The sequence below is a fragment of the Leeuwenhoekiella aestuarii genome, from assembly GCF_004104055.1.
GTDB classification, from domain to species: domain Bacteria; phylum Bacteroidota; class Bacteroidia; order Flavobacteriales; family Flavobacteriaceae; genus Leeuwenhoekiella; species Leeuwenhoekiella aestuarii.
The window spans coordinates 1-57,671 of record NZ_QOVJ01000013.1; the positions used below are offsets into that span (position 1 = coordinate 1).

The 57,671-nt window shown below is 36.9% G+C and carries 57 protein-coding genes and 1 tRNA gene (1 of these 58 running past the window's edge); 43 read left to right on the forward strand and 15 right to left on the reverse strand.

Annotated features, from left to right (window positions below; translation table 11 throughout):
• Nucleotides 1–600 precede the first annotated feature (600 nt).
• Both DSM03_RS17715 and DSM03_RS17720 read left to right on the forward strand, forming a co-directional pair.
• Nucleotides 601–1,008: a DUF2141 domain-containing protein gene (locus DSM03_RS17715; protein WP_128762891.1), complete on the forward strand. Its 408-nt coding sequence runs from the start codon at nt 601–603 to the stop codon at nt 1,006–1,008.
• Between the two features lie 97 nt (nt 1,009–1,105).
• Nucleotides 1,106–2,053: a LysR family transcriptional regulator gene (locus DSM03_RS17720; protein WP_128762892.1), complete on the forward strand. Its 948-nt coding sequence runs from the start codon at nt 1,106–1,108 to the stop codon at nt 2,051–2,053.
• A 60-nt stretch (nt 2,054–2,113) separates the two neighbouring features.
• On the opposite strand, the gene DSM03_RS17725 is transcribed toward DSM03_RS17720, so the two are convergent.
• From DSM03_RS17725 to DSM03_RS17735, 3 genes are all read right to left on the reverse strand, one after another.
• The gene (locus tag DSM03_RS17725; RefSeq protein ID WP_128762893.1) at nt 2,114–2,311 is read right to left on the reverse strand and encodes a hypothetical protein; all 198 of its coding nucleotides are present in this window, start codon (nt 2,309–2,311) and stop codon (nt 2,114–2,116) included.
• Between the two features lie 140 nt (nt 2,312–2,451).
• Nucleotides 2,452–3,252, reverse strand: a complete 801-nt coding sequence (locus DSM03_RS17730; RefSeq protein ID WP_128762894.1) for a TIGR00266 family protein — start codon at nt 3,250–3,252, stop codon at nt 2,452–2,454.
• Between the two features lie 136 nt (nt 3,253–3,388).
• The gene (locus tag DSM03_RS17735) at nt 3,389–3,844 is read right to left on the reverse strand and encodes a DUF4442 domain-containing protein (protein ID WP_128762895.1); all 456 of its coding nucleotides are present in this window, start codon (nt 3,842–3,844) and stop codon (nt 3,389–3,391) included.
• 144 nt (nt 3,845–3,988) lie between these two features.
• On the opposite strand from DSM03_RS17735, the gene DSM03_RS17740 reads away from it, so the two are divergent.
• The 9 genes from DSM03_RS17740 to DSM03_RS17780 all read left to right on the forward strand — a co-directional run bounded on the left by DSM03_RS17740 (nt 3,989) and on the right by DSM03_RS17780 (nt 14,563).
• Nucleotides 3,989–4,501, forward strand: coding sequence for a DUF4870 domain-containing protein (locus DSM03_RS17740; protein ID WP_128762896.1), 513 nt, complete (start codon nt 3,989–3,991; stop codon nt 4,499–4,501).
• A 121-nt stretch (nt 4,502–4,622) separates the two neighbouring features.
• Nucleotides 4,623–4,967 carry a PadR family transcriptional regulator gene (locus DSM03_RS17745; RefSeq protein WP_073099873.1) on the forward strand — a complete coding sequence of 115 codons (345 nt, stop codon included), beginning with the start codon at nt 4,623–4,625 and terminating at the stop codon, nt 4,965–4,967.
• Nucleotides 4,960–6,690, forward strand: coding sequence for a PspC domain-containing protein (locus DSM03_RS17750; RefSeq protein WP_128762897.1), 1,731 nt, complete (start codon nt 4,960–4,962; stop codon nt 6,688–6,690). The genes DSM03_RS17745 and DSM03_RS17750 overlap by 8 nt, the downstream gene beginning before the upstream one ends.
• A gap of 30 nt (nt 6,691–6,720) precedes the next feature.
• Entirely contained in the window at nt 6,721–7,455 is a 735-nt protein-coding gene (locus DSM03_RS17755) for a head GIN domain-containing protein (RefSeq protein WP_128762898.1), read from the forward strand.
• 132 nt (nt 7,456–7,587) lie between these two features.
• A complete protein-coding gene (locus DSM03_RS17760; RefSeq protein ID WP_128762899.1) occupies nt 7,588–8,499 on the forward strand; it encodes a geranylgeranylglycerol-phosphate geranylgeranyltransferase in 912 nt (303 codons plus the stop codon).
• A gap of 10 nt (nt 8,500–8,509) precedes the next feature.
• Entirely contained in the window at nt 8,510–9,100 is a 591-nt protein-coding gene (locus DSM03_RS17765) for a Maf family nucleotide pyrophosphatase (protein ID WP_128762900.1), read from the forward strand.
• A gap of 148 nt (nt 9,101–9,248) precedes the next feature.
• A complete protein-coding gene (locus DSM03_RS17770) occupies nt 9,249–11,747 on the forward strand; it encodes a PIG-L family deacetylase (protein WP_128762901.1) in 2,499 nt (832 codons plus the stop codon).
• A 108-nt stretch (nt 11,748–11,855) separates the two neighbouring features.
• Nucleotides 11,856–13,589 carry a sodium:solute symporter family protein gene (locus DSM03_RS17775; RefSeq protein WP_128762902.1) on the forward strand — a complete coding sequence of 578 codons (1,734 nt, stop codon included), beginning with the start codon at nt 11,856–11,858 and terminating at the stop codon, nt 13,587–13,589.
• 2 nt (nt 13,590–13,591) lie between these two features.
• The gene (locus tag DSM03_RS17780; protein WP_128762944.1) at nt 13,592–14,563 is read left to right on the forward strand and encodes a Gfo/Idh/MocA family protein; all 972 of its coding nucleotides are present in this window, start codon (nt 13,592–13,594) and stop codon (nt 14,561–14,563) included.
• Between the two features lie 86 nt (nt 14,564–14,649).
• Here DSM03_RS17780 and DSM03_RS17785 read toward each other — a convergent pair whose 3' ends face one another.
• On the reverse strand, nt 14,650–15,489 hold the full coding sequence (locus tag DSM03_RS17785) for a DUF2911 domain-containing protein (RefSeq protein WP_128762903.1): 840 nt from the start codon (nt 15,487–15,489) through the stop codon (nt 14,650–14,652).
• Nucleotides 15,490–15,776: 287 nt separating this feature from the next.
• On the opposite strand from DSM03_RS17785, the gene DSM03_RS17790 reads away from it, so the two are divergent.
• The 4 genes from DSM03_RS17790 to DSM03_RS17805 all read left to right on the forward strand — a co-directional run bounded on the left by DSM03_RS17790 (nt 15,777) and on the right by DSM03_RS17805 (nt 18,619).
• Nucleotides 15,777–16,289, forward strand: a complete 513-nt coding sequence (locus DSM03_RS17790) for an SRPBCC family protein (RefSeq protein WP_128762904.1) — start codon at nt 15,777–15,779, stop codon at nt 16,287–16,289.
• Nucleotides 16,290–16,292: 3 nt separating this feature from the next.
• On the forward strand, nt 16,293–16,991 hold the full coding sequence (locus DSM03_RS17795) for an SDR family NAD(P)-dependent oxidoreductase (protein WP_128762905.1): 699 nt from the start codon (nt 16,293–16,295) through the stop codon (nt 16,989–16,991).
• Between the two features lie 47 nt (nt 16,992–17,038).
• Nucleotides 17,039–18,343, forward strand: coding sequence for a cryptochrome/photolyase family protein (locus DSM03_RS17800; protein WP_128762906.1), 1,305 nt, complete (start codon nt 17,039–17,041; stop codon nt 18,341–18,343).
• An 81-nt stretch (nt 18,344–18,424) separates the two neighbouring features.
• Nucleotides 18,425–18,619: a quinol oxidase subunit 4 gene (locus DSM03_RS17805; protein ID WP_128762907.1), complete on the forward strand. Its 195-nt coding sequence runs from the start codon at nt 18,425–18,427 to the stop codon at nt 18,617–18,619.
• A 3-nt stretch (nt 18,620–18,622) separates the two neighbouring features.
• On the opposite strand, the gene DSM03_RS17810 is transcribed toward DSM03_RS17805, so the two are convergent.
• The 3 genes from DSM03_RS17810 to DSM03_RS17820 are packed head-to-tail and all read right to left on the reverse strand — an operon-like array spanning nt 18,623 to nt 20,322.
• A complete protein-coding gene (locus DSM03_RS17810) occupies nt 18,623–19,357 on the reverse strand; it encodes a class I SAM-dependent methyltransferase (RefSeq protein WP_128762908.1) in 735 nt (244 codons plus the stop codon).
• A gap of 4 nt (nt 19,358–19,361) precedes the next feature.
• Nucleotides 19,362–20,045 carry an ATP-binding cassette domain-containing protein gene (locus DSM03_RS17815; protein ID WP_128762909.1) on the reverse strand — a complete coding sequence of 228 codons (684 nt, stop codon included), beginning with the start codon at nt 20,043–20,045 and terminating at the stop codon, nt 19,362–19,364.
• Nucleotides 20,023–20,322: a hypothetical protein gene (locus tag DSM03_RS17820; protein ID WP_128762910.1), complete on the reverse strand. Its 300-nt coding sequence runs from the start codon at nt 20,320–20,322 to the stop codon at nt 20,023–20,025. The genes DSM03_RS17815 and DSM03_RS17820 overlap by 23 nt, the downstream gene beginning before the upstream one ends.
• Before the next feature lie 210 nt (nt 20,323–20,532).
• Between DSM03_RS17820 and DSM03_RS17825 the strand changes: the two genes are divergently transcribed.
• Nucleotides 20,533–21,054 carry a 5' nucleotidase, NT5C type gene (locus tag DSM03_RS17825; protein ID WP_128762911.1) on the forward strand — a complete coding sequence of 174 codons (522 nt, stop codon included), beginning with the start codon at nt 20,533–20,535 and terminating at the stop codon, nt 21,052–21,054.
• 75 nt (nt 21,055–21,129) lie between these two features.
• Here the strand turns inward: DSM03_RS17825 and murA are convergent, their stop codons facing one another.
• From murA to DSM03_RS17840, 3 genes are all read right to left on the reverse strand, one after another.
• Nucleotides 21,130–22,443, reverse strand: a complete 1,314-nt coding sequence (gene murA / locus DSM03_RS17830) for a UDP-N-acetylglucosamine 1-carboxyvinyltransferase (RefSeq protein ID WP_128762912.1) — start codon at nt 22,441–22,443, stop codon at nt 21,130–21,132.
• 20 nt (nt 22,444–22,463) lie between these two features.
• On the reverse strand, nt 22,464–23,093 hold the full coding sequence (locus DSM03_RS17835) for a DUF4290 domain-containing protein (RefSeq protein ID WP_128762913.1): 630 nt from the start codon (nt 23,091–23,093) through the stop codon (nt 22,464–22,466).
• A 121-nt stretch (nt 23,094–23,214) separates the two neighbouring features.
• Nucleotides 23,215–23,505 carry a DUF493 family protein gene (locus DSM03_RS17840; RefSeq protein WP_128762914.1) on the reverse strand — a complete coding sequence of 97 codons (291 nt, stop codon included), beginning with the start codon at nt 23,503–23,505 and terminating at the stop codon, nt 23,215–23,217.
• A 204-nt stretch (nt 23,506–23,709) separates the two neighbouring features.
• Between DSM03_RS17840 and DSM03_RS17845 the strand changes: the two genes are divergently transcribed.
• The 5 genes from DSM03_RS17845 to DSM03_RS17865 all read left to right on the forward strand — a co-directional run bounded on the left by DSM03_RS17845 (nt 23,710) and on the right by DSM03_RS17865 (nt 28,252).
• Nucleotides 23,710–24,249, forward strand: coding sequence for an AAA family ATPase (locus tag DSM03_RS17845; protein ID WP_128762915.1), 540 nt, complete (start codon nt 23,710–23,712; stop codon nt 24,247–24,249).
• Complete coding sequence (locus DSM03_RS17850) at nt 24,246–26,150, forward strand: RecQ family ATP-dependent DNA helicase (RefSeq protein ID WP_128762916.1); 1,905 nt, start codon at nt 24,246–24,248, stop codon at nt 26,148–26,150. Before DSM03_RS17845 ends, DSM03_RS17850 begins: the two co-directional genes overlap by 4 nt.
• Nucleotides 26,147–27,112 (forward strand): methionyl-tRNA formyltransferase, encoded by a 966-nt coding sequence (gene fmt, locus DSM03_RS17855; protein WP_128762917.1) that lies wholly within the window; start codon nt 26,147–26,149, stop codon nt 27,110–27,112. Before DSM03_RS17850 ends, fmt begins: the two co-directional genes overlap by 4 nt.
• 190 nt (nt 27,113–27,302) lie before the next feature.
• Nucleotides 27,303–27,575 (forward strand): HU family DNA-binding protein, encoded by a 273-nt coding sequence (locus DSM03_RS17860; protein ID WP_009779660.1) that lies wholly within the window; start codon nt 27,303–27,305, stop codon nt 27,573–27,575.
• A 113-nt stretch (nt 27,576–27,688) separates the two neighbouring features.
• Complete coding sequence (locus DSM03_RS17865) at nt 27,689–28,252, forward strand: YqgE/AlgH family protein (RefSeq protein ID WP_128762918.1); 564 nt, start codon at nt 27,689–27,691, stop codon at nt 28,250–28,252.
• A gap of 5 nt (nt 28,253–28,257) precedes the next feature.
• On the opposite strand, the gene DSM03_RS17870 is transcribed toward DSM03_RS17865, so the two are convergent.
• Nucleotides 28,258–29,100: an aminotransferase class IV gene (locus DSM03_RS17870; RefSeq protein ID WP_128762919.1), complete on the reverse strand. Its 843-nt coding sequence runs from the start codon at nt 29,098–29,100 to the stop codon at nt 28,258–28,260.
• Between the two features lie 54 nt (nt 29,101–29,154).
• Nucleotides 29,155–29,547: an START-like domain-containing protein gene (locus DSM03_RS17875; RefSeq protein ID WP_128762920.1), complete on the reverse strand. Its 393-nt coding sequence runs from the start codon at nt 29,545–29,547 to the stop codon at nt 29,155–29,157.
• Between the two features lie 170 nt (nt 29,548–29,717).
• Here DSM03_RS17875 and DSM03_RS17880 point away from each other — a divergent pair.
• From DSM03_RS17880 to DSM03_RS17915, 8 genes are all read left to right on the forward strand, one after another.
• Nucleotides 29,718–29,791 (forward strand) — tRNA-Met (locus DSM03_RS17880).
• A gap of 528 nt (nt 29,792–30,319) precedes the next feature.
• On the forward strand, nt 30,320–30,601 hold the full coding sequence (locus tag DSM03_RS17885) for a helix-turn-helix transcriptional regulator (protein ID WP_128762921.1): 282 nt from the start codon (nt 30,320–30,322) through the stop codon (nt 30,599–30,601).
• 67 nt (nt 30,602–30,668) lie between these two features.
• Complete coding sequence (locus DSM03_RS17890; protein WP_128762922.1) at nt 30,669–31,886, forward strand: primase-helicase family protein; 1,218 nt, start codon at nt 30,669–30,671, stop codon at nt 31,884–31,886.
• Between the two features lie 185 nt (nt 31,887–32,071).
• A complete protein-coding gene (locus tag DSM03_RS17895) occupies nt 32,072–32,926 on the forward strand; it encodes a toprim domain-containing protein (protein WP_128762923.1) in 855 nt (284 codons plus the stop codon).
• Nucleotides 32,927–33,015: 89 nt separating this feature from the next.
• Nucleotides 33,016–33,312, forward strand: coding sequence for a mobilization protein MbpA (gene mbpA / locus DSM03_RS17900; RefSeq protein WP_128762924.1), 297 nt, complete (start codon nt 33,016–33,018; stop codon nt 33,310–33,312).
• Nucleotides 33,309–34,133 carry a relaxase/mobilization nuclease domain-containing protein gene (locus DSM03_RS17905; RefSeq protein ID WP_128762925.1) on the forward strand — a complete coding sequence of 275 codons (825 nt, stop codon included), beginning with the start codon at nt 33,309–33,311 and terminating at the stop codon, nt 34,131–34,133. Before mbpA ends, DSM03_RS17905 begins: the two co-directional genes overlap by 4 nt.
• Nucleotides 34,130–34,444 (forward strand): DUF6730 family protein, encoded by a 315-nt coding sequence (locus tag DSM03_RS17910; RefSeq protein WP_128762926.1) that lies wholly within the window; start codon nt 34,130–34,132, stop codon nt 34,442–34,444. The genes DSM03_RS17905 and DSM03_RS17910 overlap by 4 nt, the downstream gene beginning before the upstream one ends.
• A gap of 525 nt (nt 34,445–34,969) precedes the next feature.
• Nucleotides 34,970–36,085 carry an ATP-binding protein gene (locus DSM03_RS17915; protein ID WP_128762927.1) on the forward strand — a complete coding sequence of 372 codons (1,116 nt, stop codon included), beginning with the start codon at nt 34,970–34,972 and terminating at the stop codon, nt 36,083–36,085.
• 4 nt (nt 36,086–36,089) lie between these two features.
• Here DSM03_RS17915 and DSM03_RS17920 read toward each other — a convergent pair whose 3' ends face one another.
• Entirely contained in the window at nt 36,090–37,292 is a 1,203-nt protein-coding gene (locus DSM03_RS17920) for a site-specific integrase (protein ID WP_128762928.1), read from the reverse strand.
• A gap of 930 nt (nt 37,293–38,222) precedes the next feature.
• On the opposite strand from DSM03_RS17920, the gene DSM03_RS17925 reads away from it, so the two are divergent.
• From DSM03_RS17925 to DSM03_RS17965, 9 genes are all read left to right on the forward strand, one after another.
• Nucleotides 38,223–41,438, forward strand: coding sequence for a SusC/RagA family TonB-linked outer membrane protein (locus DSM03_RS17925; RefSeq protein ID WP_128762929.1), 3,216 nt, complete (start codon nt 38,223–38,225; stop codon nt 41,436–41,438).
• A gap of 11 nt (nt 41,439–41,449) precedes the next feature.
• The gene (locus DSM03_RS17930) at nt 41,450–42,892 is read left to right on the forward strand and encodes a SusD/RagB family nutrient-binding outer membrane lipoprotein (RefSeq protein WP_128762930.1); all 1,443 of its coding nucleotides are present in this window, start codon (nt 41,450–41,452) and stop codon (nt 42,890–42,892) included.
• A 68-nt stretch (nt 42,893–42,960) separates the two neighbouring features.
• The gene (locus DSM03_RS17935) at nt 42,961–44,631 is read left to right on the forward strand and encodes an alkaline phosphatase family protein (RefSeq protein WP_128762931.1); all 1,671 of its coding nucleotides are present in this window, start codon (nt 42,961–42,963) and stop codon (nt 44,629–44,631) included.
• 9 nt (nt 44,632–44,640) lie between these two features.
• Nucleotides 44,641–45,996, forward strand: coding sequence for a (R)-1-hydroxy-2-aminoethylphosphonate ammonia-lyase (gene pbfA / locus DSM03_RS17940; RefSeq protein ID WP_128762932.1), 1,356 nt, complete (start codon nt 44,641–44,643; stop codon nt 45,994–45,996).
• Nucleotides 45,997–46,001: 5 nt separating this feature from the next.
• Nucleotides 46,002–47,585, forward strand: a complete 1,584-nt coding sequence (locus tag DSM03_RS17945) for a fibronectin type III domain-containing protein (protein WP_128762933.1) — start codon at nt 46,002–46,004, stop codon at nt 47,583–47,585.
• A gap of 10 nt (nt 47,586–47,595) precedes the next feature.
• Nucleotides 47,596–48,639 (forward strand): alkaline phosphatase family protein, encoded by a 1,044-nt coding sequence (locus tag DSM03_RS17950; RefSeq protein ID WP_128762934.1) that lies wholly within the window; start codon nt 47,596–47,598, stop codon nt 48,637–48,639.
• A 151-nt stretch (nt 48,640–48,790) separates the two neighbouring features.
• Nucleotides 48,791–50,068, forward strand: a complete 1,278-nt coding sequence (locus DSM03_RS17955) for a DUF5690 family protein (protein ID WP_201740479.1) — start codon at nt 48,791–48,793, stop codon at nt 50,066–50,068.
• Entirely contained in the window at nt 50,058–51,212 is a 1,155-nt protein-coding gene (locus DSM03_RS17960) for a TIGR03364 family FAD-dependent oxidoreductase (RefSeq protein ID WP_128762935.1), read from the forward strand. The genes DSM03_RS17955 and DSM03_RS17960 overlap by 11 nt, the downstream gene beginning before the upstream one ends.
• Nucleotides 51,213–51,217: 5 nt before the next feature.
• Entirely contained in the window at nt 51,218–51,901 is a 684-nt protein-coding gene (locus DSM03_RS17965) for a phosphonatase-like hydrolase (RefSeq protein ID WP_128762936.1), read from the forward strand.
• Between the two features lie 29 nt (nt 51,902–51,930).
• Here the strand turns inward: DSM03_RS17965 and DSM03_RS17970 are convergent, their stop codons facing one another.
• Nucleotides 51,931–52,512, reverse strand: coding sequence for a helix-turn-helix domain-containing protein (locus DSM03_RS17970; protein WP_128762937.1), 582 nt, complete (start codon nt 52,510–52,512; stop codon nt 51,931–51,933).
• Between the two features lie 771 nt (nt 52,513–53,283).
• Entirely contained in the window at nt 53,284–53,520 is a 237-nt protein-coding gene (locus DSM03_RS17980) for a hypothetical protein (RefSeq protein ID WP_128762938.1), read from the reverse strand.
• A gap of 277 nt (nt 53,521–53,797) precedes the next feature.
• Here DSM03_RS17980 and DSM03_RS17985 point away from each other — a divergent pair, with 277 nt between their 5' ends.
• The 5 genes from DSM03_RS17985 to DSM03_RS18005 all read left to right on the forward strand — a co-directional run.
• Nucleotides 53,798–54,130: an ArsR/SmtB family transcription factor gene (locus DSM03_RS17985; RefSeq protein WP_128762939.1), complete on the forward strand. Its 333-nt coding sequence runs from the start codon at nt 53,798–53,800 to the stop codon at nt 54,128–54,130.
• Nucleotides 54,131–54,176: 46 nt separating this feature from the next.
• A complete protein-coding gene (locus DSM03_RS17990) occupies nt 54,177–54,644 on the forward strand; it encodes a DUF6428 family protein (RefSeq protein ID WP_128762940.1) in 468 nt (155 codons plus the stop codon).
• A gap of 15 nt (nt 54,645–54,659) precedes the next feature.
• The gene (locus DSM03_RS17995; protein ID WP_128762941.1) at nt 54,660–55,289 is read left to right on the forward strand and encodes a low molecular weight phosphatase family protein; all 630 of its coding nucleotides are present in this window, start codon (nt 54,660–54,662) and stop codon (nt 55,287–55,289) included.
• 324 nt (nt 55,290–55,613) lie between these two features.
• Nucleotides 55,614–56,756 carry an efflux RND transporter periplasmic adaptor subunit gene (locus tag DSM03_RS18000; RefSeq protein WP_236638954.1) on the forward strand — a complete coding sequence of 381 codons (1,143 nt, stop codon included), beginning with the start codon at nt 55,614–55,616 and terminating at the stop codon, nt 56,754–56,756.
• Nucleotides 56,757–56,819: 63 nt separating this feature from the next.
• Nucleotides 56,820–57,671 carry the beginning of an efflux RND transporter permease subunit gene (locus tag DSM03_RS18005; RefSeq protein WP_128762942.1) on the forward strand. 2,340 nt of this gene lie beyond the right edge of the window, so 852 of the gene's 3,192 nt are visible here — the first part of the coding sequence; it begins with the start codon at nt 56,820–56,822; its stop codon lies beyond the right edge, outside the window.

The following is a 57,671-nucleotide window of genomic DNA, read 5'->3' on the forward strand; positions in this document are numbered from 1 at the left end:
GCCTTTCTTGCCGAAAAACCGGAGGGCAAAGATACTACCCTTTTCCCTTTATAAACAAGCTTTTTTTAAACTTTATTTTATCTGCTTTAACAATGAACGTAAAACCGTTTTTTATACCCGATTTTGGAGGCGCAAATATAGAACCAATATCTGTACCCGCAAGCACTTTTATAAACTTATTTTAAAATAATTTACTCCAACCTTAAAACCAATCACTTACAACTTCAACTTTTTATAAAATATACTTAAAACGTATCCCCATCTGCCATTTTAAAAAGACTGACTCTATTTACAAAACACCAAAATCAAGGACTCACCTACATTTTACTCGATGAAAGGCTTAAAACTGAAAACCACAAAAGCAGAAAATAAGCGTAAGAAATAAACAGGTTAGGGATTCAGCAGCTTGCTTGAGAGCTTGGTAAGAAGAAAAAGTACTTCAAGATCGATATTTATAAAATATTTTCAATCCAGTAAAACATCATATACAATTAAGAAAGACAGTTCATCCTAATAAATCTACAACTCGGCTTTATTCCTTTCATATATATAGACACGCTGAACTACTTTAGCATCAGTATTAATTCTAAAACCAAAATTATGAGAACTACACTCTTTTTATTTATGACTTTTATCAGCTTAATGAGCTACTCACAAGAAACTTCTTCTATTGAAGTGAAAATTGATAATGTAAGTAGCGATGATGGCACTGTAGGATATGCATTATATAATAAAGACAACTTTATGGGTATGCCATTAAAGGTCGTGAATAGTAAAATAAAAGATGGAAAAACTTCTGTCGAATTTGAGAATGTAACACCAGGAACTTATGCGATTCTATGTTACCACGATAAAAATGGAAACGGTAAAATGGATTTTGAAACCAACGGAATGCCAAAGGAGTCTTATGGTTCTTCAAACAACATTATGGCAATGGGACCTCCGCAATGGGAAGATTGCAAGTTTGAATTGAAAGGAGAGCCTGTATCTCTTATGATTAGATTTTAGACTAACTCAATCAACAATAGAACAAACCCAATATTTAATACTTTTTTTATAAGAAAAATCAATCGGTCGTTATATTTTTGAAGCTTAAATCATGCCTATGACCATTACTCAATTAAAATATGTTCTTGCTGTCGCAGAAAATCAAAATTTCACTAAAGCTGCAGAAAAAACATTTGTAACTCAACCTACATTGAGTATGCAAATTCAAAAGCTTGAAGACGAACTAGACATTCTTATTTTTGACCGAAGCAAGAAACCTATTGAGCTAACTGATATAGGTAATAAAATTGTGACGCAAGCGCGTAATATTGTAAATGAAGCCAATCGTATTGCAGATATTGTAGATCAACAAAAAGGATTTATTGGTGGAGAATTTAAACTCGGGGTGATACCCACAGTTATGCCTACCCTTCTACCTATGTTTCTGCGAAATTTTATAAATAGGTACCCAAAGGTTAAATTAAAGATTGAAGAGTTACCAACTGAAACAATAATAGAACGACTAAATGAAGGTCATCTAGATGCTGCAATTGCTGCAACTCCCCTACAATTAGAAAATATTAAAGAGCGTCCATTATATTATGAGCCATTTGTAGCCTATATACCAGAAAATCATGCTTTACACACGGTTCAAAAACTAACTGTTTCTGATCTTGACTTAAATGATATGTTATTGCTGGAAGACGGACACTGTTTTAGAGATGGGGTTGTTAATCTATGTAAAACTAACCGAAATTATGAAGATGAAACATTCTCTCTGGAAAGCGGAAGTTTTGAAACCTTAATTCGTTTAGCTAATGAAGGATTAGGTATGACATTGTTGCCTTATTTACACACACTAGATATTAAAGATTCTGAAAAGAAATATTTGCATCACTTTAAAGAACCAGCTCCAGCACGTGAAGTAAGTATTCTTTATCATAAAAGTGAATTAAAAATGCAAATTATTGAAGCGTTACGCTCTACAATTGCAGGCGTTATAAAAGGAGCAATTACATTCCAGAATGTAGAAATTATAAGTCCACTCCCTCAAAAACCTAGGTAAGTTAAAAACTACGAAATATTAAAAGGCTTCTCGTTTGAGAAGCCTTTTTAATATTATACGTTATGCTTTGAGATAAATCATACAATGATTTAATTCTGGATTAGTTTTGGTTAATTCCTGAATCCAGACTCTTAATTCTTCCAATTCATAAGGAAGTAATCGTTTTGCAGCTTTTTGGAGTTCTTTGCAAAAAAGCACACTATCAAAACTTACTTTTTTCAATATAGTCTTAGTGTACTCAAACATTGCTCTTGCCATATTTGATTGTTTTTAGATTAGATGTTTTTGTTAGGTAATCTTCAATTCAATAAGCAGGTTCGTTAAAATTTCTTACTAAAAATAAGTTTTTAAATCTAAAAAAACTGTTAAAACAAACTTACCCTAGTTAATTTATAGGATTAAAATCTATTATCCCCGTCTAACAGATCTCCAAGACCACCTAAAATACTACCCTCACCTTTATCTTTTCCTCCCATTTGAGGAGCAGATGCCAAAACCCTTTTTGACAGACGACTAAATGGTAATGACTGAATATATACTGTACCCGGACCAGAAAGCGTTGCAAAGAAAACACCTTCACCTCCAAAAATTGTGTTTTTAATACCTCCCACAAACTCTATATCATAATTCACTGTATGATCAAAACCTATAATACATCCGGTATCTACTTTCAATTTTTCTCCGGGGTGTAATTCTTTTTTAAAAGTTGTTCCACCGGCGTGCACAAATGCCATCCCATCGCCTTCTAATTTTTGCATAATAAAACCTTCTCCTCCAAAAAGACCGCGACCTAATTTTTTTGAAAACTCTATACCGATTGACACGCCCTTTGCTGCACATAAGAATGCATCTTTTTGACAAATAAATCGTCCGCCATTTTTGGTAAGGTCAATAGGAATGATTTTTCCAGGGTATGGAGAAGCAAAACTTACTTTTTTCTTTCCCACAATGTCATTATAGAAAACAGTCATAAACATGCTTTCACCAGTAAGCAATCGCTTTCCCGCACCAAAAACTTTATTGAGTAAACTCGAATCATTCTTAGAACCATCTCCAAAAATGGTTTCCATTCTAATTCCGTCTTCCATCATCATAAAAGTTCCGGCTTCTGCAATTACGCCTTCTTGAGGATCTAGTTCGATCTCTACATATTGCATTTCTTCTCCGAAGATCTGATAATCTATTTCGTGTGCTGTCATTTATATTTCGTTTTTGATTTGATTGATACTACTAATAAGTAGTGATCGCGAAGCAAACGTTACATATTAAATAAGAATTACCACATTATAACAAAATCACTTGTTGAGATTCAACAATTAAAAAAAAAGAAAGTATTTAGCTTTTAACTTTCACCGTCCATTCAAAATCAAAAGTGCTCACCACTACTCCATCTTTATTCGTTCCCACACTTTTCATCCAGAACGTTTGGCCTTCTCCGCTCTCAATAGTTTTTGCTATAGCCTCTTTTATTTTATGGCCGTCATTACAGTTAAATGTAATTCTACCTGTGGCCTTTTTTGTAAATGAAGCTTTATTGTTAGCGACAAGCATCGAAATCTTTTTACCGCTATTCTTAATTTGAGCAATAACCATAGTGCCAGTGCTCAACTCTGCAGCCATACCTTGTACAGCCCAAAACATAGAGTTAAACGGATTTTGATTAATCCATTTATGGGTTACCGTTGTAGTACAATTGGCATTAGAGATTGCTCGTACGCGCACTCCGCATAACCAGGCTGAAGGTAATTTGAACATTATAAACTTATTGAATTTACCGGGAGTAACTGCCATAATTTATGTGTTTATGCCTCAAAAATAGACTTCTAATCTGATTTGCGTAAATTTCTTTTTTGTTAATATTTAGTTAAAAATAAGTACTATGTAATACAAAATACCTGCTTTTGTATATATATTTGCATAAGAAAATAATAAGCAATGGAAACTAGCATTAAAACCAATCAGAAAAACATAGCAGCATTTATACATTTATCTGTATTCACGCAATTCATATTTCCGTTAGGAAATTTTATCGCTCCTCTACTTATTTGGTTAGCACTAAAACGTGATTCTTTATTTGTAGATAATCACGGGAGACGCGCCCTTAATTTTCAAATGAGCATGTTTATTTATGCAATCGCACTTATACTTATTGCTATTCCGTTTTTAGTATGGCAAGGTTTAATTGCTTCAGGCGAAACGGGATACATAAGTGAAGAAACTTTTGATCACCTCGTTTTTCCGGGACAAGCCAGTGGACTCATCATCACAGCATTTGTATTCGGTATTCTTTTACTCGCGCTGTTTATTATCACCTTGTTTTCGGTGATATCAGCAGCAGTAAGTGCAAGTAACGGAGAAACTTATAAATATCCATTGTGTATAAACTTTTTAAAGACGCTTAAAGTTTCTGATAAAGAAACAGCTTCAGACTCATCAACTGAGGTTTAAGCAAACCTATTTCAGTATAAATAAATTCTGAAATGAAACTCAAGAGGAAAATCCTCAACAAAATTTCCGCTCAGCGGGATCAAAAAACGAACAGTTATTAATCGCTTAAAACTTATGATCTATGAAGATTGAAAACACAAAGGCGCAGATGCGTAAAGGTGTTTTGGAATATTGCATCCTTTCTATTCTTAAAGATGAAGATGCTTATGTTGCAGAAATACTAGAGACGCTTAAAGACGCTAAGTTGCTGGTAGTTGAAGGCACTATTTATCCCCTTCTTACCAGACTTAAAAATGCCGGTTTACTCAATTATCGCTGGGAAGAATCAACCAGTGGGCCGCCTCGTAAATATTATGGGCTCACAGATACCGGCAAGCTCTTCTTAAATGAACTATCATCAACCTGGGATGACCTTCAAAAAGCCGTCTCACTGGTAACCAATCAAAAAGCAAAAAACAATGAATAAGACAGTTAATATTAATCTAGCCGGCCTATTTTTTCATATAGATGAAAATGCTTATGCCAAGTTGCAGCGCTATCTTGACGCGATTAAGCGCTCGTTTACAGACGCTCAAGGCCGTGAAGAAATTATACAGGATATAGAAGCTCGCATAGCAGAATTATTTTCTGAACGCGTAAAGAATGAGCGTCAAGTAATAGGTATTACAGAAGTTGAAGAAGTAATCAACATTATGGGGCAACCGGAAGATTACCGCCTTGATGAAGAAATCTTTGAAGATGAACCCACATCTCAAAGAGCCTACACCGACACTTCTGTCAAAAAATTATACCGGGATACCGAACATTCCTATATAGGAGGTGTGAGTTCAGGATTGGGTCATTATTTAAAAATAGACGCATTATGGGTGCGTATTGCATTCCTACTGTTGACGTTCTTTAGCGGTGGTGGATTCATTTTATTATATATCGCATTTTGGATATTTGTTCCTGAAGCACGTACCACTGCAGAAAAACTGGAAATGCGGGGAAAGCCCGTCAACATAGACAATATTCAGCGTAAGGTCAAAGAAGGCTTTGACACGGTAGCAGACTCCGTTAAAAATGTTGACTATGTTAAGTATGGTAACAAAGCTCGCGAAGGAGCCGGATCTTTTGCCACGACGCTGGGCAAAATAATCATGTTTATCCTAAAAGTATTTGTAAAATTTATAGGCATCTTACTTATCTTAATAGGTGGTTGTACGCTAATCGGGCTCTTTGTGGGTCTATTTACTGCAGGAACTTTAGACTTTTTTGACGGAAGCATCGCAGATTATGTTGAGATGGCAAATACCAGTGGCGCACCGCTTTGGCTGATTACATTCTTGACTTTCTTAGCTGTAGGTATACCTTTCTTCATGTTATTTTATCTGGGTCTGCGTATCCTCGTAAATACCTTAAAGCGATTAAGCCTTACGGCGAAATTAACACTGCTGGGACTTTGGCTGGTATCGCTTATTGCAATCGCTGTTCTTGGAGTACGCCAGGGTATGGCAACGGCAGTTGACGGTGAAACGTTGATTACTGAAGTATTACCGGTACAATCTACAGATACACTTACAGTTAAGATGAAAACGCAAAATAAGTACAGTGCTGAAAAGTATCACAATCAAAGCTGGAAAATACGCACAGACGATAACGGTAATAAAGTGATTTACAACCGGGATGTAAACCTTAGCGTACAAAAAAGTGATTCGCCCGAAGCTAAACTAATCATTAAAAAGAATGCTCAGGGAAGCTCGTTTAACGAAGCAGAGAATCGTGCTCAGCAAATTGTTTACAATTTTGAAGTTTTTGGAAATACCTTATTGCTAGACAATTTCTTTGTTACAGATTACATAAACAAGTTTAGAGATCAAGAAGTAGAATTGATTCTTGCAATACCAGAAGGGATGACACTTCTTACAGATAACAATATCTCTACATATCACAGAAACAGATATTCTGATTTACTAAACCGTGATTATATAGGGTATTATACTGTAATGCAAGAGTCAGAATTAATTTGCACTACTTGCCCTATTGAAGTTATTGAAGAAACAGAAGAAAGCAATGAATGGAAATATTCAGAAAGCACTTCAGATTCTACTGTGACAAATGACGTATATGAATACCCATCAAAAGTAGAACCTGAGCAAGATGGTGTTGATGTAGAAACACCAGTTAAAGAATTAGATTCTATCAACTAACAATCATTCATCAATCAAAAAACAAAAATTATGACAACACTAATCAAATTATTTATTGGAGCCATAACTGCTCTTATGATGACGTCGTGTAATTTCAATCTCGACATGGGTCAGATTAACGGAAACGGAAACGTAGTCACTAAAGATCTTAATCTTTCAAAGGATTTTTCTAAAATTCACTCCAGCAACGGTTGGGATGTAATACTTGAAAAAGGCTCAACACCTGCTGTAACAGCAGAAATGGATGAAAACTTACTAGAATTTCTTGATGTTCATTATGAAGGAAACACATTGAGAATAGAGACATCAGACAATTCAAACATTGGTAAAGCTACTTCTCGTATAGTTCACGTAACCTACACACTGCCTTTAGAATCTATAAAAGCAAGTAGTGCTTCTAACATCACGGCTACAGAAACATTAACTGGAGACCGTATCAGTTTTGACGTTTCTAGTGCTGCTACAGTAAAACTTCCTGTTGAAATTAGAGAAATTAATGCTGATGCGAGTAGTGCCGCAACACTGCATTTAGAAGGAGAAGCCCAGACTTTACGTTTTGATGCTAGCTCTGCTGCAACCATTAATGCTAAAGATCTTAAAGCTGAATTTTGTGACGCCGAAGCTTCTAGCGCAGGAAGCATACGAGTTTATGTTTCTAAAGAAATTGCTACCAAAGCATCAAGTGCCGGGGATATTGACTACTGGGGAGAACCTAAAAAAGTAGCCGTTATTGAAAACTCTGGAGGTGATGTTAACAAAAAATAATTGCATCGAACCGAAATTTACTCATACGAAAATCTCAAGAACTATTACGTAAATCTTACCAGTTCATCAATCAATCTAAAAGCCACTTAATACGTGGCTTTTAGTATATTTGGCCATTTCAAATTATAGCGATTGACCTTCTTCAAATTTATACGGTATAAAAATTTGTTGCTCATTTCAAGCACTCAGATTTTAATTCATTATGGTTTTTTAAAAGCCTTAAATCTTCCCACTGCCCTATCTCATTTTAATTTTGCCTTGTTGCTTATTGCAACGATTCTTATTGCAGCAGCCGGGTATGTCATAAATGACATTAATGATGTGGTTAGCGACCGCATCAATAAATCAACAAAAACCTATATCCCATCACCATTTTCTGAAGGTTCTGCTTTTAATATTTATCTGGTCTTAAATATCGCCGGTGTTGGACTAGGATTTTTGATGTGCTATAGTATGAACTTAATCAACTTTGCAACCATTTTCGTATTAATTTCTGCCTTGTTATATGTGTATGCTAATTTTTTAAAGCGAGTGATCCTAATCGGAAATCTGGTCGTTAGCATAGCTGTAGCTTCTTCAATTTTTATTGTTATTATTTTTGATATGCTTCCGGTACTGAATCAATTTAAACAAGAATTAATTACACCAATGTCTATCTTAAGAGATTACGGGATTTTTGCCTTAATGCTCAATTTCCTTAGAGAAATTATCAAAGATATTGAAGATGCGAATGGCGATTATGCCGATGGAATTCAATCTTTACCTATTGTTTTAGGATTAGAACGTACCGCTAAACTTTCAGGCTATATCGCTGTGGTTTATATTTTTACTATTTTGGGATATATCTATATCTACTTGCAAGCCAATGTATGGACTTCTATTTATCTGGTTGCAGCCGTTGTGGTTCCATTGGTCTTTTTCTGCATAAAAGCTAGATATGCTGAGAAAAAAACGCACTACGCATTCCTCTCTAAAGTGTTAAAAATAATTATGCTTTTGGGCATATTATCTCTAGGCATATTAACACTAACCTTAAAATTTTAAACAATACTGAATGCTCCATAAACTCCTAACAAATAAAAAAGTCATTCTCGCCTCACAATCTCCGCGCAGACAAGAATTATTAAAAGCACTCGAAGTTGACTTTGAAGTCCATTTAAAACCGATTGATGAAAGCTACCCTGCCGGAATGCTACCTTCAGAAATAGCAGAATATATTGCTAAAAAGAAAGCAGCAGCGTTTCTCGACCAACTCACAACTGATACCATTTTAATTACAGGAGACACGCTTGTATTTAAAAATGAGAAAGCTTTAGGCAAACCAAAGGATGTAGAAGAAGCAACTAGAATGCTCCAATCATTAAGCGGAACCAGTCATGAGGTGATTTCTTCAATTTGTGTAACTACTTCAGAGAAACAATGGGTTACCCACGATAAAGCAACAGTATATTTCAGAGTATTTGCAAAAGCCGAAATTCAGCATTACATCAACACCTATAAACCATTTGACAAAGCAGGGGCATACGGTATTCAAGAATGGATTGGCCACGTTGCATTACTTAAATTAGAAGGATCATATAATACTGTTATGGGCTTACCAACTCAAAAATTATATTCCCTTTTAGAACTGGCTGCTACGGCTTGATTTTTGATGTATTTATTGCCAAAACAAATTAATCTTTACGGGTAAAATTTATGTTTCGTATTTTGCTAAAGAAACTAAAAAAGCTCATACTTAGCTTGTCTTTAAGCTATCTTTGAGTAATCCCTAACCACAATAATTCTTTTACAATATGCGCTTTTTTATCGCTCTTTTTTGCTGTGTTACCTTGCAGTTACAAGCCCAAAAACCCAAAAAGCCATCTTCTTCAGAAATATATGAACAGCTTAAAGGCCTAAATTTTTTAGGTACGGCTCTTTATTTTGCTGCACACCCTGATGATGAGAATACAGCTATGATTTCTTATCTGGCAAATGACGTTCATGCCAGAACCGGTTATCTTGCACTCACCCGAGGAGATGGAGGTCAGAATCTAATAGGGTCTGAAATAAGAGAGTTACTTGGAGTCATTCGCACACAAGAGTTATTAGCAGCCCGAAGAATCGATGGTGGTGAACAGCGGTTTACACGTGCCAATGATTTTGGCTATTCTAAAAACCCCGAAGAGACACTTGAGTTCTGGGAGCAAGATCAGGTGCTTAGCGATGTTGTTTGGGCTATTCGTAATTTTAAGCCAGACGTGATTATCAATAGATTTGATCACCGTTCTCCGGGTTCAACACACGGTCATCATACAACTTCTGCGATGCTCAGCGTAGAAGCTTTTGATCTGGTTAATGACCCTTCTGTTTTTCCGAATCAGTTAGAATATACTGAGACCTGGCAACCCCAACGCTTATTTTTTAATACTTCTTGGTGGTTTTACGGCAGTCAGGAAAAATTTAATGAAGCTGATAAAAGGAATCTGGTTTCTGTAGATGTGGGTAGCTACTACCCTTCTTATGGTTTGAGTAATACCGAAATTTCAGCATTAAGTCGCAGCCAGCACAAGTCACAAGGCTTTGGTAATACCGGTTCGCGTGGGGATCAAATAGAATATCTCGAACTATTAAAAGGAAATTATCCGCAAAGCGGAAATATATTTGAAGGGATTGATACCTCCTGGAATCGTGTTGAAGGCGGTACGGCAATTGGTAAAATTCTCTATGAAGTTGAAAAAAATTACGACTTCAATAATCCGTCAGCCAGTTTACCGGAATTGCTAAAAGCATATACGCTCATCAAAAATCTAAAAGATGTACATTGGCGTGATTTAAAATCCAAGCAAATTACATCAATAATCAAAGCCTGTTCTGGCCTGTATTTAGAAGCTGTTACCGGTCAGCAAACCGCTATCGCTAACGACACAATTAATATTACTTTTGAAGCTATTAACCGAAGTGACTTTCCTATAGAAATAGAAAGTATTGAATTATTACCTTCCGGAAAAAAGATTTCCGTTTCTCAGGATTTAGCATTCAACTCAGATTACAAAGAGCAAGTGCAATTGAATACTGGCGATGCCGATCTTACTACAGCTTATTGGTTAACCCAAGAAGGTTCTGTAGGAATGTACAAGGTAAACGATCAGAAACTAATAGGTTTACCGGAAACGCCTAAGGTTTTTAAAACTGTTTTCAATCTAAAAGTAGGTACTGTTCAGATTCCGTTTACAACAGATTTAGTTTACAAATACAATGACCGTGTAGAAGGCGAAGTATACGAACCTTTTGAAATTGTTCCGGAAGCTTCGGTGAGTGTTAAAGATCCGGTTATTATTTTCGCGAATGCGAAACCTAAAACCATTTTAACAGATGTTACAGCATTTACCGCTAACCTTTCAGGCACAGTCTCATTAAATGTACCAGAAGGATGGAAAACTAGTGCTCCACAAAAGATAACTATTGCTCAAAAAGGCGAAACAAAAAGTATTGCTTTTACAGTTACTCCTCCTAAAAATGCGAGCGAAGGCCAATTAGAACCACGATTCATTATAAACGGAAAAACGTATACTGATAAAGTGGTTCGCATAGATTACGATCATATTCCACTGCAAACGCTTACCCTGCCTTCTACCAATAAGCTTGTTAGGCTCAATATTGCTAAAAAAGGTGATTATATTGGTTATATAGCCGGTGCGGGAGATGTTATTCCTGAGAGTTTAAGACAGATCGGCTATCAAGTTGCAGAGGTTAGCCCGGAAGAAATTACAGCAAAAAACCTGGAAAATTTTGATGCTGTGGTCATGGGCGTTCGTGCTTATAATGTAGTTGATCAACTCAAATACAAGCAGCCTATTCTTTTAGACTATGTAAAGAAAGGAGGTACAATGGTGGTACAGTATAATACTGCTAGAGGTTTTAGTTTTCCCAACTTAGGCCCTTATCCACTTCACTTAAGTAGTGACCGCGTTACTGATGAATTTGCAGAAGTAACCGTTTTAGATCCTAAATCTGAAGTTCTCAATTATCCCAATAAAATCACAAACTCTGATTTTGAAGGTTGGGTACAAGAGCGTGGCCTCTATTTTCCTGATAAATACGATAATGCCTATAAACCAGTAATTTCTATTCACGATAAAGATGAAGCGGCTAATGAAAGTAGCCTATTAATCGCTAAATACGGTGAAGGTCATTATATTTATACCGGTTTGAGTTTCTTTAGAGAACTTCCTGCGGGAGTTTCTGGGGCATATCGCTTATTTGCAAATATGCTTTCTGTAGGAAAAAATGACCAAAAAATCAAACAATGATGCAGCCTAAAAAAGAAGGATGGTCTAAATATTACACGCTCGTACTGATTATGAATGCGGTATATATCATTTTGTTTTTTTTATTAATGAATTATTACACCGCATAATATGCAACAAATAGACTGGATCGTACTGGTAGCGACACTCGCTTTTATTGTTTTATATGGTGTGTATAAAACACGTGGTCGTACTAATGTGCAAGATTATATTCGCGGTGGTAATGAATCAAAATGGTGGACAGTAGGTCTGTCAGTCATGGCTACTCAGGCCAGTGCCATCACTTTTCTTTCTACACCGGGACAGGCCTATAATGATGGGTTAGGTTTTGTTCAGTTTTACTTTGGTCTTCCTATTGCTGTCATTATCATTTGTATCTTTTTTATACCCATTTATTATAAACTCAATGTTTATACTGCTTATGAATACTTAGAAAGTAGGTTTGATAAACGAACGCGTTCTCTGGCTTCAGGATTATTTTTATTGTCCAGAGGTCTGGCTGCCGGGATAACAATTTTTGCACCTTCTATTATTTTATCTGCAGTTTTAGGTTGGGATTTAAATACTCTGAATATCATCATCGGTTTACTCGTGGTTATTTATACCATTTCTGGTGGTACCAAAGCGGTTACCGTTACTCAAAAACAGCAAATGGGAGTTATCTTTTTAGGGATGTTTGCTGCCTTTTTTCTAATTATCAGCTACCTACCCGAAGATATTAATTTTAATAATGCGTTAGAAATTGCAGGTGCCGGCGGAAAATTAGACGTGCTTGATTTCTCTTTCGATTTTGATAATCGCTATACCTTTTGGAGTGGAATCTTAGGTGGAACTTTTTTAATGCTTTCTTATTTTGGAACAGATCAAAGTCAGGTACAGCGTTACCTGAGTGGTAAGTCATTACGAGAAATGCAACTGGGGATGATTTTTAATGGCTTGCTTAAAGTCCCTATGCAATTCTTCATTTTGCTTGTTGGGGTAATGGTTTTTGTTTTTTATCAATTCAACCCCACTCCTTTAAATTTTAATCCTGCGGCAACAGCTGCCGTTCAGGGCACTCCGTTTGAAAAAGAATATAACGGTTTGCAAAATAAGCTTGACGAATTACGTTCAGATAAGTCAGAAATAGGATTTCAGGTAGCTGTTGATCCTAATCAAGCGATCACACAACCCAATGGTACTATTGTAAAGGCATCCCAAGCTTTAGCCGAAATCAATAAAGAAGAAAATAAAATAAGAAATGAAGCCCGTATGATCATCAGACAGGCAGACAAAAATGTCGAGACTAATGATAAAGACTATGTTTTTATACATTTTATACTGAACAATTTACCGCGTGGTCTGATAGGCTTATTACTTGCAGTGATTCTTTCAGCAGCGATGTCTTCTACAGCATCTGAGTTAAACGCACTAGCCGCAACTACGACAGTTGATTTTTACCGCCGTAATTTAGAAGAAGAAAAAGATGAGTCTCATTTTGTAGATGCTACCAAGTGGTTTACGCTAAGTTGGGGGATTCTGGCTATTCTAATAGCATGTACTGCCAACCTTTTTGACAACTTAATTCAGTTGGTAAATATCATTGGTTCTATTTTCTATGGAACCATTTTGGGTATTTTTATGTCAGCTTTCTTTATCAAAAAAATTCAATCTAAAGCTGTTTTCATAGCTGCTATTCTCACTCAAATTATAATAATCGCATTATTCTGCTTAGATAAATTTGAATACATAAGACTTCCTTACCTATGGCTTAATGTTGTGGGTTGTGCTCTCGTGATCTCTTTTGGATTGCTTTTTCAAATTGCAGGAAAACAAACTTTAAATACCGAATCAACAAATTCTTAATGATGAAAACTATACGCTGGGGAATTATAGGCTTAGGTAAAATTGCTAATAGTTTTGCTACCGATCTTCAACAAGTAACTGGATCTGAATTATATGCTGTGGCTTCCCGCTCACAAGAAAAGGCCGATGAATTTGGCAAAAAGTATAATGCGAGTAAATGTTACAGCAGCTATGAAGAATTAGCTGAAGATCCGCAGGTTGATGCTGTTTATATTGCAACACCACATGTTAGACATCATCAGGATACGTTACTTTGCTTAACTAACGGAAAAGCCGTTTTATGCGAAAAACCTTTTGCTATGAATTTAGCACAGGTCGAAGAAATGATAAGCGCAGCAAAAGAGAAGAATGTCTTGCTTATGGAAGCATTATGGACGCGTATGATGCCACATTTTAAATTTGTAAAAGAAGAGCTGGAAAGTGGTAAATATGGTGCTGTAAAAACCTTAACTGCCGATTTTTGTTTTGATGCAGATTTTAATCCTGAAGGGCGCTTATATAATAAAGATCTGGGTGGTGGCTCGTTATTAGATATAGGCATATATCCTGTATTCTGTGCGTTAGCTCTATTAGGAAATCCTGAGAAAATTTCGGCGAAAGCCAAAATAGGAAAAACCGGAGTAGATGAGGAAATAGAAATTACTTTTGATTACAACTCAGGGACTGAAGCATTTCTAAGCTCAAGTATTTTAAAAGATACTCCTACAATTGCAACTCTTATTTGTGAAAACGGAATGTTAGTCCTTAACAGTAAATTCCACCACACCGATAAGGTTACAGCGATTTTAAACGGAATAAAAGTTGAACATGATTTTGCCTATACAGGGAAAGGCTACTATTTTGAGATAGAACATTTTGCCAACCTATTGAGAGAGGGAGAAAAAGAAAGCCCGTTAATGTCTTATGATTTTAGTAGAACACTCATTAAAACCCTAGACGATATACGCGAGGAAATAGGCCTATTTTATGAATAAGTAAAATTATAAGGTAATATCAGATAATTAAAAAGCGCCATAAATCAATTAATTTATGGCGCTTTTTAATAAGTGCATATTTAGAATTACAATGCTCCCCACTCTTTTAAAGAGTCTGTATTCATCTTAATGTAATCTGCATTACCAGCTTCTTTGGCACCTGCAAGAGAAGCTTTAGCTGCCTCAATTGCTGCTTTTTTATCTCCAGCTTTAGCTAAGATTAAAGATTGTTGACGCAATTGCCAGAAACGTGGAGTATCAGTCATAGACATTGCTTTATTCATCCATTCTTTAGATTTGCTGATGTCTTTTCCACTATTTAAATAATATACAGCAGCGTTATAGTAATCTCCGGCACTTGGTCCGCTAAGCGCTGTATCAATATTTCTCATCACTTCAGCATCTGTCATAACCTCAAACTTCACAGGTACGATTGTATTTTCCCATAAAAAACTAAGTACAGCGCTATCTGCCATAACCTCATCAATTACAATGGTAAATGTTTCCATTGTCATTGGCATATCTATAGGCTCAACCATAGTTCTCAATGCTACTTTACTATCATCAAATTCAGTAATCAAAGGATTAGAATGATCGGTATAAAAAACTATTTCCCACATATCTTCACCGGGAACACTGTAAATACTGTAAGTACCTGCAGCTAATTCTTTTCCAGAAATCTTAACAGGCTTATCTACTGTGAATTTTGTCGTAGCATTTGCTCCTGTTCTCCAGATTGTACCATATGGAAGTAATTCTCCAAAAATCTCACGCCCACGCATATTAGGTCTTGAATAATCAATACTAACTTCTGTTAATCCTACAGTCTGAGACAATGTACCGTGTGGACTTGCTGCCGGAGTTTGTATCTGAGCCTGGGCCAAACTTCCCAAAGCTAAAAAGCAAATAAATAATATTTTTTTCATTTTAATAATAAATTTTAATTAGTAGTGTGTTCTTTTTTAATCAATTACAACTTTAAAGATAGCACTTAAAGCTAACATATATAACGTCATAATATGGACACCAAATTACTAATAAATAGAAATTATAAAGGTTGAATACCGGCATTTTTTTAAAGAATAATTGTACACCATCTGTATAAAAAAAATGAAACTATTTTAATTTTTGTTTAACTCAATTGCTTTTTTGTTAAACATTTTAGCCTTTATATTTACAAAGTGTTCACTTTGAACCGGCTAAACCTATATCTATGAAAATTTACACGATGCATACCAAGCAAAAGCTACCTATCACTACTGAAGAGGCGTGGAATTTTCTTTCAGACCCTAAAAATTTACAGACGATAACTCCAGAATATATGGGTTTTGAGATACAGTCTGGCGCAGACCGCCCTATGTTTCCGGGACAATTAATACAATACAAAGTGTCACCGGTGGCAGGTATAAAAATGGGGTGGATTACTGAAATTACACACGTAAAACATCTGGAGTATTTTGTAGATGAGCAACGTTTTGGTCCCTATGCTTTATGGCATCACAAACATTTTATAAAAGAAATCCCCGGCGGTGTTGAAATGGAGGATATTGTAGATTATAAAGTCCCAATGGGCATTGTAGGTCAATTGGTACATCCATTTTTAGTTAAGCCGAAATTGCAAGAAATTTTTGAATACAGAGAACAAAAACTTAATGAGTTATTTGGCAAATACGATCCCAATGCGCAAGAAACGGAAGGCGTTCTAAAAAGTAAAATTTTAAATTAAGCTATGAAAAAGAATATACTACTTATAGGAGGATCACATGGTATTGGTAATGCTTTGGCAAAATTAATACACAGTGATTATAATATATATGTTGCATCGCGTAACGAGAAAGGACTAGAAAACATTGAAGCCACTTATATAAATTATGATGTTGAAAATAGCATATTAGACACTGAGAACCTGCCTGAAGTTTTAGACGGATTTGTTTACTGTCCCGGCTCGATAAACCTGAAACCTTTTAAGATGTTGAGTGAAGAAAGTTTTGAACAGGATATGAAGCTTAATTTTTTCGGGTTGATAAAATCACTAAAAGCGGTTACTGAGCTTCTGAAAAAATCTGAACAAGCGAGTTTAATATTTTTCAGCACAGTTGCTGTAAAAGTCGGTATGCCTTTTCATACTAGTGTCGCAGCATCTAAAGGGGCTATTGAAGGTTTTGCTAAATCGCTGGCAGCAGAGTATGCTCCCAAATTTAGAGTAAATGTTATCGCTCCATCATTAACAGATACGCCACTAGCTGAGAAACTTCTAGGCAATGAGAAAAAGCGAGAGAAAATGGATGAACGCCATCCGCTAAAACGCGTGGGAACCCCAGATGATATCGCAAAAATTGCAAGCTTCCTCTTGAGTGAAGATAGCAGCTGGGTGACAGGGCAAATTTTGGGAGTAGACGGCGGAATGTCAACCTTAAATGTGTCTTAGTCGATTTCCCTAATTACAATTATTTACCTAACCAACCAATTTTAATTATGAGTAAGCTTTCTGTTTTTTGGTTTCGAAGAGACCTAAGACTTGACGATAACATGGGATTTCTTGAAGCCTTAAAGGGTGATGATCCTGTACTCCCTATTTTTATTTTTGATAAAGAGATATTAGATAAACTCCCTAAAGATGATGCACGGGTGACTTTTATCTATAATTCGCTTCAGAAAATGCGTAAAACAATGCAAGATGATTATGACAGTTCACTAGCATTATTTTATGGAAACCCACAGGATGTCTGGAAACAACTTACTAAAGATTATGACATTCAAACAGTTTATACTAACCACGATTATGAACCTTATGCACTGAAGCGCGATGAGGAAATAAAAAACTTTTTAGAAGAAAAAGAAATCGCTTTTAAAACCTTTAAAGATCAGGTCATCTTTGAGAAAAGTGAGGTGGTAAAAAATGATGGCGATCCTTACGTTGTTTTTACTCCTTATAAAAATAAATGGCGTGAAGTATTTGATGAAGATCAACACCTTAAAATTCATTACACAAGCCAATATCTTGATAATTTAATCGAAAATAGCCGATTGCCTAATCTTGATTTAAGCAACATGGGTTTTATAAAATCGGATGTTGAGATTCCCGATTATAATGTAACTCCTACCCTAATTCAAAATTATGAAGATACCCGAAACTTTCCGGCAAAAGATGGCACTTCCCATCTAGGTCCACATTTACGTTTTGGAACCGTAAGTATTCGTAAAATGGTAACAAAAGCAATTGCTGAAAAGAATACCATTTTTTGGAGCGAATTGATTTGGCGTGAATTTTTTATGCAAATACTCTATCACTACCCTAAAACGGTTGATAAATCGTTTAGACCTAAATACGATCGCATCGAGTGGCGCAACAACGAAGAAGAATTTGAAAAATGGAAAAACGGAGAGACGGGATTTCTTTTAGTTGATGCCGGAATGCGACAACTCAATAAAACCGGTTATATGCACAATCGTGTACGCATGTTAGTCGCTAGTTTTTTATGCAAACATTTATTGATTGACTGGCGCTGGGGAGAAACCTATTTTGCCGAAAAACTATTAGATTATGAGCAATCTAGTAATGTTGGAAATTGGCAATGGGCAGCGGGAAGTGGCGTAGATGCCGCTCCTTACTTCAGAATTTTTAATCCTATGACTCAGGTTGATAAATTTGATAAAGACAAAAAATACATCAAAGAATTTATTCCGGAGTACGATACTGATGATTACCCTGAAAAAATGGTAGACCACAAGGAAGCACGCGAACGCTGCCTCAAAACGTATAAAGCAGCTGTATCTTAAAGTATTTATAAATACTACTAAGCTTAGCTTAAATGCATACGATCACTGATTTTACTGTTTTAATTTTGTAAAAAACTTGTTATGAAAAAATTGATTCTAATTTTAAGTTTAGGTAGTTTTCTATTGAGTACAGCTTCGTGCTCAAGTAGCTATCATACATCTTCAAGGAATTCTGCGCCTGGCCAAGTTAAAAAGGCTTACGGTGCCAAAAGTGCTAAAGCCTTTGCTCCCGGTCAACAGAAGAAAAAGAAAAATAAACGCAAAAAGAAGTATTAATATTTACACGGTACCAACACGCAGTAATAACGGGAAATTAAATTCCCGTTTTTCTTTTGCTCCCCAATACTTATAAACATCATCCCGAATTAAATGCAACGGGTTCTCAGCGTTCGCTTTTTCATAATGCTTTACTGCTGACCAGGTATTTAAATAATTGAGCAATTCATCGGCTGTCCAGTAAATAGGCATTGCAAATTTTGGAGTTTCAATTTCTTGAAATGGAAAAGGTATGCTTCGGTAATTTTCATCAAGATACTTTCGCTCTGGATCCCAGTATGGGTTTGTGATCTCTTTATAAAAACGCTGAATAACTGTATTCAATTCTCCTGAAGTTTCTAAAACGGAATATCCAATAACTGCAAAAATTCCTTCAGATTTTAAATGAAGCTTTATTTGTTTATAAAACGAATCAAAATTAAACCAATGAATAGCTTGAGCTACGGTTATTAAATCAAACTTCTCATTGGAATCAAAAGGCTCTTCTGCCGTCTGAACCCGATATGTTATATTTTTGAGTTGAGGCGATTCAGCAAGTTGTTTTGCACTAAGATCTGTCGCAAGCACCTCGTCAAAAGTTTTAGAAAGCTCAACCGCGACCTGCCCGTTACCAGTAGCCACATCCCAGGCCTTTGATTTATTCTGAACGATTTTAAATAAAAACGTGTATAATTCTTGAGGATAAGTAGGTCTGAATTTAGCGTAATCTGCTGCGTGACTTGAAAAATTATCTTTCATAGCTTTATATATTTCTTAAATAACCGGCTGTAACAAGTTCTTCCAGTTTATTAACTTGTTTTAAGTTACCATCTTTTAAAACGAGTCTTCGGTCTGCCAAATTCCAGACATCATCATAATAGTGATCGGTAAGCAAAATACCTTTTTTTGATTTTAAAGAAATCAGAAAATCGTGAATTAACTCTTTAAACAAAGGTTCTACCATAGAAAAAGGCTCGTCAAGTAGTAAAAATGGATGGTTAAGATTCCCAATAATTAAAACTTCTAAATAACGGCGTTGTCCCATTGACAATTCGCTCACTTTTTTACGGGCTATTTCAGTCATTCGCGGAGCTCTGAAAATCAAATCTTGTTGATCTCCTTCAAAATATCTGGGAATGATATCCCACACTTTTGATGATTGTGGTAAAAAACTAAACTGGGGCAAATACCCAATCAGTCTGCTAGATACTATTTTATTTGCATGCCAGAATTTGCTACGGACTTTAAATAAAGATTCATTGATTTTTATAGTTCCACTCTGTGCGGTTAAGGTTCCAAATAGGATTTTTAGCAAAGTACTTTTACCTGTTCCATTTCTTCCAAAAACACCTAATATTTCTCCTGTTTGTAGTTCAAAACCTGTTTGTTTAAGCACCTCTTTTTCACCAAAAGATTTACTGATATTATGAATTTGTAAGAGCGCCAAGCGTTATAAGTTTTGAAATTATTAAAGCAATTAATAATAAAATTGGAGTTGCACAAAGGTTAATTAACCAGGTTTTAGTCACCAGTCTATAACGTGTGTATCCCAAATTATAATATCCATAAAACTCTGCTTTTTGAAAATAAATATACGCGAGTAAGCCTACAGGTGTCCCCAATACCCCAAAAACAATAGGTGTTGTCAAAAGACTTCCAAAAGGTATAGCTACCACTGAAAACAATAAGGCAAATAAAGTGACATCTCTATAAAACTTCCACATAAAATAAGGTCTATTTATAAAAGTAGTTAATTATAACCTTTGCGCTAATGCTACCCTTATAATTTAAGGGGAATTTAAAATAGGTTTGACTCTAATGCCGTATTTTGGCGACTTAGTTGGCTTTTGACATTTTAAAGAGCTAAATTTTAAATTAAAATTCTAAAACTTAGCAGATCATTTTCTGCTACTATTATTAAAATAAAAACTACTATGACCCTATTTGTAGATATGGACGAAGTGATTGCAGATACGTATCAGGCACACATTGATCTATACAATAAGAAATACAACGCTAAGCTTAAAAAAGAAGATTGTTTAGGTGCCGAAGTATGGCAAATGGTCCCACCCGAGCATCAGAATTATGTGAGAAATCACGCGAATGAACGCGGTTTTTTTATAGACCTTGCTGTGATGAAAGACAGCCAGGAAGTGATGCGCGAACTTAACGATAAATATGAATTGTATATAGCTTCTGCTGCTATGCAGTTTAAAACCAGTCTTGAAGAAAAAGCAGATTGGTTAGATAAACATTTCCCGTTTATACCTTGGCAAAATCGTATTCTATGCGGACACAAACACATTTTAAAAGGAGATATTTTAATTGATGATCGTTCTTATAATTTAGATGCTTTTGACGGAAGGGGTATTCAATTTACATCGCCGCACAATGTAAAAACTAATGGTTTTGACCGTGCAGATACCTGGCAAGATGTAGCAAAATTGCTTTTGTAACTTCTATTATATTCAAACCAAAAACCTCAGAATTTACATTCTGAGGTTTTTGGTTTATTAAGATTCGATTCTATCTTAAGACGTTCTTATTATTTTAGCTCCAATGGCACGCAGACGTTCGTCAATATTTTCATAACCACGATCTATCTGCTCAATATTATGAATCGTTGAAGTCCCCTTGGCACTTAACGCAGCAATGAGTAATGAAATTCCCGCTCTGATATCAGGCGAAGTCATTGTTGTTGCTTTTAGCGTAGATTTAAAATTATGGCCTATAACCGTAGCACGATGTGGATCACAAAGAATAATTTTCGCTCCCATATCTATCAATTTATCTACAAAGAATAAGCGACTCTCAAACATTTTCTGATGAATTAAAACTTCACCCTTTGCCTGAGTTGCTACAACTAAAATGATACTCAACAAATCTGGTGTAAACCCAGGCCACGGTGCATCACTAATCGTCATAAAAGAACCATCTATAAAGGTCTCTATCTCATAACCATCTTTGTGCGCAGGGATAAAAATATCATCCCCTTTCTTTTCAATCGTAATACCTAATTTTCTAAATGTCGCAGGGATTAATCCGAGGTCATTCCAGCTAACATTTTTTATAGTTACCTCACTCTTAGTCATTGCTGCAAGTCCTATCCAAGAGCCAATTTCAATCATATCCGGTAAAACCGTATGCTCACAACCTTTAAGTTCCTTTACACCTTCAATTTTTAGCATATTAGAACCTATACCGCTTATTTTTGCGCCCATTTTATTGAGCATTTTACAAAGCTGTTGCAAATAGGGTTCACATGCTGCATTGTAAATAGTGGTTTCACCTTTTGCCATTACTGCAGCCATCACAATATTTGCAGTTCCGGTAACAGAAGCTTCATCCAGTAACATAAAAGTTCCTTTTAGACCTTCTGGAGCTTCTACCCCATAAAAACGCTCTTCTTTGTTATAACGGAATTTAGCGCCTAGCTTAATCATTCCTTCAAAATGCGTATCCAGACGTCTTCTACCTATTTTATCTCCTCCCGGACGCGGAATATATCCTTTACCAAAACGTGCCAACAGAGGCCCTACAATCATTATAGAACCGCGCAGACCCCCACCTTCTTTCTTAAACTGTTCGCTTTCTAAATATTCTAAGTGTAAGGCATCACTGATAAAAGAATATTTTCCTTTTCCCAGCTTTTGAATTTTCACACCCAGATTACTTAAAATATTGATGAGCTTATTAACATCAACAATATCAGGGATGTTATTTATAATGACTTCTTCTGGCGTTAATAAAACAGCACAAAGTATTTGTAAGGCTTCATTTTTTGCACCCTGAGGCTGGATGGATCCTTTAAGCTGATGCCCTCCTTCTATCTGAAATGTTCCCATTAAAATGTATTGCTAAAAAGTTAGTAGCGCTTTTTTCCGCGACTAGGTTTTTTACGATAATTAGATTTACCAGACTTCTTGTTGCGCATAAGCTTTTGCGCTTCTTTTAAGTCTTCATCTTTCTTTGCAAGATTGATTTGACCGTCACTCAATTCAAAAAGGTGCTTAAAAATCACCTCATCATCTACAGTATCTTTGTTCCAGTTTAGGAAACATTTTTTCATATGATTTGCAATAGAAAACTCTAATGCTTCACGCTTCTGACCTTTTTCCCACTTTACGGCAACATCAATCATACGTTTGATATTGTTACCATAAAAACGATATTTAGGGTGATTTTGAGGATATTCTAAAGGCTCAGGATGTTCTTCTAATTTCTCGCGAGATGGCTTCTCATAAGGAGAAATCACATCTAATTTAAAATCGCTCATTATAAAAAGCTGATCCCAAAGTTTGTGTTGAAAATCAGGAACATCACGCAAATGAGGCTGAATATTACCCATAACAGCGATTATGCTGCGTGCGATAATATTTCGTTTTTTATCGTCTTCTTCTGCTATCGCCTGATTGACCATTTTTTGAAGATGGCGGCCATACTCAGGTATGATGAGCTTTTCGCGCTCAGTATTGTATTCTAATTGATCTATCAATTGTAAAAATTTAAGTGAAGTATGTTTCTCTTGAGAAACGTTTGAGCAAAGTACTAAAAATTGTACAAAAGTTCACAGTACAAATTCAAATTAACCGAATTTTAATGCTGTTTTGTTGAATTTATAATGAAATTACACCTTTTACAGCAGCAACTTCTTGATATTTTGCAATTACAGTGTCAGGGTTTTTCATATTTACATTTATAGAAACGCTGGTGTAAGTCCCTTTACTCGACTCTTTTGTAGAAATCACCGCGCCCATATCATCAAAAATTTTTTCAATCTCTTCAATCTTTTCTTTTTCAGAAGGAACGATGAATTTATAAAGATATTCTGAAGGCCAACTAGTAGTCTTCTCCAGTCTTTTCTTCAATTTTTTATAAAATTCTTCTGATTTATTATCTGTGCTCATAGCCTTATTTTAAGCTGTAAAGATACCATTCTTAACCTAATTTTTGAATCGCTTCCTATTTGAGTATTTTTACGCGCTGAGAGCGGTCTTAATTATTTTAATTTTGTCGCTTAGTTAACAAACATCTCGTGGCAAGCCTCGAAGTATTAAGCCCTTTGGCGATGCCTATAAAAATATTAGGTTTAACCTGAAACAAAACAACAATTGACAGCAAAACGTATCGTTTTAATCGGAGGTCCCAGCACCGGAAAAACCACGCTTTTAAATGCGCTTAAAGCTGAAGGATTTCCGTGTTTGGATGAAGTTTCCCGCGAGGTGATAAAAGCAGCACAGCAAGAAGGTATTGAGCAGCTTTTTCTCACAGAACCGCTTTTGTTTAGCGATAAGCTTCTGGAGCGTCGTATACAGCAATATCTAGATGCCGGTGCATTAGACGCAGCGCACGTTTTTATTGACCGTGGGATTCCTGATGTTACTGCGTATATGGATTTCATAGGCCAGCAATACCCTGAACGTTTCAGTAAAGCTTGTAAAGCTTATAAATATGATCATATTTTTTTACTTCCGCTTTGGAAAGATATTCATACCACAGACAAAGAGCGTTATGAAAGTTTTGAAGAAGCACATCAAATTCAAAACGAGCTCGTCAAAACCTATGAATCATATGGGTACACACCTATTGAAGTCCCTAAGACTTCTGTAGCAGAACGGGTTTCTTTTATTCTAAAAAATCTCGAAAGATGAGCATAACGCCACTTGAAGCTTTACAAAAGTTCTGGGGTTATGACGCTTTTAGACCAAAACAGCTGGAGATCATCGAAGCTGTACAACATAAACAAGACACCTTTGCATTGCTGCCTACCGGTGGCGGAAAATCTATTTGTTACCAGATTCCCGCAATTATATCTGAAGGGATTACGCTAGTGATCTCGCCATTGCTTTCTTTAATGCGCGATCAAGTAATGCAGTTAGAAAATCGCAATATAAAGGCATTATACATCCCCGGTGGTATAAAATATAATGAATTAGATACCCTGCTCGACAATTGCATCTACGGCAACTATAAACTGCTCTACCTCTCGCCAGAGCGCTTGCAAAATGAACTCGTTCTGGCACGTTTAAAGCAAATGAATTTGTCACTGATTGCAGTAGATGAGGCTCACTGTATTTCTCAATGGGGACACGATTTTAGACCGGCATATCGCAACATAGCAAAATTTAGAGAAAATTTTCCGGAGGTAACTTGCATCGCTTTGACAGCAACAGCTACAAAAAAAGTTCAGGAAGATATTGTAGAACAACTTGCTTTATATCACCCTAAGATTGTTCAGCAATCTTTTGAAAGAAAGAATCTAGCGTATATTGTTTTAAAAGAAGAAGATAAATATTACCGTCTCATTTACCTTTTTAAAAAGTATACGGGCAGCGGTATAGTTTATGTTCGCAGCAGAAAAACGGCTCAAAACTATGCTGCATACCTTAACTCTAATGGCATTAAAGCTCATTACTATCATGGAGGTTTAGGTAATGGGGAACGTCAAGAACGGTTTAATGACTGGTCTTCTAATAAAACACAAGTAATGGTTGCAACCAGTGCTTTTGGTATGGGTATCGATAAAGCGGATGTGGAGACGGTCGTACACGTAGAATTACCGGAAAGTTTAGAAAGCTATTTTCAGGAAGCAGGACGAGCCGGGAGAAATAATAAACGCGCAAACAGTATAATCCTTTACAATGAATCTGATAAAGACCGTCTGGCTAATCAGTTTTTAAAGGTTTTACCGGCTGTGAGTTTTGTTAAAAAAGTTTACAAAAAACTGAATAGCTTTTTTCAAGTCTCTTATGGCGAGGGTGAGCAAGAAACATTCAGGTTTGATTTTATGACTTTTTGCAAGACCTATAACTTCAATACACTTCTTACCTACAATGCGCTTCAACAACTCGACCGAAACAGTATTCTAATCCTGTCACAAGAATTTTACCGCAAAGCAACCCTTCAGATAACCGTAACTCCGGTAAATCTAACCTTCTATCTCATAAAAAATCCGGGTATAGATGAGATTGTAAAAAATATACTCAGGACATACGGCGGTATTTATGATCAGCCGCTTGTTATAGATCATACGCTGATCGCTAAAAAATCTGGAGCTCCGCTCGCGAAAATACATCAGGTACTTTTGCAGTTGCATCAAGATGATGTCGCGGTTTACGATCATACCCACTTTGATACTGCGATTACCTTTCTGGTACAGCGTGAAGATGAGTTGACCATCAATCGTATTGCAAAACCTATTAACACACAGAATACGCGTAAGGTAAATCAGGTTAAAAGTATATTAGGGTATCTGGAAAATAATACGCTATGCAGAAGCATTCAATTACTAGCTTATTTTGAAGAAAAACAACAGACCAAATGCGAAATGTGTGATGTTTGCCTAGCTAAAACGCGCAAGAAAAAAAAACCTGATGGTCTGGCAGTGCAGAACAAAATCTTAGCTTTACTGGCTTCTAAACCGTATTCTTCAAAATCGTTAAACCAACTACTAAGTTCTGTTGAAGAACAAGAACTTTTATCGGCACTAAAAACACTTTTAGAGAGCCAAAAAATAACACTAACACCTTCTAATTTATACAAACTTTTATGAGAGACTTACGCATCGTTTTTATGGGAACACCAGATTTTGCTGTTGCCGGATTGCAAAAACTTGTAGAAAATAAATATACGGTTGTAGGAGTGATCACCGCTCCAGACAGACCTGCCGGAAGAGGTCAAAAAATTCAACAAAGCGCAGTTAAACAATATGCTTCACAAGCAAACTTATCTGTATTGCAGCCTACAAATCTCAAGGCCCCAGAATTCATAGAAGAATTAAAAGCACTGAATGCTAACCTGCAAATTGTAGTTGCTTTTAGGATGTTACCAGAAGTAGTATGGAAGATGCCAGAATATGGTACTTTTAATTTACATGCTTCTCTTCTCCCCGATTATCGGGGTGCCGCCCCTATCAACTGGGCTATTATTAAAGGGGAAAAAGAAACAGGTGTAACGACTTTTTTTATAGATGAAAAGATTGATACCGGAGCTATTATTCTTCAGGAACGCACAACGATCCATTCGGAAGAAAATGCAGGAGGTTTACATGACCGGCTTATGAATCTTGGTAGTGAGTTAATACTAGAAACCGTTAAACTTATAGAAAAGGATACGGTTGAAACTACCATTCAACCAAAGCAAGAACAACTGCATACCGCTTACAAACTCAACAGAGACAACACACGCATAGACTGGTCGCAGTCTGTAGAGAGTATTCACAACCACATACGCGGTTTGAGTCCGTATCCCGTTGCTTGGACATTATTTAACAATGGAGATACTAAAGAACATCAATTGAAAGTTTATAAAGCTTCAATTACTTCTGATGAAGAATCCTCTGAGTTAGGCAACGCAAGCATCGGTGAAATTTTGATTAAAAACGATGAACTGTATGTAGCGACCTCAACAAATTGGTTAAAACTCGAAGAAGTTCAACTTTCAGGAAAAAAGAAAATGGCGGTTAAAGATTTACTAAATGGATTTAGCTTCCAAAACTCAGCTAAAACGTTGTAAACCTAGGAAAATGCTGTAATCACTTATATTTTGTTAAAAGCGCCTTCTGTTATCAACAAAACGTTAAAGTTATCAACATAATCCGTGATTTCCTGCGCCATTGCTTGCATGAACAAAATATCCGTCTAAATTTGTTAGAACAATAAACAAAAGTTTAACCGACATTTAATTTTTATTAAAATTTAGAATTATGAACAAATCAGATTTAATTGATGCAATGGCAGAAGATGCTGGTATTACTAAAGCAGCAGCTAAAAAAGCATTAGAATCATTTTTAGGAAATATCGAAAAATCATTAAAAGGTGGAGATCGAGTTTCTTTAGTAGGTTTCGGTTCTTGGTCTGTATCAAAACGTGCAGCTCGTGAAGGAAGAAACCCACAAACTGGAAAAACTATTCAGATCGCTGCTAAAAATGTAGTGAAGTTTAAAGCTGGTTCTGATTTATCAGACGCTGTAAACTAAGCATCTATAGCTTATAAAGGTTAAAAAGCTCCCATAAATGGGGGCTTTTTTTATATTTGTTATTTTTTTGTTAATTATAAAAAATTAGAGTAGTTTAGAACAAAAACTAGTGTATGACAGCAAATAAACCTCAAAAAGGCAATTTACTTATAGCTGAGCCAGCTATAATTGGCGATGTTTCCTTTAATCGGTCTGTTGTCTTACTGGCAAATCATTCTGATGAAGGCTCTGTAGGTTTTATACTCAACAAACCTCTAACATTCACACTCAATGAACTGATTCCTGAGATTGATTGTGATGAAATGCAAATTTATAACGGCGGTCCTGTAGAACAGGATAATCTCTACTTCTTACATAAAGTACCAGATCTGATCCCTGATAGTATTGAAATTTCAAACGGAATTTACTGGGGAGGAGATTTTGATACGGTTATTGAACGTATTACAGCAAATGAAATTTCACCCGATGAGATTCGATTTTTTCTGGGATACTCTGGTTGGGATAGTGCTCAGTTAGATGGAGAACTTGGTGCCAATGCCTGGATTGTAACAGAAAACAATTACGAAAAAGATATCATCAACAAATGCTTTCCTGACTTTTGGAAAGAAAAAATGATTGAACTTGGTGGTGAATACCTGCTCTGGTCTAATGCTCCGGAAAATCCAAGCAATAATTAATTTAATTATTTTGCTAGTCTAGCCTGTGCATTTAATTTACCCAACAATTCTTTGGCTACATTATTAGCATAGGTTTTTTTACGGTATTTAGTTATAGGTTGAATTCCTATTATTGAATTAGTAACCAATAACTCATCTGCTTTTTGCAGCTCAAATGGAGAAATACTTGCTTCTTCAATAGTAAAATTCTCAAGCTTTTTAAGAATTTCTATTAGTTGCTTTCGCATGATTCCTCTTAAACAACCATCTTCTAAAGGTGGAGTTTTGATCACAGAACCTTTTACCAGAAACAGGTTTCCATTTAAAGCTTCAACAACAGCTTTATTAGTATTTAGAAGTAAGCAATTTGCATAACCGTTTTCTTTAGCATAAATGCTTCCAGTCACATGAATGATCTTATTAGATGTCTTTAAAGTAGAAATCAAATCTGCGTTTACATAATGATCTTTGTAAAGTTCTACTTCGTAGCTTTCTTCACTCAGTATAAAAAAAGGGTTCTTAAGCTCATTGGCAAACGCATAAAAGCCTACGCCATTATCTTCTGGTAAATATTTCCCACCCTCATTACGCGTAACGGTAAGTCTAACACTCGCTGATTTAGATTTTAAACCTTCAACCTCGATTACTTTAAGTAGTTCTTCTTCAAGATTCTCTAACGTAAAGTGCATAGGGATTTCCATACGAAGTATCCGCATAGAAGCCATAAGTCTGAAATAATGATCTTCCCAAAAATTTAATTTACCACTAGTATAACGTATGGTTTCGAACACAGCATCTCCATAAAGCATTCCGCGGTTATAGGCTGTAAACTGTGGGTTTTCGGTAAGAGTTCCGTTAAAATTTATCATAAAAAAAGTCCCTTTTTTCAAAGGGACAAATATAAGATTTAACTACAGGTTTCTCTAGTTAGAACCTATGATATGTTTTAATTCTGAAATTTGATTCTCCCAAAACATCTTTCCTTCATCTACTTCATCTTCCTCAGCAAAATCAGTTACAATAAGAGAAACATCTTTGGTGATCTCATCTACAACAATACGCAGCTCAAAATAATATAGATTTTCATCTTCCACATCATCCATCCATCTAAACTTGATGCGCTCATCACTCTTCTTACCTAGCAATTTTGCTTTCTCTTCACTCCCATTCCAAATAAACGTATAATACTCTCCGCGAGAGTTTACATTATCTGCAAACCATTCAGACATACCTGAAGGCGAAGACATATATTGATACAAAAGTGACGGGGAGGCCTGTATAGGAAACTCGATTTCAAATTTTATTTTTTCTTCCATGGAATCTTTATTCGGTTGGGTCGCCAATATAAATATTAATTACAGAGTAAAAAAGATTAGCAGTAATTTTTTATTTTATATTTAAGATGCTTGCCAGCTTGATAAATGTTATTATATTTGCACCCGCTTAGGGAAACCCCTTGGCAAAGTCTTTAAAGACGACTAAAGATGGCGAGGTAGCTCAGTTGGTTAGAGCGTCGGATTCATAACCCGGAGGTCGGGGGATCGTGCCCCCCTCTCGCTACTTGATAATCAGGCAGTTACATTAATTTGTAGCTGCCTGACTCACTAAAGGTACAACATAGGTAAAACTTTAACATTTTTAACAGTTAAAAATGACCGTGTTCTGCCAATCTCAATCAATTCATATAAAATTTAATTACCCACTATTTTTCTCCTGAAAATAATTGTCTTTCCTTTTTATACAAGCTGAAAAACCTTGTATTCTATTTACAATACTTATATTTTTTACTTGACTTCTTCAATTAAACGACGTTTTCTAGCTCTTTGAGGGTTCAGAACTAAAACTTTCTTATCCTTTAATTGTTAATAAGTCCAATAAACCTTTAAAAGGTCCATTTAATTTAAAGTCTTTTGTGAGTAAAGAATTTCAATTGATATCAAAATATATGGTTTCCTTTTAATTCATTTTGTTTATAAAAATGCGCTTAGTATGAGCCTTTAAACTTACCTGCTACTTACTTTTATCAAAGGAATTCTATAAAAAAGAAACAAAGCGCTTTGTTCATTATTCATTTTAAAAACGAATATTATGAACACGATTAAATTAGACGAAAGGCTGGAGAGAATTGAATCGCTTCTGCTCGCCCAAAAAAAAGTACTTACCATCGAAGAAGCCTGCGATTATACAGGTATGTCTCGCAGTTACCTTTACAAATTGACTTCGACCGGAGCAATACCACACTGCAAACCCAGTGGCAAACTCATCTATTTCGATATTGATTTGCTAAACGAATGGCTTTTAAACAATCAACAAGATTCTCATTTTCAACTTGAAGACAAGAATCATAGTCCAACTTCTAAGAAACGTTGATTAGTTCAGTAAACACCCCTTCTCCTTATGGATGGGGTGTTCCATTTTCATTTAAACATATCTTATTATGAAAGCCATACCTTATATACGTGTAGGAACCTCTTATTACAAGTTAGTCAAAGCGCCTACGATTGCAGGTCACTTTAATGAATTCTTAATTCCCTGGAGTATTGAAACTATAAGACAGGATCACGGTAAAACCTATTTAAGTAACATATCAAAGTATGATGGGTTTACCTGTATTCCCAGTCATACTGATTTTAAACCGGAATACTATCATTTTTATAACACCTACTCTCCGCTTAGCAAAAAACCACAGCAGGGAACCATAATTTATACTCAAAAATTCATCAAACATATTTTCGGAGAGCATTATGAGTTAGGACTGGATTACTTACAACTACTCTACTTGCGGCCAGTTCAGATACTGCCGATTTTATGTTTGGTATCCCGGGAACGTTCCACCGGTAAAAGCACCTTCTTAAAGTGGTTGAAAATCATTTTTGAAAACAATCTCACCTATCTGACTAATGACAGTTTTACCAGTCAGTTCAATGCAGATTGGGCCAATAAACTACTTATCTGTATTGATGAAGTGCTCTTTAATAAAGAAGAACTCACCGAACGCATCAAATACCTGAGTACAACCAATATTAATATGCTTGAAGCGAAAGGCAAAGATAAACGAGAGGTTGAGTTTTTTGGCAAGTTTATCCTCTGCAGCAATAACGAAGACAACTTTATAAAGATAGATGGAAACGAGACCCGATTTTGGATTCGAAAAATTCCCAGGATTGATCAGGAAGTAACCAATTATTTAGAACATCTAGAAGCTGAAGTACCTGCCTTTCTTTACTTTTTGAAGCATCGTAGAACCCATTCGAAGCATGCTACCAGAATGTGGTTTCATTCGAATCAAATTAGAACAAAAGCATTGACCCGATTAGTGCTCCACAATCGAAACCGGGTAGAAAAAGAACTTGCTGAGATCCTGCTTTTAGCATTAGATCATTTTAACCTTACTGAAATTGATCTCTGTCCCATTGATGCTTTGAATCTCTTGAGTAAAACTAGAATCAAAACAGATCTTACGCAATTGAGAAGGCTGCTTAAAAAAGATTGGAGGATCACCAACAAATCGAATACGCTTTGCTATCAAAAGCTGCTGATGTGGCAAGACGGATCGCTTCAGTTTACCGAGGCTAAAGGAAGATATTTTACCATCACTAAGGATTTTCTAATTGAAAACTTTGATGCACTGATGAATGATGAAGCTGAAGACTAGTATTTGTAGCTATTAAAGTACTCATCATTTATTCATCTTTAAATCATCAAAATAAAAAGTGATGCAGATGAAAAAAAAAGAATGATGATCTGATGCACTTTTGATGATTTAAGAAAACTAGAACCCATAAAGGATACAAGCCTAAAACATCACTTCATCAAAAAATAACTCCAAAGTAAAGTCTGATGAAAAAAGAAAAACTATCGTGTGAAAATGCCCGAAAAATTTCCATCGTGAAGGCGCTGGAATTTTTAGGACACCTTCCCACTCGCAATTCGGAAAAGGAAGCTTGGTTTCTGAGTCCCCTACGGTCAGAAACCCAAGCATCCTTTAAAGTTTCTAAAACATTAAACTGCTGGTACGATCACGGACTAGGTAAAGGCGGCAACTGCATCGACCTGATTTGTGAGCATTCAAAAGTATCGGTGAGTGATGCATTAGCAATTTTAGCTCAAGTTAATAGCGGAACTATTAAACTTCAAATACAGCAGCAAACTCATTTCAAAAAATCAGGAGTTACAATCAAACAGGTAAAGCCTATTCAGCATCCTGCTTTAGTGCAGTACTTGAAGAAACGAAAAATCAGTCTGCTTGCAGCGAAGAGGTTTTGTAAAGAGATTCATTATAGGATTAAGGATAATTATGGTTTTTCCATTGGTCTGAAAAATAATTCCGGAGGATGGGAACTTAGAAACAAATATTTCAAATCATCCAGTTCACCAAAGGATTTGAAATGGATCACTAATGGTTCTCAAAACTTGATCGTCGTAGAGGGAATGTTTGATCTGCTATCCTTGGTTACACTATTTCCAAATTTAAAACGAGAGGCTGATTTTCTGATTTTAAACTCTGTTGCTTTTGCAGATAAAGCACTCCCCTATTTTGATTGTTATGAAGTTGTTGAACTATACTTAGATCAGGATGAAGCCGGAAGAAAAATCACAATATACTTCTTGAATGAAACTTCTAAGTGTATCGATAAATCTGAGTTCTATACTGTTGAAAAAGATGTTAATGCCTGGCTAATGAAAACGAATTAAAACTGATTTCTGGGAAGCAGGGCAAGATGTGTGGCTGTGGCCACAATCTTGCTTTGCTCCCGATGGTTGCAAAGAAAAATAAACAAACGATGAAACGAGCACTTATCAAATTCAGATGTAGCGTGTATGAGAAAAAACTACTACAGGTAAAAGCTAAAGCTGCAGGTGTTTCCTTAAGTGCCTTTTGCAGAAACAGTTTAATGGAACAACAGATCACCGAGCGGATGAATGAAGAACATATCAATACCTATAAAATGCTGGTGAAGTATCACAACAATTTTAAACGTATTGGCAATATGTATAAAAAAGGTAATCCAAAACTTAGTGAAGAAGTGATTTTAGTGGCTGAAGAAATCAAGAAACACTTAAAAACCATACTCAAATGATTGGCAAAGGAAGTTCCATATCCAGTACTCTTGGAGCTTTGCGATATGGCAATAATCAAGAAAAAGAAGCTAAACAGATTTATAGTAACCTAATCACCGGAGAAACTGCTCAAGAGATCACTCAGGAATTTAAAGCAGTGCAAGCGCTCAATCAGAACTGTGAGCGTAATACCTTGAGTTTTATTTTGAGTCCAACGGTCAGTGATGGAGAAAAGCTGATCAACCGGGAACTTGGGGAACTCACCAAGAACTTTATTCAGCAAATGAAATTACAAGACCGACAGGCAGTGGCTTATGTACATCGAGATAAAGCGCATACCCACGTGCATCTTTACGTCAATCGTATTGATCTAAAGGGCAAAGCGTATAACGACAGTTTTATTGGAAAGCAAAGCCAGCTAGCCGCTGAGCGAACTGCAAAGCAAATGGGCATACAAACCGTGCAAGACGTACAATTTGAAAAAAATAAAGCGCTCGCACATACGCGAGGTGAAATCCATAAGGCGCATCAGCAAGCCATTCAAGGCTCCTCCAAAGATCTTCAGACTTACATCAATCGAATGCGAGAGCAACATATTGGTGTTATACCGGTAATCAATAAATCCAAACAACTTCAGGGTTTTCGGTATGAGTACCAAGGGCAAAGTATAAAAGGAAGTAAAGTACATCGCTCGATGTCTGCCAGTAATTTGCTCAAATCAATCAGCCGTGCAAAAAGTGTTGTTTTATCAGGAACAAGCGTGCCCATTGCACCAAGCCTGGCTAAAGTTGTAGCCAAAAAGGTCCTAAAAATTGTAATCGATAAAGGAATTGGAATATGACAAAGCTTGAACTAATCTCAGAACTACTAGTTGAAGAATTACATTCTTTTAAGCAAGAAGTGAATCGTTTAGAACGGATTGAAAAGAATCTCAAGAAGACGAGCATTAAAGCCGACAGTACCCAAATTGAAAAGTTAATTGAGGTACATCTTAGAAAACTACACCTTGAGCAAACAACTCAACAGGAAAATCGGGAAGAAATCTTAAAACTTATTAAGCACTCTCGAACAATTCCGAATTGGTTATTAGTGCTAGTCCTGCTTATTTTTATTTCACAAGCATTTGCTCTCATTTATCTGCTGCTACGCTGATATAAAAAACGGGGATTAATTTTTTCTTTCAAAAAAACCTAGCCGTTGTGAAGGCCTTTTCGAAAGAAAAAATAATGGGAAGGGATTTTAGGTAAGAGCATAATTTCACTTTACATTAATAAAGGATTTTACACCATTATAGAACTAATCGAAGGCTATTATTCGTTATAACAAATAGGCTAACCCCTACAAAAGCAATGCGCTTTTTAGAAAAACCGATGTGCTTCAGCAGTAATAAGAAATCAGAAGCACTCAACTATTACATATGCGCTATGATAAACTAGTCAGCGACTTATCGCAGTTTTTTTCTTTCATTTGCAGTTCTCATATATTAAAGAATACTATTTTAGCAAGCGTCTCCCACCGTTGTATATGCTTTGTAGCACTTAGTGAGTATCGTAATCTCACCTCACGGGTGTACTGTAAGCTTCCCCTCAAACCGAACTGCTTAAAAATACAATAAAATTATTTTCAGGGAATACAATCCCTAAAAATAGCTATATTTGGGGAATACAATCCCTAAATATGATTAAAAGAAGTTTAGAAGAAAATATAGAGAATCGATTTGGTACAGGTAAAGCGATTCTTTTAATTGGCCCACGACAAGTAGGTAAAACTACGCTTTTTAATAAGCTGCTAGAGGATAAAGAATACCTGTTTTTAAATGGGGATGATCCTACTGTGCGTAAACTACTTTCAAATCCCAATTTAGAGCAACTTAAAAATATCATAGGGAACTACAAAATTGTATTTATCGATGAAGCGCAACGCATCGATAATATAGGACTCACATTAAAACTTATTACCGACCAACTCAAATCGGTTCAACTGCTAGTGAGTGGGTCATCTGCTTTTGAATTAAACAATCACACTCAGGAGCCTCTTACGGGCAGAAAATGGGAGTATCAACTCTATCCAATATCTTGGACAGAATTTGAATCTAATGTAGGGTACTTAAAAGCTGAACAGCAATTAGAATTACGTGTGATTTACGGAATGTACCCTGACGTGATTAACAATTTTGGTGAAGAAAAAGATATTTTAAAGCAACTTACCGATAGCTATTTGTATAAAGATATTCTAAGCTATGGTGGGATTCGTAAGCCTGAAATCTTAGAGAAACTTTTAAGAGCATTAGCATTTCAAATAGGTAGCGAAGTAAGCTATAATGAGCTAGCTCAATTGTTAGGTATTGATAAAAAAACTGTAGGTACGTATATTGATTTACTATGCCAAGCATATGTTATTTTTAAACTACCAAGTTTTAGTAAAAACTTACGAAACGAAATTAAGACCAATCAAAAAATCTACTTCTACGATACCGGTGTTCGCAATATGATTATAGGTGATTTAAATCCTATGGAAATACGCCAGGATAAAGGCAATCTCTGGGAGAATTTTTTAATTGCCGAACGTTTAAAGCATAATGCGTATACTGGTTCATTAGCCAAAGGTTATTTTTGGAGAACGGTATCACAACAAGAGATTGACTACGTAGAGGAAGAGGCAGGAAAACTAAAAGCTTTTGAAATTAAATGGAATCCTAAAAGTAAAGTAAAAGTTCCTAAGGCTTTTGTAGAGGCCTACAATGCCCAAATTGAAGTGATTAACAAAGATAATTTTAGAGATTTTTTAAAATGATCTATCAAAAATTCACAACATTATCTAATGCATCATCTACATCATCCTGCATGAAATTGGATTGATACATAATCGTAGTAGTTACTGATGAATGACGGTATAATTTCTGCAACATTTGAATGGGAATTTTACTCCCGGAAATATTACCGAAACTGTGACGAGCGATATGCATACTCAGACTTTTAGAAATTCCTAGATGCTCGGCAATCTTTTTTAAATGACGATTGCAGGTGCGGGTAACCGTCTTAATTCTCGTACGAAGTATTTTTGCATCTTTAGGATCTACAAAGCGTAACTCCTGAAATACAAAATTGTCCTCAGCCAAACTCTTGTAATATTCTAGTATAGGTTTTGCCTTCTCAGGGATTTTCAGAGAAACTAACTTTTGGTTTTTTCCCATTCTATAACGTAACCTATTGTCAATGAAATCAGACCACTTCAATTGCAATACATCCCCTACTCGTATTCCTGCGAAGTAAAAACTGATTAACCATATATTCAATGCATGCTGTTGGGATGGAGTTAAGCCTTGAGCATTTTCTAAAAGTTTCACTTCTTCGACATTAAGACCTATTTTATCTGACTCTAGAAATTTAATGGTATATCCACCTCTCCCAAATGGATAATGATTGCGTTCTGCCCACTTCTCTCCTATTGCTATATTATAAATAGTTCTTATAGCAATCATATAGTTTATTGTAGTGCGATGCGCTAAACCAATCTCATTTTTAAGATAGGCTTCAAAACGTTTTAAAAGGTCAACAGTTATTTCATTGAAGTGTAATTTGTCTGATTTGGCAAAGGCTTTAAACTTATCCATTCTGCTTTTTACAACATCCCGTTGATGAAACTGACCACGCTCTTCAAGCCGTCGCAATTGAATCTTTACTGCACTAAAAAAATCAAATCGATCTTTTTTTACGATATTAGTTTTAATAGCTGAAACAGATTGATATTCTTTCTCGGACTCTGCCTTAAGGAGCCGCTTATTAGCTTCGCTCAACTTTGATAGAATAAGCTGGTTAATGGATGTCGCATCAGGATGTGACTTCCTAACCAAACCTTTTTGCTGGTTCCATTGCATTTTATCAATATACTGGCCTGTAAAAATGTAGGAAGTTTTTCTGTCTTTTGTAATTCTGATGGCGATTGGGTACAACAATCTAGCATTTGGTTTGTTTCTAAGTACTGTTTGAATAGACGCCATAATCTGAAAATTAGACCATTAAATTACTAAATTTTAGGTACAACATAGGTACAACAAATTGCCATTTTCCTTGATATTAATTGATATTATGTAAAATAGAATTTTATATAACTAATTGATTATGAGTGTTTTTGATGTAATTTAGAGTGCGATTTTGAATTTTCATAACCCGGAGGTCGGGGGATCGTGCCCCCCTCTCGCTACTTAATAATCAGGCAGTTATACTAATGTATGACTGCCTTTTTTATTGAACTATAATTTTTAAAATGATCTCCTTTAATCAGTTTGAATCTGTTCAAATCAAATTTAATTTCCCTCTAATTTTCTTTTAAAATAGTTCTCTTACTTTTCTATACAAGCTAAAAAATCTTGTATTCTAATTCCAATCATTCTACTTTATCTCAGTTTCTAGATTTAGAAATTGCTTTTTAGCTCTATAAAGAGAATGTACTGTTCAGTTTAATACTTCGCAGGATTGCCTTTGTCGACAGACAGGCTTGCCACGAAGTAGTGTACTCGCCCAGAAAAAAGTCCTCCCTGTCGAAAAAGCTGGTGATTACACAGAAATATCCCACAGCTACTTATACGAATTAATTTCTATCAAGTTTTTAAAAATTACTATTTATTCAGGTGCTATTTTTTTTATAGACATTTTATACTGTTTACAGTGGGCTAGACTCATAGGTTAACGTAAAAAAAGACTTCGATTACAAAAATCTAACTGCTCATCAATAATGTTAATTTAACTTCTCCCTACTATTACTATCGTTATAGCAGTTTTCTTTAATTTAAATTAACATAGCTGTGTAAAATTCTTCACTTTCTTCAACTTTCGTTAAGAATTTCTTAAAGCCTAAAAATTTACATATGGTCACTTTTTAACCACATTTGCGATTGATTGTTTACTAATATTAATAATTAATCCAAATAATGAAAAAAGTAATTTATGTAACACACCTTACCCTATTTCTCCTAAGCGCTATGTTATTTGCTCAAGATAGAACGCTTCAGGGTACTGTAACAGACACTAACGACATGCCTCTACCGGGCGCCAGTGTTGTGGTAAAAAATACTACAATAGGTGTAGTCACAGATTTTGACGGAAATTTTACAATCAATATTCCTGAAGATGAGAATATTATTGAGGTTACCTTTATGGGATTTAAATCTCAAGACATTGATGTTCTAGGTAAATCTACATTGACTATAGTTCTAGAGGAAGATGCACAAAGCCTTGATGAAGTTGTAGTAACTGCTCTTGGGATTAAAAGAGAAACTAAAAAACTGTCGTACGCTGTACAAAAAGTTGACGGCGACGAACTTGCCGAAGCCAAAGAAACGAACGTGGTAAACTCACTTTCGGGTAAAATGGCCGGTGTACGGGTTACAGGTGGTAACAGTGGTGTAGGTTCTAGCTCACAGATCATCATCCGTGGTGAAAACTCATTAAACCCCAGCCCTAATGCAAATTCACCGCTCTTTGTAGTTGACGGAATCCCTATCAACAACAACATAAACAATGCAGGTGGAGATGGTAATATGGGTGTTGACTTTGGTAACGGAGCAATGGATATCAATCCTGATGACGTTGCAGAAATGACCGTGCTTAAAGGTCCTAATGCAACTGCGCTTTATGGTTCTCGAGGTGCAAATGGTGTGGTTCTGATCACAACCAAATCAGGTAAAGGCACTAAAGGTATAGGCGTTTCTATCAATCACAATACTACTTTTGAAACCCTCTTAACCTTACCGAAATATCAAAACGAATACGGGCAAGGATCTAACGGTCAATTTGCATTTAACGATGGAGGTCAAAATCGTTCTGTAACAGGTGGGATTAATGATCATGTTGATGAAAGCTGGGGACCTGCACTTAACGGACAATTAATGCCACAACACGACAGCCCTACCACAAGCGGGTTTAGAGCCGGTGATGTAGATCTTCGACCGCGTAATGCAGACGGAACATTTGCTGATGAAATTATCGCCACCCCATTTATTGCACATCCTGATAATATTAGAGATTTCTTTGAAACCGGATTTACAATGAGCAATAACGTCGCTTTAACGGGGGCTAATAAAGATGGAAACTTTAGAGTGTCATTTACAGATTTAAGCAGTGAAAGCATTGTACCCAACTCTAATTTCAAAAGACGTACCTATGCGATTAACGGGGCTTACAATTTAACAGATTGGTTAAAGGTGAGCGCTTCGATGAATTATATAAATTCTAACTCAGATAACCGTCCTAATAACTCTTACGGTACCGAAAATGTGATGTACTTATGGATTTGGTTTGGTCGTCATATTGATATGAATGGGCTAAGAGATTACTGGCAACCGGGACTTGAAAACTCTCAGCAGTTTAACTACAACTACAATTATCATGACAACCCGTTCTTTACAGTATATGAAAATACAAACTCGTTTAACCGGGATCGTGTTATTACCAATATGCGTGCAGATCTTCAACTAGCAGATGGGTTAGACTTGATGTTCCGTACAGGTTTAGATTATTCTAATGAGCTCGATATGCGTAAAAGAGCTTACTCTACACAGCGATTTCCTAAAGGGCAATATCGGGAAGATTACACTTATGCTCAGGAGCAGAATACCGACTTCTTACTGTCTTATACCAAAACGCTTACTGAAGATTTTGATTTAGGAGTTTCAGTGGGTGCTAATCACAGGGTGGCTAAAAATCGCTATCAGCGTATTAGTGCTAACTCGCTTTCAATTCCTGCCATCTATAATTTTGGTAATGCTGCAGAACCGCTTACGACAAGCGATTATGACAGTGAGTTCAGAGTTAATAGTGCGTACGCCTTTGGTAATATCGCTTATAAGAATTATTTATTTTTAGACTTAACCGCTCGTAACGACTGGTCTTCAACACTTCCGGAAGATAACAACAGCTACTTCTACCCTTCTGCAGGTATAAGTGCTATTCTTTCTGATATGTTTGAAATGCCGAAAGCCATCAGTTTTGCTAAACTAAGAGCAGGATATGCTGTGGTAGGTAATGATACCAACCCCTACAATCTGGCAGCTACGTATGGTTTTGGAGATACCTTTAATGGATTCTCAAGAGTGTATTCTCCATCAGAATTGAAAAATTCTGATTTGAAACCTGAAAAAACCAACTCGATAGAATTAGGTGCAGATGTTCGCTTCTTCGGTAATCGTCTGGGACTTGATGTTGCAGTATATCAGTCTACTACTAAAAATCAGATTATATCACTTCCGGTTTCTAATACCTCAGGATTCAGTTCTCGTGTAATTAACGCTGGGGAGGTACAAAACCGAGGGCTTGAAATCACTTTGAATGCCACTCCTCTACGCACAGATAATTTCCGCTGGAATTCTTCCGTTAATTTTACAATGAACCGTGGGAAGGTTGTAGAGCTTACAGAAGGCTTAGATTTTTATACAATTAAAAACAATTACCTCACCGTGGGGGCTGCTATTGGGGAGCGCATTGGAGATCTGTATGGAACCGGCTTTCAGAAAGTAAACGATCCTGATAGCGAATATAACGGGCAGTGGATTATAAACCCTGATTCTGGACTACCTATCGTTGACAACGAATTGAGAAAACTAGGTAATTACAGTCCGGATTTTATGGTTGGTTTTCAAAACAGCTTTCAATATAAAAACTTCAACTTCAGCTTTTTGTTTGACTGGAGACAAGGGGGGGAGTTTCACTCCCGCACCGTTGCCATTGGTGGTACAACCGGTATGTTAGATTTTACAGTTCCAGGTCGTGAAACAGGTATTGTTGCAGCAGGTGTCATTGCAAATGCTGATGGGTCCTATACCCCAAATACTAAGAATGTTTCAGCCTCTAATTACTACTCGCACGTATATAACAGAAGCAATGAAGAGAGTTCCATGTTTGATGCTACTTACATCAAATTACGCGAAGTTAAACTGGGGTATAATCTGCCTAAAAAATGGTTTGATACCATTCCCTTCTCTTCAGCTACGATCTCTCTAGTAGGAAGAAATCTGGCGCTATGGACCGAAAACGACCACGTAGATCCAGAATCTATTTCATTTTCCGGAGGATCTATTGTTCCTGGTGTAGAAGATATGGCGCTGCCCAGCACCCGTAGTTTTGGTGTAAACGTTAATCTAGAATTTTAAGAAAACACACGATGAAAACAAGTAATATAGTTCAGATTCTTGTACTGGCCTGCCTCTTAATTACAGGCTGTACCGATAATTTTGAAGAAATCAACACCAATCCTAATGCTCCTGAAACGGTAAGCGCAAACCTGCTCACCGCTACGGTAACTTCAGAAATTACCCGAACACTCACTCAGGAAGGGTATAGCGATGGAAACTCCATCACGCAATTGATGGCTAAAAATAATTTTCCGGGTTTTGCTCAATTTGATTGGGGCGATCAGGGAATGTGGAACTTTTTCTACGGAATTCTTCCGGAAATAGATGATATTCTTCAGATATCACGAAATGAAGAAACCCAGAATAGCACCTACGAAGGGATTGCACTTACCTTACGCGCACTTTGCTTTGCAAATCTTACCGACCTATATGGGAACGTTCCGTATTCTGAAGCTCTAGCGGGAGATATAGAGGGTATTTTTACGCCGGTTTATGATTCACAGGAAATGATTTACAATGGCGTACTTCAGGATTTAGCAAATGCTGATGTTGCTTTGGCCGCAAATCAAAGTATTAGTGGTACTACAGGAGATGTTATTTATGATGGAGATCCGGCTCAATGGAGAAAATTGGCGAATGCTCTAAGATTGCGCTATCTCTTACGCATCTCCAAACAACGCGATGTCTCTCAAGAAATGCAAGCTATTGCAAGTACAGGAAACTACATCAATACTAACGCAGATAATGCAACACTTACCTACAGCGGAACGTCTAATACAGACTCGTGGCCACAAAGTACAGGCCGTATAGGTGGTTTTGATGAAAAGAGTTTATGCGATACTGCTTTAGAATACTTCAACACCTTTAACGATCCGAGATTAGATATCTGGTTTGACCGAAATAGTGAAGGCAAATGGGTAGGCATGCCTATTGGATTGAATCAGGATAACGCACGGGCTTTTGATGATGCAAACAGTCCCAGTCGTCTGGATGTAGATCTATTCTATTATTCCAGAACAGATGCTCAGGCCTATATTATTAAAAATTCTGAAGTACAGTTTATTCTTGCAGAAGCTGCAGAGCGTGGTATCATTTCAGGTGATGCTGAAGCTTATTACAATGCAGGAGTACGGGCAAGTTTATCGTATTGGGGTGTTGACGATACAACTATAACAACATATCTGGCTCAGCCAGCTGTTTCCTATAACGGATCTTTAGAGCTACTATTGACTCAAAAAACCATAGCTCTCTGGAATGTAGATTATCAGGGATGGATGAATTATAGAAGAACCGGACTTCCAGCTTTAGAACCGGGACCAGATACGCTTAACGGAGCATTCTATCCTGTACGTTTCCTGTACCCTTCATCTGAACAAACTCTGAATACTGCTAACTATCAGAATGCAGTGAACGCGATGGGTGGTGATAACATCAACGTCAAAGGATGGTGGGAAACCGGAACCCGTTATTAATTCAATTATTAAAAAATCAGGTTAGGTTGCTCATTGACTTGTGCAACCTCAACTTGTTTTATTTCAGCATGAAACATAAAAATTATCTTTTTAAAAGCCTCCAAGCAGGTTTGCTGATTGCAACTGCATTCCTGAGCTCCTGCGCAACAGAAAGCAAACCAGATCTGGGAATTAAACATATCATTGTAATAGGAGTCGATGGCATGAGTCCGGACGGAATTAACAAAGCTCAGACCCCGGTTATTGACAGTCTGGTAAAATATGGAGCATCTACTTTTGAAGCGCGTGCAGTGCTTCCTTCAAGTTCTAGTTCTAATTGGGCCAGTATGATTATGGGTGCAGATACTGAGCAACATGGCATTACTTCTAACGGTTGGGAAGCTAACGACCACACCTTGCCGGCTGTAGTTTCAGCGCACGACAGCAGATTCCCTTCCATTTTCACTTTATTTCACGATCAAAAACCAGAAGCTCACGTAGGTACTATTTACGATTGGGATGGTTTTGGCAGATTATATAATACAGAAGATGTTGCTTTTGACATCAACGGAGAACACGAAGACGGTACCACACAAGATGCCATTGCCTATATAACAGAACATAAACCCGATTTTACCTTTATTCATCTGGATCACGTTGACCATGTAGGGCATAGCGAAGGACACGGGACTGAATCTTATTACCAAGCTGTTGAAAAAGCAGATCATTTAATAGGATCTATTATAGCATCAACGAAAGAAGCTGGAATTTTTGATCAAACCCTATTCATCATATCAGCTGACCACGGTGGCTTAGGCAAAGGACACGGTGGTGAATCCCTGAATGAAGTCAACATTCCCTTCATACTATATGGAGCCGGAGTGAAAAACGGATATACGATTGAAGAAACCGTATATCAGTATGATAATGCAGCCACTATTGCTTTTATCGCCGGTTTAGAAACACCACAAGCATGGATAGGGAGACCTGTTAAAAGTGCTTTTGTAGGGTTTGAAAAACCAGTATTGCGCTACAAAAAACAAAAACAACTCCTCGCTCCTGTTTTACTTCCTAAAAATGGACCGTATGCTCCTTCCGGCGGATTATTCACAACGTCTAATATTGAAGTTAAATTAAACAACCCCAACACAACAGGAAGTATTTATTATACTCTGGATGGTTCTGATCCTTCAGAAAAAAACGGATTAGAATATACCGCTCCGTTTACAGTAGACCGTACCACACTGGTGCGTGCCATAGTTGCCAAAACGGGGAAAGCTCCCAGCACAATTTCCTCAGGTAATTACCGATTGATTCCCTCCAAAAAGAAACCTGGAGTTTTATTTCGTATTTATCCCTTAGAAAATCTTACTTCCTTACCAGACTTCAGAAACCTCAAAGCATCACAAACCGGGAATATTATGGAGTTTGAAAGCGGCATCCTTGACAGTCTGGACTCCGCAGCAAGTACTGCCATAGTTTTCAATTCCGTATTAAAAATAGATACAAGCGGCAGCTATACTTTTTATATCAACAGTGATGATGGCAGCAAACTTTATATTGATGAAAAACTAGTGGTTGACAATGATGGGGATCACGGCGTACAGGAGCGAAGCGGCACTATAAATCTAAATTCAGGTGCACATACTATTAAAATTGAATATTTTAACGGTGGCGGGGGTTACTATCTGGATGCGCAATACAAAGGACCGGGTATTGGCAAACAAATTATTCCGGCAGGTAAATTGAATCTCAACTAGACGTGCACTATGGAGAATAAACTTTCTAAAAACGAACTCCTTGTTGAAGGAGATATCAACCGGTCTGAAGGTCGAAAAAAATGGTTAACAGAAGAAGTTGATGCCACGACAAAAAAACTCTTAGAAAAAGATGCGCAGTACTTTTTACACCAGGCGCTATCTACGCCTTGTATGGACGTACTGGCCGATGCTCAGGGTCCGTTTATTACCAACACTTCTGGTAAAAACTATTTTGATTTTCACGGAAACAATGTACACCAGCTGGGTTTTTCACATCCTAAACTCATTGAAGCACTCAAAAATCAGTTAGACCAACTTACCTTTTCTACCCGAAGATACACCAACGAAACGGCTATTCATTTTGCCGAAAAACTAACAAGCCTAACTCCCGGTTTAGATAAAATACTGATGACTCCTAACGGAAGTTCTGCAGTTGGGATCGCGCTTAAACTGGCTCGCGCGATAACCGGTAAGTTTAAAGTAGTTTCCTTCTGGGATTCGTTTCACGGGGCATCGCTCGATGTAGTGAGTGTTAGCGGTGAAGCGGTTTTTAGAGAACACATGGAACCTTTGATGCCCGGTGTAGAACGTATTCCCCCTCCCATTACCTATCGCGGTATTTATGAGAATAACGAAGATAAAGCGATCGAATATTTGGAGTACATTTTGGCAAAAGACAATCAGATTGGAGCTTTTTTAGCAGAAACCGTGCGCAATACTGATGCTCAAATTCCGTCTAAAAAATTTTGGAAAGCAGCCCGAGCACTTTGTGATCAATACGGGATTCTTCTAATTCTTGATGAGATCCCAATCGCATTAGGCCGAACCGGAAAACTATTTGCTTACGAACATTTTGACATTATACCAGACATTCTTTGTTTAGGAAAAGGACTTGGAGGTGGTATTATTCCTCAGGCAGCGATCGTTACTAAAAAGGAATACGACCGGTTTAACCACATTTCGATGGGGCATTATACCTTTGAAAAAAGTCCTATGGGTGCAGCTGCAGCGCTAACAACATTGCAAATTATTGAAGAAGAACATCTGCTGGAGCACGTCGTTTACTTAGAAGGTATGATGCAGGCTACCCTGAAGGATTTCCTGCATAAATACAACATCATTGGCGATATTAGAGGTCTTGGTTTACTCTGGGGTATAGAACTCGTAAAGGATCGCACAACTAAAGAAAAAGCTACCGCTGAAGCAGAAGCGATTATGTATGAATGTCTTAAAAACGGACTGAGTTTTAAAGTCTCTAAAGGCAATGTTTTACAACTCTGCCCGGCACTCACCATAACATCCACGCAGCTTGCAGAAGCTCTGGTTATTTTAGAAAATGCACTACAAAAAATCTCAAAACCATAAAGACAATGAAACACATCATAGTTCTTAGCCTGTTTATTATCAGTTTTTGCACCCATACGCAGGCCCAACAAAATAGTTTTCTGGTACATCCTTATTTGCAGGATGCAGAGCCCACATCAATTCGTATAAAATGGGAAACCGAGTTTAAGGGAGAAAGCATCGTAGAATGGGGCTTAACAGCAAAACTGGGAAACAAAACTACAGGTACCTCCAGTAAAGTGAATTTTGGAGAATCGCGCTTACATGAAGTTCAGCTTACCGGTTTAGAGCGCTTCACCACCTATTTTTACCGAGTTAAAACCGGAAAACTTCGATCTGATATTCTTCAGTTTAAAACCCCTCCATTTTCTGGTGAAGCAGCCTCCTTTAATCTGATCGCTATGAGCGATATGCAAATAGACCGCAGTCAACCAGATAAATTCAGTGAAGTCGTCAATGAAGGTATTCTCAAGTATCTGGAGCAGCAATTTGACGGAAAAGTTCCAGACAATTTAGCTTTGGTGATGATTCCCGGGGATCTTGTGGCTCAGGGAAGCAATTATGAGCAGTGGCAAACCGATTTCTTCAGACCTTCAGAAAAACTTTTCTCACAAGTTCCTGTATATCCCGTCCCCGGAAATCACGAACAAAACGCTCAGTTTTTCTTTAAATACTTCAGCCTGCCCGAAAACGGAGACCCTGCTTATTCGGAGCACTGGTGGTACAAAGATTATGGTAACATACGAATTATTGGGTTAGATTCTAATGAAGGGTATCGCGATATGCGACAACAATACGAATGGCTTGAACAGGTATTGAAAGACACCGAAACTGAAGAAGACATTGATTTTGTTTTTGCTCAACTACATCATCCGTATAAGTCAGAATTATGGATTCCGGGGGAAGAAGAAACCACCGGAAAAGTGGTTAAGATGCTTGAAGCTTTTTCAGATAAAACCGGTAAACCCAGCGTTCATTTTTTTGGTCATACACACGGGTATTCCCGTGGACAATCACGCGATCACAATCACTTGTGGGTAAATGTAGCATCAGCTGGTGGTTCTATAGACAACTGGGGCGAGTTTGAAGGTCGCGATTATGACGAATTTACCGTTACCCAAGATGAATATGGTTTTGTGATGATAAATGTAGATCCCAATCCTGCAGATCCTAAGATCAGTCTCAAACGCATCAGCCGCGGTAATGTTCAACATCCTAAAAACAATGCGGTAACTGATAGTATCACTGTTTATAAACTGAATCAAAAGCCCGATGCACCTGTTGGGGTCTCTCCTAAAAAAGAAACTGTAGACATCACTGCTATCACGCTAAAAGCGTCTGCCTTTAGCGGAGGAAGAGTTTCTAGTAAACATACCGCATCGCACTGGCAAGTGTCTACAACACCCGACTTTGAAAAACTGATTAAAGACAGTTGGAAACAAAATGAAAATTGGTATTACAAAGAAAACAGGCAAAAGGGTGATGACCTTACAGATGAAGATTTATCCCGCTTAAAACCCGCAACTACCTACTATTGGCGAGTTCGGTATCGGGATCAATATCTGGGATGGAGTGACTGGTCTGAAACCCTGACTTTTAAAACTAAATAAAGATTCCGATATGCATATTAGAAAAGTAATGCTACTGCTCCTTCTGGCTGGCTTGAGTGTTTTTAAAACGCAAGCTCAAAACAAAGAAGACCAAAAAGTCATTTTGATCACATTAGACGGATTTCGCTGGCAAGAACTGTTTACCGGTGCCGATCCTAAACTCATTAGCAACCCTGAATATGTTCATGATACCACAGCTTTAAAGTCCAAATTCTGGCGGGAAACCAAAGCTGAACGCCGAGAAGCCTTATTACCTTTTATTTGGAATGAGGTAGTCCATCACGGGGAAATTCACGGAAATAGAGAATCTGGAAGCAAGGTTAACCTAACCAACACGATGTGGTTTTCTTATCCCGGTTATAACGAGATCCTTACAGGTAAAGCAGATGATAAAAATATCAAGAGTAATGATAAGATCTATAACCCTAATGTAACCATCCTGGAAGAATTAAATAATACTTCAAAATACAAAGGCAAGGTTGCTGCTTTTACCAGTTGGGATGTTTTCCCATATATTATTAATGATAAACGCAGTGGTATTCCTGTAAATGCAGCTTTCGATCCGGCTACAGATACGCCTTTATCAGACCGGGAAATCTTCCTCAATAAATTACAAAAAGAGATACCGAGTCCGTGGGGAAGTGTACGTCTGGATGCGTTTACTCACAATTATGCCTTAGCATATATGCAAAAAAATCATCCAAGTCTGGTTTATATAGCCTACGGCGAAACAGACGATTTTGCACATGATGGGGAATATGATGCCTATTTGAATTCGGCACACACCACAGACACAATGCTGAAAGAGGTTTGGGAATATGTTCAGGCCGATGCATTCTATAAAGATCAAACTACCCTGATCATCACTACAGATCACGGGCGTGGAACAGAACCTCTAGAAACCTGGAAAAGTCACGGAAGCGATATCAAAGGTGCAGATCAGACCTGGCTCATAATTTTCGGAGCTGGTGCTGATCAAAAAGGAGCTATTCAAAACGAAGAACAGATCTATACTACTGAAGTTGTTAAACACATCAAGCAAAAATTAAATTAGTTTACAAATAAGAAATAAAATAAAACATTAAAACTGTAAATTTTAATATAAGTAAACTTTTAAATAGATTTGTTACTGCTTGTTTATTTATATTTTAAACTGCGGTCGGGGGTTTATTCTTAAACTTTTGACCAGATTATTAAAACCCACTATGCCCATCAAAAAACAAGATCTTGCATTTATTAGTCGTGCGTCTCTGGCTGCATTTGGTGCGTATTTCTGTATGTATGCATTTAGAAAACCTTTTGCAGTTGCAACTTTTGAACACCTAAGTGTTCTGGGAATCGATTATAAAATCCTGCTCATTATCGCTCAGGTTTTGGGTTATATGCTCTCCAAATTTATTGGGATCAAAGTAATTTCTGAATTAAAGTCAAAGCAACGCCTCACCTATTTGTTAGCACTCATAGGTATTTCTGAAATTGCGCTCCTCCTTTTTGGTTTTGTTCCGCAGCCCTATAATATTTTATTCATGATTCTCAATGGTCTGCCTTTGGGAATGATTTGGGGCATTGTGTTTTCCTACTTGGAAGGACGAAAATTCACCGAAATACTAGGAGTCATTTTATGCACCAGTTTTATTGTTTCAAGCGGCGTGGTAAAATCTATTGGTTTATATGTTATGGCCTTCTGGGAAGTTTCCCAGTTTTGGATGCCTGCAGTAACCGGAGCTTTATTTCTCATCCCTTTAATGTTTTTTGCCAGACTTTTAGAAACGATCTCCCCTCCTACAGCTGAAGACGAGTCCTTACGCGTTGCCCGCGTTCCTATGAATAAAACAGCACGTAAAGAAGTGCTCAAGCAATTTGCATTACCACTTTTTATTCTGATACTATTCTACGTTAGTTTAACTGCTTTTAGAGACCTCAGGGATAATTACGCCCGAGAGCTATGGGATGATCTGGGTTATGCCGGGGATATTGCGGTATACAGCACCTCTGAGCTGGCTGTAGCGCTTCTTGTTTTGATTATTCTGGCTTCTGTCTATGCGATAAAAGATAACCTCAAAGCCTTGCTCACCTATCATGGTATATTACTAATCGGTACGTTTTCGGTAGGTATTGCAACATTTTTATTACAGTCTGAAATACTCGATCCGTTTTATTGGATGGTAATCTCCGGTTTTGGTTTGTACATCTGCTACGTCCCGTTTAACGCCTTATTTTTTGACCGGTTTATCGCTGCATTTCGCATAAAGGGAAATGCCGGCTTTCTAATTTATCTTGCAGATGCTTTTGGATATCTGGGGAGTATGGGTGTTCTGCTTTATAAAAACTTCGGGATGAACGCACGATCATGGCTGTCCTTTTTTATCAACGGAGCCTACCTACTTTCTGTACTGGGTACCTGTAGTGTTATCCTTTCTTATTTCTATTTAAAAAACAAACACCGCAACACCAATCTTAATGTTTTAATTTATGAAAACTAAATATGACCTTCTTATCGTAGGTGGAGGTGTTCTGGGTACTTTTCATGCCTACCATGCTTTAAACAAAGGGTTGCGTGTCGCTATTTTGGAGCAAAGCCTGATGCCACAAGGTGCAACCACGCGTAATTTTGGTCAGGTGGTACCTTCAGGAATGAATACCAAGTGGCAAAACTATGGTCGGGAAAGTCTGCGTATTTACCAAGAAATTCAAGAGCTTTTTGATATTACGATTCGTCAAAATGGTTCTGTATACCTCGCATCTAATCCTGAAGAACTGCAGCTTATTGAAGAACTGGCGGTGATCAATAAAACGAATAACTATACTTCTAAGCTACTCACCAAAGCAGAATGTTTGAAAAAATATCCCGGTTTACGAGCAAATTATGTCAAAGCAGGCTTGTTTTTTCCTGATGAAGTTACGGTAGAGCCGCGCACGATGATTCACCGTTTACAACAATTTCTGGTGACTCAAAAAAAACTGGATTTATTTACAAATACAAAGGTCATACACATTGATCAAAGCACTGATGAAGTTGCCATCACTACTGCAGCTGGAAACACTTTTAAAGCTGCTCAAGCATTAATCTGTAACGGAAGTGATTTTAAAACACTTTACCCACAGCTTTTTGCAGATAGTGACTTGCAGCTCTCTAAATTGCAAATGCTACAAACTAAACCACAGCAAAATTATAAACTTCCCGGTTCTATTTTAACTGGCTTGTCTATCCGTCGTTACGAAGCCTATTATGAATGTCCCTCATTTAAAGAAATAAAAGCTAAAGAAGATCCACATAGTTTAGAGAAGAAATGGGGCGTTCATATTCTGTTTAAACAAGCTGTAGATGGTTCTGTTATTTTAGGGGATTCTCATGAATATGCTGATGCTGATCGTATGGAAGATTTAGGGTATGACCTGAATATGGATATAGACAATTTTATGATCGCTGAAGCTCAAAAAATCATTGACCTGCCTACCTATGAAATTCAGGATCGCTGGTATGGGATTTACTCCCAATGTAAGACACAAGATATTTTTTTGAAAACTTTAGGAGAGCGCATTCACATCGCTACCGGAATTGGAGGAAAAGGAATGACCGGAAGCGCAGGATTCTCAAAAGAACACCTCAACACGATACTTAATTAAAACGTATGAATACTATAAAATTGGTCGTTTTTGATATGGCAGGCACCACCGTAAATGAAAATAATATTGTGTACAAAACCGTACAGAAAGTCATCAATGACTTAGGTTACACGGTAAGTCTTGATGCTGTTTTGGAGTTTGGTGCCGGTAAGGAAAAACATCAGGCGATTACCGATGTTTTACAAAACTGTACACATTGTACTGCTGTACAAGAAGCAGCAGCAGCTGCTTTTGTGGCCTTCAAACCCGAATTAGAAGTCGCTTATGACACGCTCGAAATAGGCACTTTTGCCGGAATGCTTCCTTTCTTTAAGAAGCTGAAAAATCACAATATTAAGGTGGTTCTCAATACCGGTTATGATTTTAAAACCGCAACAAAATTACTGGCTAAGCTAGAGTGGCATGTAGGTGAAGAAATAGATATGCTCATCACAGCCGATGCTGTTGAAGTTGGAAGACCGGCCCCTGATATGATTCACAAAGCCATGCAGCAGTTTGGGATTACCGATCCTTCTCAGGTGCTCAAAGCAGGAGATTCTCAAATAGATATCATAGAAGGAAAAAATGCCAACTGTGGTTTAACCATAGGTGTTTTAAGCGGAGCACAAACTAAAGAACAATTAGAAGCTGCAAAGCCAGATTACATTCTTAAGGTAATAACTGAGCTTGAAGGCATATTATTGAATTAACCCAGTCTTTTAAAATGTTGAAAGCACGCTTAGCTTTCAATGTCTTTTAAATAAAAGTAAAGAACAAGCATAGCAGTAGGGACCTCACTGCGGTTGATGGGTACATGTGGAATTCTCCCGTCGAAAAATATGGAGTCCCCTTCGTGCAAAGTTACTTCCTCATCACCAATGTTGTAAACACAACTTCCAGAGAGCATATACTTAAATTCATAGGCATCGGTTTCTACTTTACTACGTTCAGAACCGGGTTGAATTTCAAGCAAAACTGCCTCAAAAGCTATAGAAGCAAGTGATTTGCCAAAAATAGATTTATACTGAAAGCCTTTAGCATCATCTTCTTTTTCTAGTAAGGAATGTTCTGCTTTGCGAGAAACAATAAAAGAAGTTTTTCCGCTTTGCGGAAGACTATTAAAAAAAGCAGCTACTTCGATCTCTAAAGCATTGATGATATTTAACAATACCGGCAACGAGGGTATTGTCCTTCCGTTTTCTATACGCGAAATGAGTCCATTACTTACATCTGCTTGGGTTGCAACCGTACTAATGGTAAATCCTTTATCTTTTCTGATTTCTCGAATGCGCTTCCCGATTCCAATTATGTAGTCTTCCAAATCTTTAGTTTTTACTATTTGTAAATATCCAAAATGTTTTAGGATTCGGTTGACTTCCTGGCATTTTTTGAATCAATCTATATATCAATTTATTCTAAACAGCACATTGCCACGTTTTAAAAAAACTATATAGATCAGATAGCAGGGTAGCCCTCCATTTTAACTACCTGCTTTAAGGTAGTCTGGTTCAAATATACTTCTGGGCTATACTGAGGTGAAACTAATTTTATACCATATTCACCCACTGAAAATGTGGTAAAGTGTGGTTGGAGTGTGGTAGCACTAGGCTTTTTACTGCTCCAAGATGACCAGAAGTGATGAAGGAAAGCAGTACTAAAAAAGACCTAACTGTATCTGAATTCGTACTAGAACAGCAGTCCAGGTTCTAAAAGCAGAGGTGTCAAATTTGATATTACGGTATTTCACAGAACAGAGTCTTATTAGTTCTCCATGCATATCATTACAGACATAATTTTAGAGTTGACCTCTGAATTAAAATTAATTGAAAAGGATTTAAACTTTAAAAAGTTTGAGGGCATTGCGGAATTGGAAGAACAAATAAAAGGACGAATCAATGAACTGAGGTAAAATACAACGCTGCATCTGCTTTAAATTAGAAGACCTATCTATGCTTTGCTAGAATCTGTAGTCACAGACACGAACTATTTTATTTAATACTTTTAGGCCTATCCTTTGGGTAAAACAGACACATAATTCTCATAGAAGGGTAAATCTGATTTAGGTTGGATACACAAAATTCAAGAAGTTTAGTTACTTAAGGATCTCCTCAACATCAATTTCAACTACATATCTTCCCAATTCATATACAAGCTGAAAGGTGGTTTTGCAATCAAATTTTTTCTTGAGTTCTTTAAGTTTTTTTTCAATACTGCTTACGGAATCAGGCTTTTGGCCGAAGTGTCGTAAAACCTTTTTTACTTCTTGAATGTTAGCACCTTGCGCAAGAGCACTGATGATATAGGTTTCATATTCTGTAAGTGTATTCATAATATTCTTCTTTATTAAACCCTGAGCTCAAGCCTCATATCATACCATTGATACGTGTCTAAATCAATTCATAACTACCTTATAATCAAAGATATTGTAAACTTAGATCACTAGCACTATTTTAGCAGGTATTCCTTTTAAAAATCAATTGGTTTGATTTGAAATAAGGTTTGAGTAAAGAATATAATCTGAAAAATCAGATCGTTGATCCCAAAATTCTTCAGACTAGTATGGATTAAATATTTATTAATCGTAATATTGCAATAAATAAATATTAATGGGATTAACGAAGTCAGAAATATTTACATCTCAACAAAACACGATAGCGACGTTTGCTAAAGTTTTTGGTCATCCTGCGCGGGTTGCCATTCTAGAGCATTTGTTTAAGATCAATTCGTGTGTTTGTGGAGACCTTGTGCATGAGATAGGTCTCGCTCAGCCCACCATTTCTCAACATTTAAAAGAATTGAAACAAGTTGGTCTCATAAAGGGAACTATAGAAGGTACCCGTGTTTGCTATTGTATTGACAACGACAAATGGATGGCTATGAAAGCAGTGATACAAGCATTTCTCGATCAAGACTTAACCAAAAATCAAGATTGCTGCTAAAAAATTTGCAGTGATCAATTGTACTATAACAATAAAACTCGTGACCATGAAACTTGCAGAAGTAAAAAACCACCTCAATAATTTAAAAACAATCTCCTTTCAGTTACCTGACGGCGAACTCATACCGGGTCATTTTCACGTTACTGAAGTGGGTAAAGTATCCAAACACTTTATAGATTGTGGGGGTGTTATCAGGAAAGAACAAGTGGTAAACTTTCAATTATGGAATGCTGATGATTACGATCACAGGTTGCATCCTGAGAAGCTGATCCAAATCATTAAACTTTCTGAAGACAAATTAAATATTGATGAAGAGCTAACGGTTGAGGTAGAATATCAAGGTCGTAGCATCGAGACTTTCACGCTTGATTTTGATGGTTCTAACTTCTTACTGCTAAACAAACAAACCGATTGTTTAGCAAAAGATCAATGCGGTGTTCCTGCTGAAAAACCTAAAGTAAAAATGGCTGAACTAAATGCTACTACTTGCACTCCCGGTGGGGGCTGTTGTTAATCTTGAACTATAAAAATGAACACTACAACCCAAGTTTTTAAACAGCTTACAGAAACCATTAATCAACTAGATATTCAGAGCGTTTCTGATGACCGCAAAGCAGTTCTGCAACCTTTAGTAGATTTTATTCAAACTAAAGTAAATGCTCAGGACGAAATTCGCATCAACTTTATTTGCACACACAACTCGAGACGCAGTCACCTCTCTCAAGTCTGGGCGCAAACTATTGCTCGTTTTTTAGCTATTAAAAACGTGAAGTGCTATTCTGGGGGTACTGAAGCCACTGCCCTATTTCCTGTGATTGCACAGACACTTAAAGAAGCTGGTTTTCAAGTCAACCTTCTTTCTACAGGTGAGAATCCGGTGTATAGTATAAAGTATGGTAAAAATGAACATCCTATTCTTGGGTTTTCAAAAAAACTAGATGATGCTTTTAATCCTTCATCAGACTTTGCAGCGGTATTAACATGTGATTCGGCTAATGAGGCTTGCCCGTTTGTTACCGGGGCAACAAAACGTATACCCATAACTTTTGAAGATCCAAAAGCTTTTGACAATACCCCGTTACAAGCTGAAAAATATAAAGAACGCAGTCTTCAGATCGCAACCGAACTGCTATTTATATTTTCACAGATTACTCGTTAAAAAATCCCTTTGATTTCAAAATTTTTCAAACCGCCTGAGTGCGGTTTTTTTTGTTCACATACACTTCAAGAATTATTATAATAAAGGCGCTAAACTCAATAACGACAACGTTTTCGAGACGCTTTGTCATTTTTAAAAGGCTTTATATTTCGCAGAATTTATCCACAAAAGTGTGGATAAATTCTACACTTTTTTTGTGGCATTCTAGAAACTAATTCTTCGATAAAAACGCTAACCCCTTGTAGCGCAAGCATCACAAGCGACCTTCCCTATTTAGGTTTAGTTATTGGTTAACTATAAATGGAAACCTAAATAAAAAATGAAATGAAAAATATGTATACTACTCCGCATAGCTTTAGTTTTTTTGCTTTGCTATTCGGTCTTGTCATTTTAAGCTCTTGTAGAGAAGAAGAAGTTAAAGATGAAGGATTACCACTACCCGTTATTTCTTTAAAAGAAACCAGTGCTGCTAAGAATTTTGAATATGTAGGCTCTATAGAAGGCGTTGAGTCTGTTGAGATTCGTCCACAGGTTGATGGTATTTTAGAAGAAATATATGTTGATGAAGGTGAGTTCGTAAAAAAAGGACAACCTCTATTTAAAGTAAATAGTCAACCATATATGGAAGATTATAAAAATGCGGTAGCTAATGTAAATCTTGAAAAAGCAAAATTAGAAAAGGCTCAAAGTGATGTAGAGCGTCTACAACCCCTTATTGATAATGAAGTGATCTCTGAAGTGCGCATGAAATCTGTAAAAGCAGATTATCAGGTTGCATTATCTTCCCTTCAACAAGCGCAGGCACAAGCTGCAAATATGCGTATCAATCTTGACTTTACAACTATTAAAGCGCCCGTAAATGGTTTTATGGGGCGTATTCCCAAGTCTATAGGAAACGTTGTAAAGCAAACAGATGCTGAACCTCTTACCAACCTGTCTAACGTAAATGATATTTATGTTTACTTTTCTATGAGTGAGTCTGACTATTTATACTTTGAACGTGCAAAAAATGATACCTTATCAAACCGGGTCAACGACGAGGTAAAACTAGTTTTGGCTGATGGTTCTATTTATGAGAACAGCGGTCAGATAGATGCGAATTCTGGTCAGATAGACCGTACTACAGGTTCTATTATGCTTCGTGCAAAATTCAATAACCCTGATACATTATTACGTTCTGGTAATACCGGTAAAATCTTAATGGAAGAGATTTATCCGAATGCGATTCTAGTTCCACAAAGTGCGACTACCTTTATTCAGGATAAAAAGTTTGTATTTATTTTAGATGAAAACAATCTGGCACAGCGTCGCGAAATTATTACTAAAGGACGCTCAGGAGACAACTACATTGTTGATTCAAAAAGCTTATCTCCAGACGATCGTATTGTGCTTTCCGGGATTGATAAACTGGCTAGCGGAATCAAGGTTAAACCCATACAACGCGGTCAGTTGACCAGCAGTCTGTAAACTACACCCAACATTTTTCAAGTAGACTATTTCGTATTTAATCAATACCGAAACAACTAACCTATGTTCAAAAAAATCATAAAAAAACCGGTCTTTACGCTGGTTATCACAATAGTTTTAGTGCTTGCTGGTGCTGCAAGTATCACTTCGTTACCCGTAGAACGTTTCCCAGAGATTGCACCTCCCAGTGTGAGTGTAGCTGTCTATTACCCAGGTGGTAACGCAGAGACCGTTGCAAAGTCGGTTTTGCTTCCCATCGAGGAAGCGCTTAATGGTACCGAAAATATGACCTACGCCAACTCTACCGCTACTAACTCTGGTAGAGGACGTGTTACAATCTACTTTAAGCCGGGGACCGATCCTGATCAGGCTGCAGTAGATATTCAAAATAGAATTTCTGTAATTACTGAAAAAATACCCCCTGAAGTTACTGAGGCTGGTATTTCTGTGACCAAGCGTATGAAAGGTAGTATCATGACGATCAATATCTTCAGTAAAGATTCTACCTACGATGAAACCTTCTTGAATGCCTATACACGTATCAATATACGTCGGGAATTAAAACGGGTTGAAGGTTTAGCCGAAGCTTCAATTCTACGTCAGCGGGATTATGCGATGCGTATCTGGTTGAATCCACAAAAAATGGCTTCGTACAACCTTACTCCGCGTGAAGTTTTCAATCAGATAAAAGATCAAAACTTTGAAGCTGCACCAGGTAAATTCGGGGAAAACTCAGACGAGCTCTTTGAGATCGTAATGAAATACGACGGGCGTTTTAATGAGATTGAAGAATATGAAAATCTTGTTATCAAAACTAATGAAGATGGTGCCCAACTGCATTTAAAAGATATTGCCCGTGTAGAATTTGGTGCTTCTAACTATACCAGTGAAAATAGACTTGACGGAAAAGCTTCG

Coding starts and splice junctions, on each gene's coding strand:
- DSM03_RS17725 (WP_128762893.1), bottom strand. CDS start 2,311: ATGGCAAGAGCAATGTTTGAGTACACTAAGACTATATTGAAAAAAGTA.
- DSM03_RS17715 (WP_128762891.1), top strand. CDS start 601: ATGAGAACTACACTCTTTTTATTTATGACTTTTATCAGCTTAATGAGC.
- DSM03_RS17985 (WP_128762939.1), top strand. CDS start 53,798: ATGGGATTAACGAAGTCAGAAATATTTACATCTCAACAAAACACGATA.
- DSM03_RS17875 (WP_128762920.1), bottom strand. CDS start 29,547: ATGGAAGAAAAAATAAAATTTGAAATCGAGTTTCCTATACAGGCCTCC.
- DSM03_RS17785 (WP_128762903.1), bottom strand. CDS start 15,489: ATGAAAAAAATATTATTTATTTGCTTTTTAGCTTTGGGAAGTTTGGCC.
- DSM03_RS17870 (WP_128762919.1), bottom strand. CDS start 29,100: ATGATAAATTTTAACGGAACTCTTACCGAAAACCCACAGTTTACAGCC.
- DSM03_RS17740 (WP_128762896.1), top strand. CDS start 3,989: ATGGAAACTAGCATTAAAACCAATCAGAAAAACATAGCAGCATTTATA.
- DSM03_RS17980 (WP_128762938.1), bottom strand. CDS start 53,520: ATGAATACACTTACAGAATATGAAACCTATATCATCAGTGCTCTTGCG.
- DSM03_RS17995 (WP_128762941.1), top strand. CDS start 54,660: ATGAACACTACAACCCAAGTTTTTAAACAGCTTACAGAAACCATTAAT.
- pbfA (WP_128762932.1), top strand. CDS start 44,641: ATGGAGAATAAACTTTCTAAAAACGAACTCCTTGTTGAAGGAGATATC.
- DSM03_RS17885 (WP_128762921.1), top strand. CDS start 30,320: ATGAACACGATTAAATTAGACGAAAGGCTGGAGAGAATTGAATCGCTT.
- DSM03_RS17955 (WP_201740479.1), top strand. CDS start 48,791: ATGCCCATCAAAAAACAAGATCTTGCATTTATTAGTCGTGCGTCTCTG.
- DSM03_RS17770 (WP_128762901.1), top strand. CDS start 9,249: ATGCGCTTTTTTATCGCTCTTTTTTGCTGTGTTACCTTGCAGTTACAA.
- DSM03_RS17820 (WP_128762910.1), bottom strand. CDS start 20,322: ATGTGGAAGTTTTATAGAGATGTCACTTTATTTGCCTTATTGTTTTCA.
- DSM03_RS17965 (WP_128762936.1), top strand. CDS start 51,218: ATGAATACTATAAAATTGGTCGTTTTTGATATGGCAGGCACCACCGTA.
- DSM03_RS17795 (WP_128762905.1), top strand. CDS start 16,293: ATGAAAAAGAATATACTACTTATAGGAGGATCACATGGTATTGGTAAT.
- DSM03_RS17920 (WP_128762928.1), bottom strand. CDS start 37,292: ATGGCGTCTATTCAAACAGTACTTAGAAACAAACCAAATGCTAGATTG.
- DSM03_RS17730 (WP_128762894.1), bottom strand. CDS start 3,252: ATGACAGCACACGAAATAGATTATCAGATCTTCGGAGAAGAAATGCAA.
- DSM03_RS17950 (WP_128762934.1), top strand. CDS start 47,596: ATGCATATTAGAAAAGTAATGCTACTGCTCCTTCTGGCTGGCTTGAGT.
- DSM03_RS17895 (WP_128762923.1), top strand. CDS start 32,072: ATGAAAAAAGAAAAACTATCGTGTGAAAATGCCCGAAAAATTTCCATC.
- DSM03_RS17780 (WP_128762944.1), top strand. CDS start 13,592: ATGAAAACTATACGCTGGGGAATTATAGGCTTAGGTAAAATTGCTAAT.
- DSM03_RS17860 (WP_009779660.1), top strand. CDS start 27,303: ATGAACAAATCAGATTTAATTGATGCAATGGCAGAAGATGCTGGTATT.
- DSM03_RS17750 (WP_128762897.1), top strand. CDS start 4,960: ATGAATAAGACAGTTAATATTAATCTAGCCGGCCTATTTTTTCATATA.
- DSM03_RS17810 (WP_128762908.1), bottom strand. CDS start 19,357: ATGAAAGATAATTTTTCAAGTCACGCAGCAGATTACGCTAAATTCAGA.
- DSM03_RS17890 (WP_128762922.1), top strand. CDS start 30,669: ATGAAAGCCATACCTTATATACGTGTAGGAACCTCTTATTACAAGTTA.
- fmt (WP_128762917.1), top strand. CDS start 26,147: ATGAGAGACTTACGCATCGTTTTTATGGGAACACCAGATTTTGCTGTT.
- mbpA (WP_128762924.1), top strand. CDS start 33,016: ATGAAACGAGCACTTATCAAATTCAGATGTAGCGTGTATGAGAAAAAA.
- DSM03_RS17765 (WP_128762900.1), top strand. CDS start 8,510: ATGCTCCATAAACTCCTAACAAATAAAAAAGTCATTCTCGCCTCACAA.
- DSM03_RS17840 (WP_128762914.1), bottom strand. CDS start 23,505: ATGAGCACAGATAATAAATCAGAAGAATTTTATAAAAAATTGAAGAAA.
- DSM03_RS17990 (WP_128762940.1), top strand. CDS start 54,177: ATGAAACTTGCAGAAGTAAAAAACCACCTCAATAATTTAAAAACAATC.
- DSM03_RS17790 (WP_128762904.1), top strand. CDS start 15,777: ATGAAAATTTACACGATGCATACCAAGCAAAAGCTACCTATCACTACT.
- DSM03_RS17925 (WP_128762929.1), top strand. CDS start 38,223: ATGAAAAAAGTAATTTATGTAACACACCTTACCCTATTTCTCCTAAGC.
- DSM03_RS17905 (WP_128762925.1), top strand. CDS start 33,309: ATGATTGGCAAAGGAAGTTCCATATCCAGTACTCTTGGAGCTTTGCGA.
- DSM03_RS17930 (WP_128762930.1), top strand. CDS start 41,450: ATGAAAACAAGTAATATAGTTCAGATTCTTGTACTGGCCTGCCTCTTA.
- DSM03_RS17720 (WP_128762892.1), top strand. CDS start 1,106: ATGACCATTACTCAATTAAAATATGTTCTTGCTGTCGCAGAAAATCAA.
- DSM03_RS17910 (WP_128762926.1), top strand. CDS start 34,130: ATGACAAAGCTTGAACTAATCTCAGAACTACTAGTTGAAGAATTACAT.
- DSM03_RS17775 (WP_128762902.1), top strand. CDS start 11,856: ATGCAACAAATAGACTGGATCGTACTGGTAGCGACACTCGCTTTTATT.
- DSM03_RS17915 (WP_128762927.1), top strand. CDS start 34,970: ATGATTAAAAGAAGTTTAGAAGAAAATATAGAGAATCGATTTGGTACA.
- DSM03_RS17800 (WP_128762906.1), top strand. CDS start 17,039: ATGAGTAAGCTTTCTGTTTTTTGGTTTCGAAGAGACCTAAGACTTGAC.
- DSM03_RS18000 (WP_236638954.1), top strand. CDS start 55,614: ATGAAAAATATGTATACTACTCCGCATAGCTTTAGTTTTTTTGCTTTG.
- DSM03_RS17735 (WP_128762895.1), bottom strand. CDS start 3,844: ATGGCAGTTACTCCCGGTAAATTCAATAAGTTTATAATGTTCAAATTA.
- DSM03_RS17865 (WP_128762918.1), top strand. CDS start 27,689: ATGACAGCAAATAAACCTCAAAAAGGCAATTTACTTATAGCTGAGCCA.
- DSM03_RS17850 (WP_128762916.1), top strand. CDS start 24,246: ATGAGCATAACGCCACTTGAAGCTTTACAAAAGTTCTGGGGTTATGAC.
- DSM03_RS17755 (WP_128762898.1), top strand. CDS start 6,721: ATGACAACACTAATCAAATTATTTATTGGAGCCATAACTGCTCTTATG.
- DSM03_RS17935 (WP_128762931.1), top strand. CDS start 42,961: ATGAAACATAAAAATTATCTTTTTAAAAGCCTCCAAGCAGGTTTGCTG.
- DSM03_RS17825 (WP_128762911.1), top strand. CDS start 20,533: ATGACCCTATTTGTAGATATGGACGAAGTGATTGCAGATACGTATCAG.
- murA (WP_128762912.1), bottom strand. CDS start 22,443: ATGGGAACATTTCAGATAGAAGGAGGGCATCAGCTTAAAGGATCCATC.
- DSM03_RS17745 (WP_073099873.1), top strand. CDS start 4,623: ATGAAGATTGAAAACACAAAGGCGCAGATGCGTAAAGGTGTTTTGGAA.
- DSM03_RS17945 (WP_128762933.1), top strand. CDS start 46,002: ATGAAACACATCATAGTTCTTAGCCTGTTTATTATCAGTTTTTGCACC.
- DSM03_RS17960 (WP_128762935.1), top strand. CDS start 50,058: ATGAAAACTAAATATGACCTTCTTATCGTAGGTGGAGGTGTTCTGGGT.
- DSM03_RS17805 (WP_128762907.1), top strand. CDS start 18,425: ATGAAAAAATTGATTCTAATTTTAAGTTTAGGTAGTTTTCTATTGAGT.